Annotated in this window: 54 protein-coding genes (2 of these 54 only partly in view); 33 read left to right on the forward strand and 21 right to left on the reverse strand. The window is 71.8% G+C overall.

Annotated features, from left to right (window positions below; all coding sequences use genetic code 11):
• On the reverse strand, window positions 1-542 hold the 5' portion of the coding sequence (rarD, locus tag QP119_RS01330) for an EamA family transporter RarD (RefSeq protein WP_284773137.1). The gene continues 373 nt to the left of window position 1, outside the view; only the first 542 of its 915 coding nucleotides appear in the window; the start codon lies at window positions 540-542; its stop codon lies off the left edge, out of view.
• Between the two features lie 40 nt (window positions 543-582).
• Between rarD and dnaE the strand changes: the two genes are divergently transcribed.
• Window positions 583-4,149 carry a DNA polymerase III subunit alpha gene (gene dnaE / locus QP119_RS01335; RefSeq protein WP_284773138.1) on the forward strand — a complete coding sequence of 1,189 codons (3,567 nt, stop codon included), beginning with the start codon at window positions 583-585 and terminating at the stop codon, window positions 4,147-4,149.
• Window positions 4,150-4,464: 315 nt separating this feature from the next.
• Here the strand turns inward: dnaE and phoA are convergent, their stop codons facing one another.
• Complete coding sequence (phoA, locus tag QP119_RS01340; protein WP_284773139.1) at window positions 4,465-6,054, reverse strand: alkaline phosphatase; 1,590 nt, start codon at window positions 6,052-6,054, stop codon at window positions 4,465-4,467.
• Between the two features lie 233 nt (window positions 6,055-6,287).
• On the opposite strand from phoA, the gene QP119_RS01345 reads away from it, so the two are divergent.
• Window positions 6,288-7,487, forward strand: a complete 1,200-nt coding sequence (locus tag QP119_RS01345) for a cobalamin-independent methionine synthase II family protein (protein WP_284773140.1) — start codon at window positions 6,288-6,290, stop codon at window positions 7,485-7,487.
• A 249-nt stretch (window positions 7,488-7,736) separates the two neighbouring features.
• On the opposite strand, the gene QP119_RS01350 is transcribed toward QP119_RS01345, so the two are convergent.
• Window positions 7,737-8,279: a hypothetical protein gene (locus tag QP119_RS01350; RefSeq protein WP_284773141.1), complete on the reverse strand. Its 543-nt coding sequence runs from the start codon at window positions 8,277-8,279 to the stop codon at window positions 7,737-7,739.
• A gap of 269 nt (window positions 8,280-8,548) precedes the next feature.
• Between QP119_RS01350 and ilvA the strand changes: the two genes are divergently transcribed.
• Window positions 8,549-9,844 (forward strand): threonine ammonia-lyase IlvA, encoded by a 1,296-nt coding sequence (ilvA, locus tag QP119_RS01355; protein ID WP_284773143.1) that lies wholly within the window; start codon window positions 8,549-8,551, stop codon window positions 9,842-9,844.
• 122 nt (window positions 9,845-9,966) lie between these two features.
• Here ilvA and treZ read toward each other — a convergent pair whose 3' ends face one another.
• The 3 genes from treZ to QP119_RS01370 form a co-directional block, all read right to left on the reverse strand.
• Window positions 9,967-11,826 carry a malto-oligosyltrehalose trehalohydrolase gene (gene treZ / locus QP119_RS01360; protein ID WP_284773145.1) on the reverse strand — a complete coding sequence of 620 codons (1,860 nt, stop codon included), beginning with the start codon at window positions 11,824-11,826 and terminating at the stop codon, window positions 9,967-9,969.
• Window positions 11,827-11,930: 104 nt separating this feature from the next.
• Entirely contained in the window at window positions 11,931-13,076 is a 1,146-nt protein-coding gene (gene hypD, locus QP119_RS01365) for a hydrogenase formation protein HypD (protein WP_284773147.1), read from the reverse strand.
• Window positions 13,077-13,251: 175 nt separating this feature from the next.
• Window positions 13,252-13,521, reverse strand: coding sequence for a HypC/HybG/HupF family hydrogenase formation chaperone (locus QP119_RS01370; protein ID WP_075664178.1), 270 nt, complete (start codon window positions 13,519-13,521; stop codon window positions 13,252-13,254).
• 83 nt (window positions 13,522-13,604) lie between these two features.
• On the opposite strand from QP119_RS01370, the gene hypE reads away from it, so the two are divergent.
• Window positions 13,605-14,720 (forward strand): hydrogenase expression/formation protein HypE, encoded by a 1,116-nt coding sequence (gene hypE / locus QP119_RS01375; protein ID WP_284773149.1) that lies wholly within the window; start codon window positions 13,605-13,607, stop codon window positions 14,718-14,720.
• 80 nt (window positions 14,721-14,800) lie between these two features.
• Here hypE and hypF read toward each other — a convergent pair whose 3' ends face one another.
• The gene (gene hypF / locus QP119_RS01380; protein ID WP_284773150.1) at window positions 14,801-17,200 is read right to left on the reverse strand and encodes a carbamoyltransferase HypF; all 2,400 of its coding nucleotides are present in this window, start codon (window positions 17,198-17,200) and stop codon (window positions 14,801-14,803) included.
• Window positions 17,201-17,261: 61 nt separating this feature from the next.
• On the opposite strand from hypF, the gene QP119_RS01385 reads away from it, so the two are divergent.
• From QP119_RS01385 to QP119_RS01410, 6 genes are all read left to right on the forward strand, one after another.
• Complete coding sequence (locus QP119_RS01385) at window positions 17,262-17,591, forward strand: hydrogenase maturation nickel metallochaperone HypA (protein WP_284773151.1); 330 nt, start codon at window positions 17,262-17,264, stop codon at window positions 17,589-17,591.
• A gap of 79 nt (window positions 17,592-17,670) precedes the next feature.
• On the forward strand, window positions 17,671-18,489 hold the full coding sequence (gene hypB, locus QP119_RS01390) for a hydrogenase nickel incorporation protein HypB (RefSeq protein ID WP_284773152.1): 819 nt from the start codon (window positions 17,671-17,673) through the stop codon (window positions 18,487-18,489).
• 266 nt (window positions 18,490-18,755) lie between these two features.
• Window positions 18,756-20,030 (forward strand): hydrogenase small subunit, encoded by a 1,275-nt coding sequence (locus tag QP119_RS01395; RefSeq protein WP_284773154.1) that lies wholly within the window; start codon window positions 18,756-18,758, stop codon window positions 20,028-20,030.
• A gap of 16 nt (window positions 20,031-20,046) precedes the next feature.
• Entirely contained in the window at window positions 20,047-21,792 is a 1,746-nt protein-coding gene (locus QP119_RS01400) for a nickel-dependent hydrogenase large subunit (RefSeq protein WP_284773156.1), read from the forward strand.
• Window positions 21,789-22,982 carry a Ni/Fe-hydrogenase, b-type cytochrome subunit gene (cybH, locus tag QP119_RS01405; RefSeq protein WP_284773158.1) on the forward strand — a complete coding sequence of 398 codons (1,194 nt, stop codon included), beginning with the start codon at window positions 21,789-21,791 and terminating at the stop codon, window positions 22,980-22,982. Before QP119_RS01400 ends, cybH begins: the two co-directional genes overlap by 4 nt.
• 1 nt (window position 22,983) lies before the next feature.
• Complete coding sequence (locus QP119_RS01410; RefSeq protein WP_284773160.1) at window positions 22,984-23,553, forward strand: hydrogenase maturation protease; 570 nt, start codon at window positions 22,984-22,986, stop codon at window positions 23,551-23,553.
• Here the strand turns inward: QP119_RS01410 and QP119_RS01415 are convergent.
• On the reverse strand, window positions 23,484-23,846 hold the full coding sequence (locus QP119_RS01415; RefSeq protein ID WP_284773161.1) for a hydrogenase maturation nickel metallochaperone HypA: 363 nt from the start codon (window positions 23,844-23,846) through the stop codon (window positions 23,484-23,486). The genes QP119_RS01410 and QP119_RS01415 overlap by 70 nt on opposite strands.
• 79 nt (window positions 23,847-23,925) lie before the next feature.
• Between QP119_RS01415 and QP119_RS01420 the strand changes: the two genes are divergently transcribed.
• The 6 genes from QP119_RS01420 to QP119_RS01445 all read left to right on the forward strand — a co-directional run bounded on the left by QP119_RS01420 (window position 23,926) and on the right by QP119_RS01445 (window position 27,757).
• Window positions 23,926-25,089, forward strand: coding sequence for a nickel-dependent hydrogenase large subunit (locus QP119_RS01420; RefSeq protein ID WP_284773163.1), 1,164 nt, complete (start codon window positions 23,926-23,928; stop codon window positions 25,087-25,089).
• 4 nt (window positions 25,090-25,093) lie between these two features.
• A complete protein-coding gene (locus QP119_RS01425) occupies window positions 25,094-25,324 on the forward strand; it encodes a HypC/HybG/HupF family hydrogenase formation chaperone (protein ID WP_284773165.1) in 231 nt (76 codons plus the stop codon).
• Entirely contained in the window at window positions 25,321-25,968 is a 648-nt protein-coding gene (locus QP119_RS01430; protein WP_284773167.1) for an IMPACT family protein, read from the forward strand. Before QP119_RS01425 ends, QP119_RS01430 begins: the two co-directional genes overlap by 4 nt.
• A 31-nt stretch (window positions 25,969-25,999) precedes the next feature.
• Complete coding sequence (locus tag QP119_RS01435) at window positions 26,000-26,233, forward strand: hypothetical protein (protein ID WP_284773169.1); 234 nt, start codon at window positions 26,000-26,002, stop codon at window positions 26,231-26,233.
• 85 nt (window positions 26,234-26,318) lie between these two features.
• Window positions 26,319-26,744, forward strand: a complete 426-nt coding sequence (locus QP119_RS01440; RefSeq protein WP_284773170.1) for an RNA-binding S4 domain-containing protein — start codon at window positions 26,319-26,321, stop codon at window positions 26,742-26,744.
• A 17-nt stretch (window positions 26,745-26,761) separates the two neighbouring features.
• Window positions 26,762-27,757, forward strand: a complete 996-nt coding sequence (locus QP119_RS01445) for a TIGR00730 family Rossman fold protein (RefSeq protein WP_284773172.1) — start codon at window positions 26,762-26,764, stop codon at window positions 27,755-27,757.
• 68 nt (window positions 27,758-27,825) lie between these two features.
• On the opposite strand, the gene QP119_RS01450 is transcribed toward QP119_RS01445, so the two are convergent.
• The 6 genes from QP119_RS01450 to QP119_RS01475 form a co-directional block, all read right to left on the reverse strand.
• Complete coding sequence (locus QP119_RS01450; RefSeq protein WP_284773173.1) at window positions 27,826-29,022, reverse strand: GTP pyrophosphokinase; 1,197 nt, start codon at window positions 29,020-29,022, stop codon at window positions 27,826-27,828.
• Entirely contained in the window at window positions 29,023-31,764 is a 2,742-nt protein-coding gene (gene treY / locus QP119_RS01455; RefSeq protein ID WP_284773175.1) for a malto-oligosyltrehalose synthase, read from the reverse strand.
• A gap of 38 nt (window positions 31,765-31,802) precedes the next feature.
• Window positions 31,803-32,447, reverse strand: coding sequence for a hypothetical protein (locus tag QP119_RS01460; RefSeq protein WP_284773176.1), 645 nt, complete (start codon window positions 32,445-32,447; stop codon window positions 31,803-31,805).
• 158 nt (window positions 32,448-32,605) lie between these two features.
• Window positions 32,606-34,030 (reverse strand): DNA polymerase III subunit epsilon, encoded by a 1,425-nt coding sequence (locus QP119_RS01465; RefSeq protein WP_284773178.1) that lies wholly within the window; start codon window positions 34,028-34,030, stop codon window positions 32,606-32,608.
• A 10-nt stretch (window positions 34,031-34,040) separates the two neighbouring features.
• The gene (gene glgX / locus QP119_RS01470) at window positions 34,041-36,242 is read right to left on the reverse strand and encodes a glycogen debranching protein GlgX (RefSeq protein WP_284773181.1); all 2,202 of its coding nucleotides are present in this window, start codon (window positions 36,240-36,242) and stop codon (window positions 34,041-34,043) included.
• A gap of 288 nt (window positions 36,243-36,530) precedes the next feature.
• A complete protein-coding gene (locus tag QP119_RS01475; protein ID WP_284773184.1) occupies window positions 36,531-37,067 on the reverse strand; it encodes a TetR family transcriptional regulator in 537 nt (178 codons plus the stop codon).
• 125 nt (window positions 37,068-37,192) lie between these two features.
• Here QP119_RS01475 and QP119_RS01480 point away from each other — a divergent pair, with 125 nt between their 5' ends.
• Entirely contained in the window at window positions 37,193-37,864 is a 672-nt protein-coding gene (locus QP119_RS01480) for a hypothetical protein (protein ID WP_284773185.1), read from the forward strand.
• Entirely contained in the window at window positions 37,852-38,433 is a 582-nt protein-coding gene (locus QP119_RS01485) for a hypothetical protein (RefSeq protein WP_284773186.1), read from the forward strand. Before QP119_RS01480 ends, QP119_RS01485 begins: the two co-directional genes overlap by 13 nt.
• Here QP119_RS01485 and QP119_RS01490 read toward each other — a convergent pair.
• Entirely contained in the window at window positions 38,430-39,458 is a 1,029-nt protein-coding gene (locus QP119_RS01490; RefSeq protein ID WP_284773188.1) for a YbjN domain-containing protein, read from the reverse strand. The genes QP119_RS01485 and QP119_RS01490 overlap by 4 nt on opposite strands.
• A gap of 173 nt (window positions 39,459-39,631) precedes the next feature.
• Between QP119_RS01490 and hisD the strand changes: the two genes are divergently transcribed.
• From hisD to QP119_RS01520, 6 genes are all read left to right on the forward strand, one after another.
• Window positions 39,632-40,960: a histidinol dehydrogenase gene (hisD, locus tag QP119_RS01495; protein WP_284773189.1), complete on the forward strand. Its 1,329-nt coding sequence runs from the start codon at window positions 39,632-39,634 to the stop codon at window positions 40,958-40,960.
• Window positions 40,961-42,142 (forward strand): histidinol-phosphate transaminase, encoded by a 1,182-nt coding sequence (locus QP119_RS01500; RefSeq protein ID WP_284773190.1) that lies wholly within the window; start codon window positions 40,961-40,963, stop codon window positions 42,140-42,142.
• Window positions 42,139-42,744, forward strand: coding sequence for an imidazoleglycerol-phosphate dehydratase HisB (gene hisB / locus QP119_RS01505; RefSeq protein WP_284773191.1), 606 nt, complete (start codon window positions 42,139-42,141; stop codon window positions 42,742-42,744). Before QP119_RS01500 ends, hisB begins: the two co-directional genes overlap by 4 nt.
• Window positions 42,745-42,747: 3 nt before the next feature.
• Window positions 42,748-42,972 carry a hypothetical protein gene (locus tag QP119_RS01510; protein ID WP_284773192.1) on the forward strand — a complete coding sequence of 75 codons (225 nt, stop codon included), beginning with the start codon at window positions 42,748-42,750 and terminating at the stop codon, window positions 42,970-42,972.
• Window positions 42,973-44,424, forward strand: a complete 1,452-nt coding sequence (locus QP119_RS01515) for an MFS transporter (RefSeq protein ID WP_284773194.1) — start codon at window positions 42,973-42,975, stop codon at window positions 44,422-44,424.
• A gap of 131 nt (window positions 44,425-44,555) precedes the next feature.
• Window positions 44,556-45,728: an NAD(P)/FAD-dependent oxidoreductase gene (locus tag QP119_RS01520; protein ID WP_284773360.1), complete on the forward strand. Its 1,173-nt coding sequence runs from the start codon at window positions 44,556-44,558 to the stop codon at window positions 45,726-45,728.
• 6 nt (window positions 45,729-45,734) lie between these two features.
• On the opposite strand, the gene QP119_RS01525 is transcribed toward QP119_RS01520, so the two are convergent.
• Entirely contained in the window at window positions 45,735-46,331 is a 597-nt protein-coding gene (locus QP119_RS01525; protein ID WP_336620391.1) for a cation transporter, read from the reverse strand.
• A gap of 183 nt (window positions 46,332-46,514) precedes the next feature.
• On the opposite strand from QP119_RS01525, the gene hisH reads away from it, so the two are divergent.
• On the forward strand, window positions 46,515-47,195 hold the full coding sequence (gene hisH, locus QP119_RS01530) for an imidazole glycerol phosphate synthase subunit HisH (RefSeq protein ID WP_284773197.1): 681 nt from the start codon (window positions 46,515-46,517) through the stop codon (window positions 47,193-47,195).
• Here the strand turns inward: hisH and QP119_RS01535 are convergent.
• The 5 genes from QP119_RS01535 to QP119_RS01555 form a co-directional block, all read right to left on the reverse strand.
• Entirely contained in the window at window positions 47,192-47,713 is a 522-nt protein-coding gene (locus QP119_RS01535; RefSeq protein WP_284773199.1) for a mycothiol transferase, read from the reverse strand. The genes hisH and QP119_RS01535 overlap by 4 nt on opposite strands.
• 82 nt (window positions 47,714-47,795) lie before the next feature.
• Window positions 47,796-48,803 carry an ABC transporter substrate-binding protein gene (locus QP119_RS01540; RefSeq protein ID WP_284773201.1) on the reverse strand — a complete coding sequence of 336 codons (1,008 nt, stop codon included), beginning with the start codon at window positions 48,801-48,803 and terminating at the stop codon, window positions 47,796-47,798.
• On the reverse strand, window positions 48,800-49,480 hold the full coding sequence (locus QP119_RS01545; protein ID WP_284773202.1) for an ABC transporter permease: 681 nt from the start codon (window positions 49,478-49,480) through the stop codon (window positions 48,800-48,802). Before QP119_RS01545 ends, QP119_RS01540 begins: the two co-directional genes overlap by 4 nt.
• On the reverse strand, window positions 49,477-50,127 hold the full coding sequence (locus QP119_RS01550) for an ABC transporter permease (protein ID WP_284773203.1): 651 nt from the start codon (window positions 50,125-50,127) through the stop codon (window positions 49,477-49,479). Before QP119_RS01550 ends, QP119_RS01545 begins: the two co-directional genes overlap by 4 nt.
• Window positions 50,124-50,930 (reverse strand): ATP-binding cassette domain-containing protein, encoded by an 807-nt coding sequence (locus QP119_RS01555; RefSeq protein ID WP_284773206.1) that lies wholly within the window; start codon window positions 50,928-50,930, stop codon window positions 50,124-50,126. Before QP119_RS01555 ends, QP119_RS01550 begins: the two co-directional genes overlap by 4 nt.
• Window positions 50,931-51,094: 164 nt before the next feature.
• Between QP119_RS01555 and priA the strand changes: the two genes are divergently transcribed.
• The 8 genes from priA to pyk all read left to right on the forward strand — a co-directional run.
• Window positions 51,095-51,865 carry a bifunctional 1-(5-phosphoribosyl)-5-((5-phosphoribosylamino)methylideneamino)imidazole-4-carboxamide isomerase/phosphoribosylanthranilate isomerase PriA gene (priA, locus tag QP119_RS01560; protein ID WP_284773208.1) on the forward strand — a complete coding sequence of 257 codons (771 nt, stop codon included), beginning with the start codon at window positions 51,095-51,097 and terminating at the stop codon, window positions 51,863-51,865.
• A 27-nt stretch (window positions 51,866-51,892) separates the two neighbouring features.
• A complete protein-coding gene (locus QP119_RS01565) occupies window positions 51,893-52,717 on the forward strand; it encodes an inositol monophosphatase family protein (protein ID WP_284773209.1) in 825 nt (274 codons plus the stop codon).
• 63 nt (window positions 52,718-52,780) lie between these two features.
• Entirely contained in the window at window positions 52,781-53,557 is a 777-nt protein-coding gene (hisF, locus tag QP119_RS01570; protein WP_284773210.1) for an imidazole glycerol phosphate synthase subunit HisF, read from the forward strand.
• Window positions 53,554-53,919, forward strand: a complete 366-nt coding sequence (hisI, locus tag QP119_RS01575) for a phosphoribosyl-AMP cyclohydrolase (RefSeq protein WP_284773211.1) — start codon at window positions 53,554-53,556, stop codon at window positions 53,917-53,919. The genes hisF and hisI overlap by 4 nt, the downstream gene beginning before the upstream one ends.
• Window positions 53,920-53,923: 4 nt before the next feature.
• Window positions 53,924-54,628: a TIGR02234 family membrane protein gene (locus tag QP119_RS01580; protein WP_284773212.1), complete on the forward strand. Its 705-nt coding sequence runs from the start codon at window positions 53,924-53,926 to the stop codon at window positions 54,626-54,628.
• A gap of 153 nt (window positions 54,629-54,781) precedes the next feature.
• The gene (locus tag QP119_RS01585; protein ID WP_284773213.1) at window positions 54,782-55,612 is read left to right on the forward strand and encodes an indole-3-glycerol phosphate synthase TrpC; all 831 of its coding nucleotides are present in this window, start codon (window positions 54,782-54,784) and stop codon (window positions 55,610-55,612) included.
• 16 nt (window positions 55,613-55,628) lie between these two features.
• Window positions 55,629-56,606, forward strand: a complete 978-nt coding sequence (lgt, locus tag QP119_RS01590) for a prolipoprotein diacylglyceryl transferase (protein WP_284773215.1) — start codon at window positions 55,629-55,631, stop codon at window positions 56,604-56,606.
• 169 nt (window positions 56,607-56,775) lie between these two features.
• A protein-coding gene (gene pyk, locus QP119_RS01595; protein ID WP_284773216.1) for a pyruvate kinase crosses the window boundary here: on the forward strand, window positions 56,776-56,971 show its 5' end (the start). Its footprint extends 1,250 nt past the window's final position; the window shows 196 of its 1,446 coding nt (coding positions 1-196); the start codon lies at window positions 56,776-56,778; its stop codon lies off the right edge, out of view.

A 56,971-nucleotide genomic window follows, 5' to 3' on the forward strand; every position in this document is an offset into this window, starting at 1 on the left:
ACCGCCGCCACCGGCGTGAGCACCAGCGTCTCCGCCGTCAGGGACGCCGCCGAGGACACCGTCACCTTCTTCTTGAGCAGCCCGTAGCAGCCGAAAGTCAGTGCCAGGCCCACGCCCATCACCGGCGGCTGCTCGCCGAGCACCGCCAGCCACACCACGCCCACCGCCGCGATGCCCACCGCCGCCGTCTGCGCCGGGCGCAGCCGCTCGTTGAGGAAGAGCACGCCGAGCAGCACACTGACGATCGGGTTGATGAAGTAGCCCAGCGCCGCGTCGGCGACGTGGCCCGAGTTGACCGCGACGACGTAGATCAGCCAGTTGCCGGCCACGACCACGCCCGCCAGCGCCATGCGCGCCCACTGCGCCCGCCCGGCCGCGCGCAGCTCGCGCCACCCGCGCGTCACCGCGAGCACCACGACCATCAGCAGCGCCGTCCACACGATGCGGTGGGCCAGAATCTCCAGCGGACCGGCGGGCAGCAGCAGCGGGAAGAAGGCCGGGAAAACGCCCCACAACAGGTAGGCCAGGACACCGAAGAGCATGGCCGTGATCGTACTTGCGCGCATCGATACACTGGCTGCCATGGTCAAAAAATCGGGCTTCGTCCACCTGCACAACCACACCGAATACTCCATGCTCGACGGCATGGCGAAGGTGGACATGCTCGCCGAGGAGGCCGTCCGCCAGGGCATGCCCGCCGTCGGCATCACCGACCACGGCAACATGTTCGGCACCGACAACTTCTACCGGACCATGACCAAGGCCGGCATCAAGCCGATCATCGGCATCGAGACCTACATGGCGCCCGAGAGCCGCTTCAACAAGAAGCGCATCCGCTGGGGCGAGCCGCACCAGAAGTCCGACGACGTCTCCGCCTCCGGCGCCTACCTGCACCAGACCATGCTCGCCGAGAACGCCACCGGCCTGCACAACCTCTTCAAGCTCTCCTCGCTGGCCTCCTACGAAGGTCAGCTGGGCAAATGGCCGCGCATGGACGCCGACCTGATCGCCGAGCACGCCGAGGGCATCATCGCCACCACCGGCTGCCCCTCCGGCGACGTGCAGACCCACCTGCGCCTCGGCCAGTTCGACGCCGCCGTCGAGGCCGCCGCCAAGTGGCAGGACATCTACGGCAAGGACAACTTCTTCCTCGAGCTGATGGACCACGACCTCGACATCGAGCAGCGCGTGCGCCGCGAGCTCCTCGAGGTCGGCCGCAAGCTCAACCTGCCGCCGCTGGTGACCAACGACTGCCACTACGTGCTGCAGTCCCAGGCCGGCCCCCACGAGGCCATGCTCTGCGTCCAGACCGGCAAGACCCTGCACGACCCGGACCGCTTCAAGTTCAACGGCCCCGAGTACTACCTGAAGTCCGCCGAACAGATGCGCGAGATGTTCGACGACATCGTGCCGGACGGCTGCGACAACACCCTCTGGATCGCCGAGCGCGTCGGCGACTACTCGGAGCTGTGGGAGGAGCACCCCCACGACCGCATGCCGATCGCCGACGTCCCGGAGGGCTACACCCCGACCTCCTGGCTGACCGAGGAGGTCATGCGCGGGCTGGCCAACCGTTTCCCGGACGGCGAGGTGCCCGAGAAGTACACCGAGCGCGCCAAGTACGAGATCGGCGTCATCGACATGAAGGGCTACCCGTCCTACTTCCTCATCGTCGCCGAGCTGATCAAGCACGCCCGCAAGGTCGGCATCCGCGTCGGGCCGGGTCGTGGCTCGGCCGCCGGCTCCCTGGTCGCCTACGCGCTGACCATCACCAACATCGACCCGATGGAGCACGACCTCCTCTTCGAGCGATTCCTCAACCCGGAGCGCCCCTCCGCACCGGATATCGACATCGACTTCGACGACCGCCGCCGCGAGGAGATGATCCGCTACGCCGCCGACCGCTGGGGCGCGGACAAGATCGCCCAGGTGATCACCTTCGGCACCGTCAAGACCAAGCAGGCGCTGAAGGACTCCGCCCGCGTGCAGTTCGGCCAGCCCGGCTACCAGATGGCCGACCGCATCACCAAGGCCCTGCCGCCGGCGATCATGGCCAAGGACATCCCGCTGCACGGCATCACCGACCCGGAGCACGACCGCTACGCCGAGGCCGGCGAGGTGCGCAGCCTCATCGAGGCTGACCCGGACGTGCGCAAGATCTATGACACGGCCCTCGGCCTGGAGGGCGTGGTCCGCCAGGCCGGCGTCCACGCCTGCGCGGTGATCATGGCCTCGGTGCCGCTGATGGACCACATCCCGATGTGGAAGCGGCCCGCGGACGGGGCGATCATCACCGGCTGGGACTACCCGGCCTGCGAGGCCATCGGCCTGCTGAAGATGGACTTTCTGGGCCTGCGCAACCTGACCGTGCTGGGCGACGCCGTGGAGAACATCAAGAAGAACCGCGGCGAGGAGATCCACCTCGAGGAGCTGGTCACCGACGACCCGAAGGTCTACGAGCTGCTCGGCCGCGGCGACACCCTCGGCATCTTCCAGCTCGACGGCGGCGGCATGCAGGAGCTGCTCAAGCGCATGAAGCCGACGGGCTTCAAGGACATCGTCGCCTCCCTGGCCCTCTACCGTCCGGGCCCGATGGGCGTCAACGCCCACTTCGACTACGCCGACCGCAAGAACGGCCGTAAGCCGATGACCCCGATCCACCCGGAGCTGGAGGAGCCGCTGCACGACATCCTGGAGGAGACCTACGGTCTGATCGTCTACCAGGAGCAGATCATGCGTATCTCGCAGAAGGTGGCCAACTACACCGCCGGCGAGGCCGACAACTTCCGTAAGGCCATGGGCAAGAAGAAGCCCGAGGTCCTGGCGAAGCAGTACGAGAAGTTCGCCGGCGGCATGAAGGACAACGGCTACTCCAAGGACGCCATCGACGCGCTGTGGGGCACCATCGAGCCGTTCGCCTCCTACGCGTTCAACAAGTCCCACGCCGCGGGCTACGGCCTGGTCAGCTACTGGACGGCCTACCTGAAGGCGAACTACACCGCCGAGTACATGGCCGCGCTGCTGTCCTCGGTGGCCAGCAACAAGGACAAGTCGGCGCTATACCTCTCGGACTGCCGCCACCTGGGCATCCGCGTGCTCTCCCCGGACGTCAACGAGTCCGAGGACGACTTCATGGCCGTCGGCGAGGACATCCGCTTCGGCCTGGGCGCGATCCGCAACGTCGGCCACGACGTCGTCGCCGGCATCGTGCGCGCCCGCCAGGAGAAGGGCGCCTACCGGGACTTCTCCGACTACCTGGAGAAGATCGACCTCGTCGCCTGCAACAAGCGCGTCACGGAGTCCCTGATCAAGGCTGGCGCCTTCGACTCGATGGACCTGCCGCGCAAGGGCCTGGCGCTGATCCACGAGGACGCCGTCGACGCGGTGACCTCCACGAAGAAGGCGGCCGACCGCGGCCAGTTCGACCTCTTCGCGGGCCTCGGCGGCGGGGAGGAGGCCTCGGCGGTGGACAACGTCTTCGCCGTGGACGTCCCCGACGAGGAGTGGGACCGCAAGCACAAGCTCGCTCTGGAGCGCGAGATGCTCGGCCTCTACGTCTCGGGTCACCCGCTCGACGGCTTCGAGGAGGCGCTCAACGCGCAGACGGACACCCCGATCACGAAGATCATCTCCGGCGAGGTCCACGACCGCCAGGAGCTGGTCATCGGCGGCATCATCTCGGCTGTGGACCGGCGCTTCTCCAAGAAGGACGGCTCGCCCTGGGCGATCGTCACGGTGGAGGACCACAACGGCGCCTCGGCGGAGATCCTGGTGTTCAACAAGGTCTACTCGCTGGTGGCCCCGCAGATCGTCGAGGACAACATCATACTCGCCCGCGTGCACGTCAACGTGCGCGACGACCGCATGAGCCTCTTCTGCGACGACCTGAAGGTCCCGGACCTCGGCGCCGGCAACGGCCGCGGCCTGCCGCTGCGCCTGACGATGCGCACCGACCAGTGCACCCTGACCAACATCGCCAAGCTCAAGCACGTGCTGCAGCGCAACCCCGGCGACAGCGACGTCTACCTCAACCTGACCAACGGCTCGGACAGCCAGCTGATGGTGCTTGACGAGCACCTCCGCGTCGAGCGCTCCTCCTCCCTGATGGGCGACCTCAAGGCGTCGATGGGCCCCGGCATCCTGGGCTGACGCCCCTCAATTGCCGACGTCCCGTCGGTCCCCGTGCGCGGTTCCCTTCGGGTTGGGCGCTGCTGCGCGCAAGTGCCGGCGCCTGCGCTGCACCTCGGTGTGGCAGCCCCGGGAACCGCAGAAAGCGGGCGCCCCGTGTGGGGCGCCCGCTTTCAGGCTTTCAGGCTTTCGGGTTCTCAGGTCCTCAGGTCAGCGCGCCGGGGGAGTGGGAGCGGCGGGGATGTCCCGCCGCGGTCCGGTCAGCTGGTGTGCTGCCCGCTGCCGGCGCTGGTGCGCTGGGCCCGCCGCCCGCCCGGGTGACCTGTGCCTGCGTGCCTACTTGCTGGTGTCGGGCTCGGCGTTGACGTCGAACTTCGACTCGTCGAGGCCCAGCGCGTCGCGGACCGTGAAGAAGAGGTCGGTCTGGTCGGTCAGGCCGGTCACGTTCGCGGCGCCGGGGCCGAAGGCGGCGATGCGCAGCTGGGCGCCGGTGTGCGACTGGTCGGTGACGTCCATGTTCTCGCTGGTGGCGTAGCCGACGGTCATCTCGGCGCCGTCCTTGGTGACGAGCTTGCGCGACAGGCCCGGGTAGACCGCGGCGCGGACCTCCTCCTCGGACTTGCCGGACTCCTCGGCCATCTCCTTGATGTCCTCCTCGGAGACGTTGCCGATGACCTGGCTGGTGTGGGCGTGGTCGGCGGTGACGACGACGAGGGTCTCGCCGTCCTCGGCCGCGAAGTTCAGGGCCTCCTGGACGGCCTCGTCCAGGTCGACGGTCTCACCGATCTGGCCGCAGGGGTTGGCGGCGTGGTCCTGCTTGTCGATGCTGGCGCCCTCGACCTGCAGGAAGAAGCCGTTCTCGTTGTCCTTGAGCAGGTCGATGGCCTTGGAGGTCATGTCGGCCAGCTTCGGGATGTCCTCGGTGCGCTCCGGGTTGTCGGTGCACTTGGCGGCCTCGTCGAGGTAGCCCTCCTTCTCGGCCTTCGGGCCCTCCCAGCGCACGGGCATGTTGCCCTCGGAGAACAGGCCCAGAACCGGGGAGTCCTGGTTGGCCTCGGTGATCTTGTCGAGCTCCTCGGCGTTGGTCGGCAGCTGGTAGCCGCGCTCCTCGGCCTGCTCGCGGAGGGTCTTGCCCTCCCACTCGCCGGCCTTGGCCTTCTGGTCGAAGCTCTCGGAGCCGCCGCCGAGCACGACGTCGGCGCGGGTGTTGAGCAGCTGCTCGGAGATGGAGCCGCGGCCACCCTTGTCCAGCAGGTCGTCACCGCACTTCTCGGTGTCCTCCGGGCCGTAGCACTTGCGCTTCTCCACGTGCGCCAGCTGGACGGCCGGGGTGGCGTCCTGGATCTCGGCGGTGGAGACGTTGCCGGTGCCCAGGCCGTTGGCCTTGGCGATCTCCAGCAGGTTGGCCTGCGGCTTGTTGTCGGCGTCGACGGAGATGGCGCCGTTGAAGGTCTTGGTGCCGGTCGCCCACGCGGAGCCGGAGGCCGCCGAGTCGGTGACGTAGTTCGGCGTCTTGTCGTCCTTGTTCAGCGAGTAGTGGGTGTACTGGCCGGTCACGGGCAGGGTGTCGATGCCGGCGAAGTCGCCGCCGGCGCCCTCGGCGTAGTTGCGGGCCACGGTGATCTCGGAGTCGCCCATGCCGTCGCCGATGAGCAGGATGACGTTCTTGGCGTCCGACTTCTCGATCGCCTTCTGCAGCATGGCGGCCTGGTCGCCGTCGATGCGGCGCGCACCGCCGTGGGCGGCGATGTCGCCGTTGGCGGAGCGGTCGGCGAGCAGGTCACCGGCCTCGCCCTCGCGGGTCTCCGCGACCTGGGCGCCGGAGGCCTCCGAGGAGCCGGAGTCGTCCGCGCAGGCGGTCAGGGTCACGGCCAGGGCGGCGGCCGACAGGCCGGCGAGGGTCGTGCGCAGGGTCTTGTGCTTCACTTGTGCTCCCGTTCGATAAAGCGTCTGGAATTCTCGGCACGGGCTGGGCGCAGCGGGTGCACCCGGTCTTCTGCCTTGTTACACGATGAACCTGCGCTGTGAACGCTTACTGAAAGTAAATTGAAAAGCCCGTGAACTTCACGGCTACACTGTGACTGCGTAACCTGCGGCACCCACGGCGCCCACCGGGACGTCGTCAATCGCCCGCACCCGAGACCGAGAGGAACTGGCTCTTGACCACGCGCATCCGCACCACCCACGTCGGCTCGCTGCCGCGCACCCCGCAGCTGCTGGAGGCGAACAACCGCCGCCACGCCGGCGAGATCGGCGACGAGGAGTTCCGGGAGATCCTGCAGGCCTCCGTCGACGAGGTCGTCGCCCGCCAGGTCGAGCTGGGCATCGACATCGTCAACGACGGCGAGTACGGCCACATCACCTCCGGTGCCGTCGACTACGGCGCCTGGTGGAACTACATCTTCTCCCGCCTCGGCGGCCTGACCATGACCGAGGAGGATCGCTGGGCCAACCAGGACGTCGTGCGCTCCACCCCGGGCAACATCAAACTGACCAGCTTCGCCGACCGCCGCGACCGCGCCCGCTTCAGCGAGGCCTACTCGGACCCGGACTCCGGCATCCTCACCGGCCGCGCCAAGGTGGGAAACCCCAAGTTCACCGGTGAGATCACCTACGCCGGCGGCGAGGAGGTCGCGCGCGACACCGCCCTGCTGCGCCACGCCGTCGACGCCACGGGTGCCCAGGCCGGCTTCATCGCCGCGATCTCCCCGGGTGCCGCCGCGCGCCTGAAGGACGAGCACTACGGCGACGACACCGCCGTGGTCAACGCCTGCGCGGCCGCACTGCACGAGGAGTACAAGGCCATCACCGACGCCGGCTTCACCGTGCAGCTCGACGCGCCGGACCTGGCCGAGGCCTGGGACCAGATCAACCCGGAGCCGTCCATCGAGGACTACCGCGCCTGGCTGCGCATCCGCATCGACGCCATCAACGACGCCCTGGCCGGCCTGCCCGTCGAGCAGACCCGCCTGCACATCTGCTGGGGCTCCTGGCACGGCCCGCACACCACGGACGTGCCGTTCGCGGACATCATCGACGAGATCCTGCGCGCCAAGGTCGGCGGCTTCTCCTTCGAGGGCGCCTCGCCGCGCCACGCCCACGAGTGGCGCGTCTGGCAGGACCACGAGCTCCCCGAGAACACCCTGATCTATCCGGGTGTCGTCTCGCACTCGATGAACGCCGTCGAGCACCCGCGCCTGGTCGCCGACCGCATCCTGAAGTTCGCCGAGCTCGTCGGCCCGGAGCGCGTCATCGCCTCCACCGACTGCGGCCTCGGCGGGCGCCTGCACCGCCAGATCGCGTGGGCGAAGCTGGAGTCCCTGGTCGAGGGCGCGCGCATCGCCTCCGAGGAGCTCTAGGGCCCCTCAATTGCCGACGTCCCGTCGGTCGCCCGGGTGCTGATTGTCGCGCTCGGGCGCGGGGCGGGGGCGGGGCGCGAAGCTGGCGCTTCGCGCGGGTGGCGCCGGTCCATGGCTTGGACGGGCGTGCACCGGTTGCGCCGCCTGACGCACGCAGCAGAAAGGCGCGGAGCGTTTCGCTCCGCGCCTTTCTCGCGTCTGTGTGCTGTGCGCCGGGGCCAGCGGGGTGCGCCCGCGGCCCGGGGTTCCTTAGAAGCGCAGGGCGCCCTGGATGTCGTTGATCAGGTTCGGGTTGATCTTGAAGATGAACCCGACGACACCGGCCACGGCGGCCAGGACGGCCAGGACGGTGTTGAATATGGCCAGGCCCTTGTTGAACTCCTGGTTGGGGTAGGCCCACGCGGGCTGGTTGCCGTAGGAGCACTTGGACTTGGCGGCCTCGTAGCCCAGCTTGTCGCCCTTGACCTCGATCGTGAAGTCCTTCGGGTACTCCTCCGCCTTCTTGTCCGAGGCGCAGAACTCCTTGAACTCGGGGAACGCCTCGAAAAGGGTCTCCGAGGCGCTGGAGCCGTTGGTGCTGGAGTTGGTGTCCGTCGCGGTGGCGGACGGGGTCGGCTCGCCGGTCTTCTTGTCCTCGGTGCTGGAGGAGTTGTTGTCGGCCGGGGCCGTCGTCGAGGCGGCGGTCTCCTCGACGGAGCTCTGCGCGTTAGCGGCGACGGGGCTGAGCAGCGAGCAGGCGGTCATTGCGGCGGTGGCCAGCGCGAGGCCGGTGCGGCGGCGGAAGTTCTTCACGGTGGTGGTTCCTCTCGAAGTGTCGTGTTCGCCGGCTTCTGCGGTGACGCGGGTTCCGGCTCGGCCTGCGGGGGCCGCGGGCGGTGCCGCCGGGAGCGCCGGACACGGGCGCCGGGGCGGGTTCCGGAGAAGCACTCTACCAGGATCCTCCTAAGTCATAAACAGGAAAGTTTGTTCGCAGGGAAACGATCCTGCGGAAACGATCCCCCGGGAACTTAAGGCGGGCCTGCGACCCCCCGTGCGCGGGAGGCGAGGTTAGAATCTCCTCCATGACTGAGACGCGCACCACCGACGAGACCCCGGCCTTCGACCCCGTTCACGCGGCCGACATTCAGCAGGCCCAGGCGCGCATCTCCGCGGTCATCGCCCCGACCCCGCTGCAGTACTGCCCGCGCCTGTCGGAGGCCGTCGGCGCCCAGGTCTTCCTCAAGCGCGAGGACCTGCAGGACGTGCGCAGCTACAAGATCCGTGGCGCCTACAACGCCGTCAGCCAGCTCAGCCCCGAGGACCGCAGTGCCGGCATCGTCGCCGCCTCGGCCGGCAACCACGCCCAGGGTGTCGCCTACGCCTGCAAGGCGCTGGGCATCCGCGGCAAGATCTTCGTGCCGGTCCAGACCCCGAAGCAGAAGCGCGACCGGATCCGCGTCCACGGCGGCGACGCCGTGGAGCTGGTGGTCACCGGCAACAACTTCGACGAGGCCGCCGACGCCGCGCGCGCCGACGCCGCCGAGCGCGGCGCCGTGATGGTCGAGCCCTTCGCCGCCCGTGACACCGTCATCGGGCAGGGCACCGTCGCCGCCGAGATCCTCTCGCAGCTCTCCGCCCAGGGCAGGACCCTGGACACCATCTACGTGCCGGTCGGCGGCGCGGGTCTGCTCGCCGGCGTGACCAGCTACCTGGCCGACATGTCCCCGCGCACCGGCGTGGTGGCCGTCGAGCCCTCCGGGGCGGCCAGCCTGACCGCGGCCCTGGCCGCCGGCCACCCGGTCACCCTCGAGACCGTCGACCCCTTCGTCGACGGCGCGGCCGTCAAGCGCATCGGCGACATCAACTACGACATCGTCGAGCGCAACCTCTCCCGCGTGCACGTCACCGACGTCTCCGAGGGTGCGGTGTGCACCGAGATGCTGGACCTCTACCAGAACGAGGGCATCATCGCCGAGCCCGCCGGCGCGCTGTCGGTGGCAGCCCTCAAGACCGTCGACGTCGCCCCGGGCGCGACCGTGGTCTGCATCATCTCCGGCGGCAACAACGACGTCCTGCGCTACAACGAGGTCATGGAGCGCTCGCTGGTGCACCGCGGCCTGCGCCACTACTTCCTGGTCAACTTCCCGCAGGAGCCCGGCCAGCTGCGTCACTTCCTCAACGAGATCCTCGGCCCGGACGACGACATCACCCGGTTCGAGTACCTCAAACGCAACAACCGCGACACTGGCGCGGCCCTCGTCGGCCTGGAGCTGGGCCGGGCCTCGGACCTGGAGGGCCTGCTTGAGCGCATGGCCGAATCCCCGCTCGACTGCCAGCAGCTCCACCCGGGCACCCCGGAGTACTCCTTCCTCATCTAGGGAGGGGCGCCGGCTCCCGACTGGGCTCGGACCAGTGACCTGATCGGGCGCGCCTCTCACGGGGGAGGGGCGCAGCAAGAAGCTTCAGGGTGGCGGCGCCGAGCTCGCGGGGCGCCGCCACCTCAGCGCAGCAGGACCGCGAACTCCCAGGGACCGAGCCGGGTCTCGTCCGCGCCGACCTCGGGCTCGGTGAAGGAGTAGCGCAGCTCCCCGCCGAAGGGCACCGTGACCGGCTCGGGGGAGAAGTTGCCCACCAGCGTCCACTCGCGCCCGTCGGGCGCGGTGCGGTGCATGGCCACCCACCCGTGCTCCAGGGCCACGGCGTCGGCGCCGACCGCGGCCCCGGAACCCGCCTCCCGCACGGTGGCCGTCACGGCGTGGTCGACGCGCACGTCGGAAAGCACGCCCGAGGCGCAGCCGAGCTCGCGGCGCAGCCGCAGCAGCTCGCGCACGGCGGCGACGATGCCCCGCTGGGCGTCGTCAAGCTCCCAGTCCAGCTTGGCGGAGGCGAACGTCTCCTCGGCGGCCGGGTCCGCGATCGTGTCCGGGTCCCAGCCAGAGGAGGCGAACTCGCGCAGCCGGCCGGTGCGCGTGGCCTCCAGCAGCCCCGGGTCGGTGTGCGAGGCGAAGAAGGGGAAGGGCTGGCGCGCGCCGAACTCCTCGCCCATGAAGATCATCGGCGTGAACTCCGAGAGGTAGACGAACGCGCACTTGAGCAGGTGCTGCGTCGGGGTGATGCGCTCGGCGGCGCGGTCGCCGGCCGCGCGGTTGCCCGTCTGGTCGTGGGTGGTGGTGTAGGTGACGAAGCGCGCCCCGGGCATCCGCGTGCGGTCGAAGCCGCGCCCGTGCGAGCGCCCGCGGTGCAGCGAGTAGTCACCGGTGAAGCGGTACGCCTCGCTGAGCGTGCGCGCCAGGTCGCCGACGCGCCCGTAGTCGCGGTAGTAGCCGTACTGCTCGCCCTCGGTCAGCGTGTGCAGGCAGTGGTGGACGTCGTCGAGCCACTGCGCGTCGAGCCCGCAGCCGAGGTCCTCGACTGGGGTGATCAGGCGCGGGTCGTTGAGGTCGCTCTCGGCGATGACGCAGCGCGGCACGCCGGTGCACGCGGCGACGTCGCGCGCGACGTCGGCGATCTGCTCCAGTACGGAGACCGCGCCCCGGTCGTCGAGCGAGTGCACCGCGTCCAGGCGCACGCCGTCGACGTGGAACTCCCCGAGCCACTGGCGGGTGGCGTCGAGGATGAAGCGGCGCACCTCGTCGGAGCCCGGGCCCATCAGGTTGACCACGTCGCCCCAGTCCGTCGCCGCGCCCGTGGTGTACGGCCCGAAGAAGCCGGTGTAGTTGCCGTCGGGGCCGAAGTGGTTGAACACCAGGTCCATGACCACGGCCACGCCGTGGGCGTGCGCGGCGTCGACGAAGGCCTTCAGCCCCGCCGGCCCGCCGTAGGCCTCGTGGACGGCGAACCAGCTGACCGGGTCGTAGCCCCAGTTGCGCTCGCCGCCGAAGGGCTGGACGGGCATCAGTTCCACCGTGGTCACCCCCAGCTCGCGCAGGTGCGCGAGCTTTCCGACGGCCGCGTCGAAGGTGCCGTCGGCGGTGAAGGCGCCGACATGCAGCTCGTAGAGCACCTGGCCGGGCAGCGGGCGGCCCGTCCAGGTCGCGTCGGTCCAGTCGAATTCGGTCGGCACGACCTCGGAGAAGCCGTGCACGCCGTCGGGCTGGCGGCGCGAGCGCGGGTCCGGCAGCAGGATGGACCACTCGGGCTCGGGCGCCTCGGCGGCCGGCTCGGTGGCCAGCTGGAAGGCGTAGCGGCGTCCCGGGGTCGGCGCGGGGGCGTCGGCCGGCGGGACGAACCAGCCGCCGTCGGCGCGCTCGAGATCCACGCGCCCGCCGTCGGGGTCGTCGAGGACCAGCCGGACGCGGTCGGCGTTCGGGGCCCACACGGAGAAGATCGGGTGGCGGTCGGGTTCAGTGGGGGAGCTCATGGTCTCCACACTAAAAGACCGCGCCCGCCGGATGTAGCGGGTGCGGGGAAAATCGGCGGCGGGCCGGGGGCGGGCCGGTGCCGGCCGGGCCGGAGCCGCTCGGATCAGTTGTTGGCCAGGGCGGCGGTGGCGGCCTTGTCGATGCGGCCGAAGTTGTAGTACGCCGCGCAGGCACCCTCGGGCGAGACCATGCAGGTGCCGATCGGGGTGTCCGGCGTGCACGCGGTGCCGAAGACCTTGCACTGCCAGGGCTTGATACGCCCGGTCAGCACGGAGCCGCACTCGCAGGCGACCGGGTCGGCCACGCGGTCGTCCGGGACGTCGAAGAGGCGCTCGGCGTCGAAGTCGGCGTAGGCCTCGGAGATACCGAAGCCCGAGTTCGGCAGCCAGCCCAGGCCGCGCCACTCGAAGCTGTCGCGCACGGTGAAGACCTCGTCGAAGAGGCGCTGGGCGGCGACGTTGCCCTCGCCGGTGACCACGCGCGAGTACTGGTTGCCCACGCTCGCCTCGCCGCGGGCGACCTGCCCGGAGACGAACTGCTCGAGCAGCATGGCGACCGACTGCAGGATGTCCAGCGGCTCGAAGCCGGCCACCGCGACCGGCAGGTTGAACTCCTCGGCCAGAAAGTCGAAGGCCTTCGTGCCCACGATGGTGGCCACGTGGCCGGGCCCGATGAAGGCGTCGACCTCGGTCTCGCCGCCGTCGGCGATCGCACGCAGCGGCGGCTCGATGGTGACGTGGTTGGAGAACACGGAGAAGTTCTTCACCCCGCGCGCCTTGGCGGTGCGCAGCGTGACGGCCGTGGACGGTGCGGTGGTCTCGAAGCCGACGGCGAAGTAGACGACCTTGCGGTCCGGGTTCTCCTGGGCCAGCTTCAGCGCGTCCAGCGGGGAGTAGACGAAGCGCACGTCGCAGCCGCGGGCGCGGGCCTGCAGCAGCGACTCGTCGGAACCCGGCACGCGCATCATGTCGCCGAAGGTGGTCAGCATGACGTCGTCCTGGCGGGCCAGCCACAGCGCGTCGTCGACGCGGCCCATCGGGATGACACAGACCGGGCAGCCCGGCCCGTGCACCAGGTCGATGTTGTCGGGCAGGAGGTTCTCCAGCCCATAGCGGTAGATGGTGTGGGTGTGGCCGCCGCAGATCTCCATGATCTTGATCGGGCGGTCCAGCTTGGCCGCGTCGTGCTCGATGCGCTTGAGCAGGGCGCGGGCCGCAGCCGGGTCGCGGAACTCGTCGACGAACTTCACTTGGCAGTGCACCTTCCTGGAGAGGGGCGGAAACGGGAAACAGGGGCGGCGCGCAGGCGCCGGGCGTCGGGGCGCCGGCCGCGCACCGCCGACCACGCACCACGGGTGCGGGGCCCGGCGACGGGGACCGACGCGACGTCGAAGAGCGGGCCGGATGGAGGGTCCGGCCCGCGGGTCAGTCGATTCTGGATGTCGAGAACGAGTCGAGCTCGTCCTCGTAGGTGTTGGCGCCGAGCTGCCGGATCTGCTGCAGCGTGGTCGTCGCCTCGTCCTCGTCGATCTTGCTCAGGGCGAAGCCGACGTGGACGAGCACCCACTCGCCGACGTCGAGGCCCTCGTCGACGAGCAGATCAGTGGAGATGACGCGGTTGACGCCGCCGATGGTGACGGTGGCGCGGCCGGGATCCTTCATCTCGACGATCTGGGCGGGCACTCCGAGGCACATGTGCAACCTCCTCAAGGTTTTCTGGACTACCGTCGAGCCTAACACCGACCCCCGTTATCTCCCGAGAAAGGCCGTGAGTAAGCGTGGAACCGAAAAACCGCATCAACCAGGACGAGGAGCGCGTCAATGACAACATCTCGCGCGTGCGGCGTCACCCCGGCCGGCTGAAGGACGACCACATCACGTTGTCCCACGGCGCGGGCGGCAAGCAGTCGACCACGCTGCTGGACCGCCTGTTCTTTGACGTCTACGGCAATGAGATGCTCGACCAGGGCGGCGATTCCGCGGTCGTGGACCTGCCGAGCCTGCTGGCCGACGCCCAGGCCGAGGGCGCGAAGCTCGCCTTCACCACCGACTCCTACGTGGTCAACCCGATCGAGTTCCCCGGTGGCTCCATCGGCGAGCTCGCCGTCAACGGCACCGTCAACGACCTCTCGGTCGCCGGCGCGGACCCGAAGCTGATCTCGGTGTCCTTCATCCTGGAGGAGGGCCTGGAGGTCGCCACCCTGCGGCGTGTGGCCGAGGCCGTGCGCGACGCCGCCGCCGAGGCCGACGTGACCATCGCCACCGGCGACACGAAGGTCGTCCCGCGCGGGGCCGCCGACCACCTGTACATCACCACCGCGGGCGTGGGCGTGATCCCGGCCGGCCGCGACACCGGCTTCGGCAAGGTGCAGGTCGGCGACCGGATCCTGCTGTCCGGCCCGATCGCCGACCACGGCATGGCCGTGATGATGGCGCGCGGCGACCTCGCCCTGGACGCGCCGATCGCCTCCGACACCCGCGCGGTCAACAAGCTGACCGCCGCGCTGCTCGAGGCGGTGCCGGACACCCGCTGGATGCGCGACGCCACCCGCGGCGGCGTGGCCACCGTGGCGAACGAGCTGGCCGACGCCACCGGCCTCGGCGTCGCCTTCGAGGACGAGGCCATCCCGGTGCGCGACATGACACGCGCGGCCTGCGACGTGCTGGGCATCGACCCGCTCTACGTGGCCAACGAGGGCACCTTCCTGGCCGTGGTGCCGAAGGACTCCGCCGACGCCGCCGTCGAGGCCGTGCGCGCCGCCGGGGCTCCCGAGGCCCGCCTGGTCGGCCGCATCGTCGAGGAGCCGGCCGCCTCCGTGGTGCTGGTCACCGGCTTCGGCGGCGCGCGCATGGTGGACAAGCTCGCCGGCGACCCGCTGCCGCGCATCTGCTGATTTTGCTTGACGACGCCCGCGGTGCGCCCCGTGGGCGGTTCCGTGCGACGTGCGGCGCCGTGATTGCCGACGCCCGCGCGTCAGTTGAGACGGGCGAAGTCGTCGACGCCGGCGCGGGCGGCGGCCGCCTGACCCAGCGAGAGCCCGCCGTCGTTGGCGGGCACCGTGTGGTGCTCGAGAAGCTTCAGGCCGCGGGCCGAGAGAGCGGCGGCGAGATCGCTGACGAAGAGCCGGTTGAGCGCGCAGCCGCCGGTCACCCCGACCACGGTCGTGCCGGCCTGTTCGGCCGCGGCCTCGAGGCGCGCGGCGAAGAGTCCGGCGAGGCCGCGGTGGAAGTCCCGGGCGCGCTCCGCGACGGGGGCGGAGCGACCGGCCACCGCGGCGAGCAGCGCGGCGACGGCCTCGCGGTCGTCGTCGGGGGTGCGGTGCGCGGGGGCGGGGGAGTGCGTCGGGGAACCCGCCTGTGGCCCGGTCGCCCGGGGCGCGGCGGGCCCGGCGTCGCCCGGCGCGTCACCGGCCGAGCGCGCCAGGGCCTCGAACTCCATGGCCGCCTGGCCCTCGTGGCTGACCGGCCCGGTGAACGCGCCCGAGAGGAACGCCGCGGCGTCGAAGAGGCGGCCCGCCGAGGAGCACTCCACGGTGCCCGTGCCCGAGGCCAGCTGCGAGTCGACCAGCCGCAGCTCGGCGGCGTCGACCCCGGCGAAGCAGTCGGCCTCCGCGACCGCGGCGGCCAGGCGCCGGCGGGCCGTGTCTGCCGCGTCATCCGGGCCGTCACCGGTACCTCCGCCCAGCGCCGCGACGAGCCCGCGTGCCAGCCGCCAGGGGTTGCGCACCGCCTTGTCGCCGCCGGCCATCCGGAAGACCGGCAGGTGCCAGGCGCGCGACCAGTCCGGCCCGGACGCGTCGACGGCGAGCACCTCGCCGCCCCACACAGTGGCGTCCGTGCCGAAGCCGGTGCCGTCGACCACGGCGACCACCGCCCGGCCGGCCACCTCGTGCTCGGCCAGCAGCGAGCGCGCGTGCGCGTGGTGGTGCTGCACGCCGATCAGCGGCACGTCGTGCTCCTCGGCGAAGCGCTCCGCCCACGCCCTCGTCGAGTAGCCCGGGTGCAGGTCGCAGGCCACCGCCGTAGGGGTGGCCCGCTGCATGGTCAGCATGTCCGCCGTCGAGGCGTCGAAGGCCCGCCTGCCGGCGAGCGAGGCCATGTCGCCCAGGTGACCGGCCACGTTCGCGCGCTTGCCCACGGCGAGCGTGAAGGCGTTCTTCAACTCCCCGCCCACGGCGAGCACGCACGCGACGTCGGCCGGCGCGGCGTCGTCAAGCGGGAGACGTAGCGGCAATGGGGCGAATCCGCGCCCGCGGCGCACGGGGCGGGTGCCGCGGAAGACGGAGTCCTCGACGGGCAGGTGGATGGGGCGGTCGTGCAGGACGAAGAGGTCGACGAGGCGGGCCAGCTTCGCGCGCGCGGCGTCGTTGGTGTGGCAGACCGGCTCGCCGGGCACGTTGCCCGAGGTCGCGATGACCGGGCGGTCCACCAGCAGCTCGTGCAGCGGGGAGTAGGGGCGCATCACACCGACCTCGCCCAGGCGCGGGGCCACGCCGGCGGCCAGCACGCCCAGGTCGCGGCCGATGACGATGGGCGCGGCGGGCGAGTGGACGAGCTCGAGCTCGGCGTCGGTGAAGCCGGCGACCTCCTCGGGGCGCGGGGCCATCACGGCGAAGGGCTTGTCCGGGCGGTGCTTGCGCTCGCGCAGCAGGGCCACGGCCTCGGGGTTGCGGGCGTCGGCGAGCAGGTGGAAGCCGCCGATGCCCTTGACCGCCAGCGCCCCGCCGCGGTCGAGCTCCGCGCGGGCGAGGGCGAACAGCTCGTCCGGCTCGCCGTCGAGGCGCTCCCCGTCGCGCTCCAGCCACATCGTCGGCCCGCAGTCCGGGCAGGCCACCGGCTGGGCGTGGAAGCGGCGGTCCAGCGGGTCGGCGTACTCGGCGGCGCAGCGCGGGCACATCGGAAAGCCCGCCATCGTCGTGTTCGGCCGGTCGTAGGGCAGGTCCGTGATGATCGAGTAGCGCGGCCCGCAGTTGGTGCACGTGATGAACGGGTGGTGGTAGCGGCGGTCGTCGGGGTCGTGCAGCTCGGCCAGGCAGTCGGGGCACGTCGCCGAGTCCGGGGGGATGAGCGTGCGCTCGCCGGAGGCCCGTTCGGACGCCACGATGCGGAAGATCTCCTCCCCCTCAACGGGGGAGACCGGGGTCTCACGTCGGCCTGTGATCTTGGCCAAGGGGGGCAGTGTTCCAAGCGCCTCGTCGAGGAAAGAGTGCACCGCCTCACGCGTGCCCTGAGCCTCGATGAAGACCTCACGGTCGTCGTTGCCCACCAGCCCCGTGACCGGGTGGCGCGCGGCCGTGCGCGCGATGTGCGGGCGGAAGCCCACCCCCTGCACGACGCCGGTGACCAGGGTGCGGACGCGGATGATCTGGGCCATGGTCCCCGAGCCTAGCCGGGGCGTGCACCCGGGCCCGGGGCCGGCCGATAGGGTCTGGGGCGTGCATGAAGTCGCGTTGAGCAACCAGCTGGCGGGGGTGGTCCGCCGTGCCGCCGGCGGGCGCCGGGTCACCGGCGTGCACCTGAAGATCGGGGCGTTGCGGCAGGTCGTGCCCGAGACCCTGCGGTGGGCCTGGGGCTTCGTCATCGACGGCACCGACCTGGCCGACGCCGGGCTCGAGGTCGAGTGGGTCCCGCTGGTCATCGAGTGCGCCAACGGGCACGTCACGGAGGTGAGCGGGCAGCTCGACCTGACCTGCCCGGAGTGCCCCGCGAAGACCACTATCGTGGGCGGGGAAGAGTTCACCGTCGTGGACATCGAGGTCGCCTGAGACCCCGCGAGAACGTCACCGGCGGGAACTGCACACCTAGAGGTCTTTGGGCGCCCCGCGCCCGGGAGGGATGTTTTCCATGGGACGTTTCCACCGTCACGCCGACGGCACCGTGCACGAGCACCACCACGGCCATGACCATGACCACGGTCACGACCACACCCACGACCACGACGTGATCGTCCACCACGAGGACCACCGCGACGTCGGCGACCACTCCGGCTACGAGACGGGCCGCGAGCGCATCGACGTGCTCGAGGACATCTTCTCGGAGAACGACCGGCTGGCCGCCGCCAACCGCAAGGCCTTCGACGACAACTCGGTGACCTGCGTGAACCTGATGAGCTCGCCGGGCGCCGGCAAGACGACCCTGTTGCGCCACACCCTGGCCGCCGCCCAGGACCGCCTGCGCGTCGGCGTGATCGAAGGCGACATCGAGACCGGCATCGACGCCGAGAAGCTCGCCGGCTTCGGTGCACAGGTCTCCCTGCTCAACACCGGCGCCGGCTTCGGCGGCGAGTGCCACCTCGACGCCCCGATGGTCGCCCACGCCCTCGAGGGACTGGATCTTTCCACCCTCGACCTGGTGCTCGTGGAGAACGTGGGCAACCTGGTCTGCCCGGCCGAGTTCGAGGTCGGCGCGCACCGCCGCGCCATGATCGCGTCGGTGACGGAGGGCGAGGACAAGCCGGTCAAGTACCCGGTGATGTTCCGCTCCGTGGAGGTCGTCGTGGTCAACAAGATGGACCTGCTGCCGCACCTGGACTTCGACATGGAGCTCTTCCGGGCCAACCTGGAGAAGGTCAACCCGGGTGTGAAGGTCATCGAGTGCTCGGCGCGCACCGGCGAGGGCGTCGACGAGTGGCTCGCCTGGCTCGACCCGCGCCTGGCGCGGTAGCCACGGGCCACGGACCGGTCTCCGGCGGCATCCGGGTCGCCCACGGACCGGTCCCGGCCCGACTCCGCCCCGGCCCGGGTGCCCCCGGGTCGAGGCCGCTGACCGAAGTTTCTTAGGACACCCAGCCCAAAGTGCTTATCTCCGGTTCTGTCAGAACCTATCAGCGCTGATAACCTGGGTTTGTGTATGTGCGGTTACCGCACCCCCTGTTCGGGGGCGGGCGGTCTTACCGCGGTTTCCCCACAACAGATTGAGGTTCCAACATCATGGATCTTGCACACGTGTGGCGGGGCGGCACCCTGCTGGAGAACCTGGAGCGGCAGGGGGTGAAGCGCCGCAACTTCATGCAGCTGTGCGCCGCCATGGCCGGGCTGTTCGCGGTGGGCCGCCCGGACCCGGCCTACGCCGACGCCGAGGAGACGGACAAGATCGCCGAGGCCCTCGGCGGCGCCGACAAGCCGCTGGTCGCCTGGCTGCAGCTGCAGGAGTGCACCGGCTGCACGGAGTCCCTGCTGCGCTCGGGCTCGTCGACCGTCGAGGACCTGGTGCTCAACCAGCTGTCCATGAACTACAACGAGCTGATCATGGCCGCCGCCGGCACCGCGGCCGACGAGGCGCTCTACGACATGTTCAAGGAGCCGCACATCCTGGTGGTCAACGGCTCCGTGCCCACCAAGGAGAACGGCGCCTACTGCACGATCGCCGGCAAGTCCGCCGAGCAGATTCTGCTCGACGCCGCCGAGAACGCCACCGTGGTGCTCGCCGTGGGCGCCTGCGCGGTGTGGGGCTCCGTCCAGGCCGCCAACCCGAACCCCTCGGGTGCGGTCGGCGTGGACCAGATCATCAAGGACAAGCCCGTCATCCAGGTCGCCGGCTGCCCGCCGATCGGCGAGGTCATCACCGCGACCATCACCTACCTGCTCACCTACGGCAAGCCGCCGGAGGTCGACAGCCAGGGCCGCCCGAAGTTCGCCTACGACCAGCGCATCCACGACTCCTGTGAGCGCCGTCCGCACTTCGACGCCGGCCAGTTCGTCCGCGCCTTCGACGACGAGGGCGCGCGCAACGGCTGGTGCCTCTACGAGGTCGGCTGCAAGGGCCCGTCGACCTACGCGCCCTGCCCGATCGTGCAGTGGAACATGAAGACCAGCTGGCCCATCGGCGCCGGCCACCCGTGCATCGGCTGCACGGAGAAGGACTTCTTCGACAAGTTCACCCCGTTCTACGAGGTGCTGCCGAACATCCCGGGCCTCGGCGTGGAGGCCTCCGCGGAGAAGATCGGCCTCGGCCTGCTCGGCGTCGCCGGCGCGGGCGTGGCCGTCCACGGCGCGATCACCGCCTTCAAGACCATCGGCGTGCGCCGCGAGTCCGGCGAGGTCGAGCTGCTCGCCGCCTTCGGCGACGACAACGACAAGCAACCCGCCGGTGCCACGGCGACCACGATTGACGACGCCGCGTCGCCCGGCGCGGGCGGTTCCGGCGCCCACGGCGTGGGCGGACCCGACGGTGTGACCGGCACCGGTAGCGACGGCGCGAAGTAGAGGAGACCCGAGAACAATGGCAGAACGCATCGTCGTCGACCCGATCACCCGCATCGAGGGCCACCTGCGCATCGAGCTGGAGACGGAGAACGACAAGATCACCGACGCGTGGTCGGAGACCACGCAGTACCGCGGCATCGAGGACATCTGCCGCGGGCGCGACCCGCGCGACGTCTGGGCCTTCGTCGGCCGCATCTGCGGCGTGTGCACGGCCGTGCACTCGATCGCCTCGGTGCACGCCGTCGAGGACGCCATCGGCTCGCGGCCGCCGGAGCAGGCGCAGCTCATCCGCGACATGGTGCTCAGCTCCCAGGAGCTGCACGACCACGTCGTGCACTTCTACCACCTGCACGCCCTGGACTGGGTCAACGTGGTCGCGGCCGCCGAGGCGGACCCGAAGAAGACCGTCGAGTTCGCCCAATCGATCGGCTCGAAGTGGAAGCTGAACTCCGAGGAGAAGTTCACCCAGGTCAAGAACACCCTCCAGGAGATCCTGGACTCCGGCCAGCTGTCGGTGTTCACCAACGGCTACTGGGAGCACCCGGACTACCGGCTGCCCCCGGAGGCCAACCTGATGGCCGTGTCCCACTACCTGGACGCGCTGCAGTTCCAGCGCTCGATCATCCGCATCAACACCGTCTTCGGCGGCAAGAACCCGCACCCGAACTTCCTGGTCGGCGGCATGGCCTGCTCGATCGACACGGAGAAGTCCGAGACGGTCAACCAGGTGCAGATCGACAAGATCCGCCAGTGGATCGAGGAGATCCACGAGTTCGTCAACGACTGCTACCTCCCGGACGCCCTGGCGATCATGGGCGTCTACAAGGACTACTTCGACATCGGGGCCGCGGCGCCGAACTTCCTGGCCGTCGGCATGGCCGGCACGGCCTACGTCGGCCACGACCTCGACCAGCCGGTCTCGCTGGGCGACGACGGGGTGCGCCCCGGCGTCATCCTCGACGGTGACTACTCCAAGGTCCACCCGCTGGACCCGGACCTGATCAAGGAGTACATCTCCTCGGCCTGGTTCACCTACGAGGAGGGAAACGACGTCGGCCTGCACCCCTCGGTCGGCGAGACCACGGCCAACTACACCGGCCCGGAGCCGCCGTACGAGTGGCTCGCGCACGCCGACGACGGGCGCTACACCTTCTCCAAGGCGCCGCGCTACGACGGCCGCCCGACCCAGGTCGGCCCGATCTCGCGCGTGCTCAGCGCCTACATCCAGGGCCACAAGCGCACCAAGGAGCTCGTCGACTCCGCCCTCAAGAAGTACGACATCAAGGTCTCCCAGCTGAACTCGACCGCCGGGCGTACCCTGGCGCGCGCTGTGGAGTCGGTGACGGCCTCGGAGAAGCTGCGCGACGAGATCTTCCCCAAGTTCATCGACAACCTGCGTAACGGAGACTTCGACGTCTTCGACAAGACCCGCTGGGAGCCGAGCTCCTGGCCCGAGGAGGCCGACGGCTTCGCCATCGTCGAGGTCGCCCGCGGCTGCCTGAGCCACTGGGTCACCGTCAAGGACAAGAAGGTGGCCAACTACCAGGCCGTCGTCCCGACGACCTGGCTGGCCGGCGGCCGTGACCCGGAGGGCAACCGCGGCCCCTACGAGGAGTCGCTGGCCGGCGGCCACCCGCTGGTCGACCCGAAGCAACCGCTCGAGGTCCTGCGCACCATCCACTCCTTCGACCCGTGCATGGCCTGCGGCGTCCACCTGCTGGACCCGGAGGGCAACGAGATCTTCCAGGTGATGACAGAATGACCTCCTCGCTGCGACGGGCGGCCTCGGACGCCCCCGCGATCCGCGCCTACCAGGCCTTCGCCCTGTCCCGGCTGGCTCCCACCGAGGTGCTCGAGGCGGCGGCCGTCGCCCCGGCCGGCTCCGACGACCCGGTTGACCGGGCCCTGATCGGCTCGCTGCGCGCGAACCGCCAGGGCGTGGAGCCGGAGATCGTCCCGGATGAGAAGTTCACCCCCGCGACCCCGGAGCAGCGCTACTCGCGCGCCGACATGGAGGACCGCGTGATTTTGCGCGGCGACCTCGAGTCGGTCGCCGAGGTCGCCGAGATGACCGGCGCCCAGCGCCGCCTGCTCAACCGCAACGTCCGCTCGATGGGCCGGATGGGCCGGCGCTGCCTCGGCGTGGCCGTGGCGGAGAAGGACCTGCTGGGCAACGTCGGGCCGATGCAGATGCAGGGCTTCGTGGCCATGTCCGTGGTCAAGGAGTCCGAGCTGGCCCGCGCCGTGGACAACAACACCCCGGAGTGGGTGCGCGTGGAGGTCTGGCCGACCGCCCTGCGCTGGCAGCACTGGATCAACCTGGCGCTGATCATCCTGCTGACGCTGACCGGCTACTTCATCATGGACCCGTTCTTCGGGCCCGACCCGGCCGCCGACACCGGCTTCCTGATGGGCTGGATCCGCTTCGCCCACATCGCCTGCGGCTTCGCCTGGTGCGTGCTGGCGCTGTGGCGGGTCTGGCTGCTGTGCGTGGCCAAGACCCGGCAGAACCGGTGGCGCTCCCTGTGGCCGATCTACAACATGGAGGACGCCAAGAACATGCTGCGCACCGCGCAGAACTACCTGTTCCTCGGCAAGGGGCCCGCGCCCCTCTACGTCGGCCACAACGCGCTGCAGCAGTTCGCCTACACGGGCATCTACGCGCTCTCGGTCATCCAGATCTTCACCGGCCTGGCGCTCTACGCGCTGCCCAAGCCGTCGGTCTGGTACTGGGACATCGTGCGCCTGCCGGTGGACCTGCTGGGCATCCCGTGGGTGCGTCTGATCCACGCCGCGATCATGTTCATCATCTGGGCGTTCGTGATCCTGCACGTCTACCTGGTCATCCGCGCCGACTCGGTGGAGGAGCACTCCGGCCTGTCCGCCATGCTCAACGGCGGCTACTGGCTGCACCGCGACTCCAACCCGGTCGACGGCCCGAGGATCGGCTGACGTGACCGTCCCCGGAAAGGTCACCTGCCTGGCGGTGGGCAACACCATCATGGGCGACGACGGCATCGGCCAGGCACTCCTCGAGCTCGTCGAGGACCGCGGCCCGGCCGGCGTGGACTACGTCGACGGGGCGATCGCGGGCCTGGAGCTGCTCGGCGAGTTCCAGGACGCCGAGCGACTGCTGGTGCTCGACGCCGTGGCCGGCCCCGGCGCCCCCGGCGAGGCCGTGCGGCTCGAGGGGGCGGAGATCCGCCGCTTCATCCCGCAGAACGTCTCGCCGCACCAGGTGGGACTGATGGACCTCTTCGGCGCGGCGCGCCTGCTCAACGACGAACCGGCCGAGCTGGTCGTCGTCGGCGTGGTCGCCGAGAAGATCGAGCTGACCGTCGGGCTGACCGAGACCGCGCAGGGCGGCCTGGAGGCCGCCGCACGGCTCGCCCTCGACCAGCTCGCCGCCTGGACCGGTGGCGCCGACGGTGCCGCCGGCGCAGACGACCCGGCTCAGTCCGCCGAGTCCGCGGCGTCCCCGTTGGCCACGTCGACCCAGTCGAGCGTGAACTCACGCCCGTGACGCAGGTCCGCCGTCGGGGTGTGGCAGACCGGGCAGGTCAGGTCGAAGAACTCGTCGATCTCCCGCTCGGCCGCACACTCCGGGCAGTACACCGTCGCCGGCACGTCCGTGACCTCGAGGCGCGCGCCCTCGCACACCGTGCCCGCGCGCGCCACCGGCCACGCCCCGTGCAGCGCCTCGAGCACCACCCCGGAGCGGCGCCCCACCGTCAGCCCTACGGCCTCGATCGCGCGCCCGCCGGCGCTCGACTCGACGGCGTCGACCACCCCGGTCAGAAGACTCAGCTCATGCATGGCCCCCATCCTAGGGACAACCGCCTGCCTGGGATCGCGGGCAGGGGCCACACCCCGTGAAAGGAAGGATCCGGAAGCGATGACAGAGAAACTCCGCGTCGACCAGCTCGTCGACCCGGCCGGTGCCGTGGTGCACGTGCGCCACGACGCCGAGGGCCACGTCGACGAGGCCGCCTTCGACCTCAGCGGCTTCCCGCGCGTGGACCCGATGCTCGTCGGGCGCACCACCGCGGAGGTCCCGCAGCTGGTCACCCGCCTGTGCGGGCTGTGCCCGGTCACCCACCACCTCGCCGCGATGCGCGCCCTCGACGACCTCACCGGCCTCACCGTCCCGCCGCGCGCGGTGGCGGTGCGCTCGCTGCTGCACCACGGCTCGGTGCTCGACACGCTCGCCCCGAAGCTGCTGTTCACCCACCGCGAGCTGGCCGTCGAGCTCAAGCGATTCGGCAAGCAGGTCCTCGAGGCCGCCGGCTGTCCCGGCCACTTCCCGGACGTCGCCGTGCCCGGTGGCGTCAAAAACGACGCCGACACCTCGATTGTCGACGTCGCGGTGCTCGCCGACCTACGAGAACGTGCCGCCGCGCTGCCGGGGCTCGCAGCCCCGGCCTTCACCGGCGCCGCCGACGTCTTCCTGTGCGACGCCGACGGCACCTGGGACCCGCTCGGCACGTTCTTCGCCGTGGTCGCCGGTGACACCCGCGAGATCTACCCGGTCGCCGAGTTCCCGGAGCGGGTGCGCGAGTCGCGCCCCGGTGCCACCTCACCGCGCCCGGAGGTGCTCTTCGGCGGCGACTGGCTGCCCTACCGCGTGGGCCCGGCCGCCCGGGGTACCCGCGGCGACCGCTTCGGCGTGGCCGACAGCCTCGACGGGGTGGCCGCCGCACTGGACGCGCTCGGGGAGACCACCGGCGACGGCGCGCTGCGCGCCGGCGGCGACCACGAGGGCGTCGTCAAGCACCAGGGCCGCGGCGTGGGCCTGGTCGACGGGCCGCGCGGGCTGCTCGCGCACGTCTTCGACGTCGACGCCGAGGGCACGCTCACCGGCTGCTGGATCCTCACGCCCACCGCGCAGAACGAGCCGTGGCTGGCGGCGATGCTCACCGACGCGGCGCGCTCCGGCGCCGGCGAGGAGGGCATGGAGCAGGCGATCCGCACGGCCGACCCGTGCCTGCCGTGCTCCTCGGCGCCGCCCGGGGCGATGCACGTGGAGGTCGCTACGATGGAACCCGGAGAAAAGGAGTAAGCGTATGTGCCTGGGAATCCCCGGAAAGGTGATCAAGACCGGTGAGGGCCTGATGCCGATGGGCCTCATCGACGTCGTCGGCGACGAGCGGCCCTGCTGCTTCGCCTATACCCCGGAGGTCGAGGTCGGTGACTTCGTGATGTTCCAGCACGGCTTTGCCGTCGACACCGTCGAGAAGGCCGAGGCCGAGGAGACGCTGCGCACCATGCACGAGTTCGACATGCTCGGCGGATGAGCTCCTACCTGCTGCCCGTCGCGGGCGAGACGTTCCGCGGCGAACACGAGATCAAGCGCTCCCGGTTCATCTGCCTGATCCGCCGGGTGCGCGACGAGGACGAGGCCCGGGCCTTCATCGACGCCACGCGCGCCGAGTTCCCGGACGCGCGCCACCACTGCTCGGCGTTCATCCACCACGTCGACGACGCTAACCCGGTCGAGCGCTCCTCCGACGACGGCGAGCCCTCCGGCACCGCCGGGCGCCCCATGCTCGAGCAGCTGAAGGGCTCCGGGATGCTGGACGTCGCCGCGGTGGTCGTGCGCTACTTCGGCGGGGTCAAGCTCGGCGCCGGCGGGCTGGTGCACGCCTACTCCAACGCTGTGGGCGACCTGCTGCCGAAGGTGCCGCGGGTGCGGCGGGTCCGCCGGCGCCTGTTCACCTTCGAGCTGCCGCACGCCGACGCCGGGCGCGTCGAGGCCGATCTGCGAGCGCGCGGGGTCACGGTCGCCGACGTCGCCTACGGCGCGGCGGTCACTCTGACCGTGGCCTGCGACCTCGACGGCGTCGAGGGGCTGTTCACGACGCTCGCGGCCGTGACCGCCGGCGCGGCCGAGCCGGCGGAGGCCGGCACCGCCTGGGTGGAGGTCCCCGCCGAGAGGTGAGAGCGGCGGGGGAGCGGATAGAATCGTCCGCATGAGCATGCAGCGCTACCCCCGCAACCCCATCGAGGCCCGCAAGTCCGCCGTGCGAACCTATTCGCGCAACGCCGCGGTCTGCGTCGGCGGCGGCGTGGTCGGCGGCGTCGCCCTGGGTCTGCTGTTCACCAGTTGGACCTGGCTGGTCGTCGGATTGGTCGTCGCGGTGGTCGGCGGCGGGTACTACTGGTCGCGGATCCGCAAGATCGTCAACCACAGGGACCAGTACTAGACGAGCGCTGCGGCGCCCGCGGCGCTCGAGGCGCCGCCGCGGCGTGGATGCGCGCCCGGCACGGGCGCGACGGAGGATCAAGACGATGGCGAAGAGCGGTGGGGGACCCGGACGCGGGGAGCCCTCGGGGCTGCCGGTGCGCATCGACGTGTGGGTGTGGGCCGTGCGCCTGATCAAGACCAGGTCCGCGGCCGGCCAGGCATGCCGGGCCGGGCACGTCAAGCTAAACGGGGCCTCGGTCAAGCCCGCCCAGCAGGTCGTGCCGGGTGACCGGGTGCGCGTGTGGGCCAACCACCACGAGGTCGACGTCGAGGTCACCGCGACCGTGCGCACGCGGGTCTCCGCGCCCGTGGCGCGCAGCTGCTACATCGACCACACACCGCCGCCCCCGCCGAAGGAGATCCTGGCGAGCATGCCGGTGCGAGACCGGGGCGCGGGGCGTCCGACGAAGAAGGAGCGTCGCGAGCTCGACCGGCTGCGCGGGCACTCCAGCCGCGACCGGCGGCGGTGAGGGGTATAACGGGCCGCATGACCAACCCCCCTGCGTCCCCCGGCGTTTCCGACGAGCGCGTCATCCACGTCTGCGGCCTGATCGCCCGCCGCGACGACGGCGCGGTGCTGCAGGTGCGCAAGCGCGGCAGCGGGAAGTTCCAGTTCCCCGGTGGCAAGCCCGAGGCGGGCGAGACCGAGGACCAGACCATCCTGCGCGAGTGCGCCGAGGAGATCGGCTGCACCCCGGACCGCTCCCGCATGGTGCGCCTGGGCAGCCTTGCGGCCCGGGCGGCCAACGAGCCCGGCTTCACCGTGCGCGGCGAGCTGTGGCTGACCGACGAGGTCCTCGAGGCCCGCCCGGACTCCGAGATCGCCGAGGCCCGCTGGCTGACCCCCGCCGATCGCGAGGGGCTCGAGCTCGCGCAGCTCTCGCGCACCGCCCTGGCGGGCCTGGAGCGGCTGCGTGCCTGTGGCACGGCGACCGTCTACGCCGGCTCCGCCGAGGGCGTCGACCCGCGCGGGCGTGCCCTGGCCGCGGGCCTGGGCGCAGGGCTGGCGCGCGCCGGGGTGGAGGTCGCCTACGGCGGCGGTGCCGTGGGGCTGATGGGGGTCCTCGGCGACGCGGTGGTCGAGCACGGCGGCAGGCTGCGCGGCATCATGCCGGAGAGCATGATCGACGCCGAGATCGCGCACCCGCGCCTGAGCGAGCTGACGCGCACCCCCGACATGGCAGCCCGCAAGGCCGCCCTGCGCGAGGCGGCCGGTGTCGTCTTCGTGCTGCCGGGCGGCTCGGGCACCCTCGACGAGTTCTTCGAGACCTGGACCCTGCAGCAGCTCGGGCACTTCCCGTACCCGATCGTGCTGCTGGGCACGGCCTACTGGACCCCGCTGGTCGACTACCTGCGCACCGTCGTCGGCGCCGGGTTCCTCTTGGGGAGGTACCTCGAGCGCCTGATCGTCGCCGACGACCTCGCCTCCGCCGGCGCGGCGCTGGCGCAGTGGGAGACGCCGGCGTCGAAGTACCCGCGCTAGGGGAGGGCGCACCCGGGGTGGGAAGGCCGCCCGCGCCGCCCGCGCCGCCCGCCCAGCCGCGCCGGGCCCTAGGGCTTCCGCGCGCGCAGCACCTTGAGGCGGCGGCGCAGCCGGCCGGGCCGCTGCCCGGGGCGCCGGCCGGTCTCGCCGGTGCGCTCGATGTGCTTCTCGCCGAAGCGCGCGAGCAGCAGGTCGTCGATCAGGCGCACCTGTCCGGGCCGGTAGCGGTAGGCCATCGCGTGGCGCACCGCGTCGACGTCCGCGGCGGTGAGCAGCCGGCGCAGCTGGCCGACGGTGGTGATCCCGTTGGCGGCCAGCAGCTGGTTGAGCCACGGGTAGTCGTCGGAACGCGGCCGCGGGTAGCGCGTGCCGCCGACCACGGCGAGCACCCCGGGCAGGGTCTCCGGGGTCAGCTCGACGTCGTCGGCGGCGTCGACCTCGGCGCCCTGGATCGCGGCGATCTGGTCGAACTGCTGGTCCGCCAGCTCGATCAGCCCCGCGGCCAGCGTGAAGGCCCGGTCGACGCGCGGGTCGATGCCGTCGACGCCGGACTTGTAGCGGATGTCGTGCTCGAACTCGGCCCACGCGTGCTGCAGCACGGTGCGGATCTGGACCTCGAAGGTCATCCCGGCGTAGGCGTCGAGCTCCACGGCCTCGTGGGCGGTCTCGTCGACGGCGAGCACCAGGTGGTGTGAGCCGTAGCCGAAGGAGCCGGCGATGCGGGTCTCGGCGGTCTTGTCCACGCTGCGGCGCACGGTGAACGACTCGGTGAGCGTGTCGACGGCGCGCGGGATCTCCGTGGAGTGGAAGACCGTCACGCGTACGCCGACGACGTCGTGGATGTCCGTCCACGGCTCCGGGTAGGACGGCGTGCCGTCCTCGCGGGTGCGCCGGGCCTTGTCCTTGAGCGAGCGCCACGTCTTCACGCGCGCGACGACGCGGTCGAAGGTGACGCCGGCGTCGGTGAGCAGCTCCTCGATGGCGTCGGCGAACTCGACGTCGGCGTGCGGGTGGCGCCGCCGGAACTCGTGGTAGCGGTTGCCCAGCTCGGCGATGGTCTGGTCGTCCTGCTTGACGACGCCCGCGTCCGTCCCGCCGTGCGCATCCGTCGCCCGGGCTGCGTTCCTGCCGCCGCGGTCGCCCGCGGCGGCGGCGTTGTCCGGCTTTGCCTTGGCCTTGGGCTTGGCTTTGCCGCCGCGGCCGGCGCGGCGCACGGCGCGGGCGGCCGCGGCCTTCCTGCGGTCCTTCTTCTTCGCCCCGGCCATCTAGGCCTCCGCCTCCCGGGCGGCGTCGGCGGCGTCGTCGGCGCCGGCGTCGGCGGGCACGAGCACCGCGGTGGGCAGCGCGGCGAAGATCGCGGCGGCGTCCACGGTGCCCGAGAAGGTGCGGCCGGTGATCTTCTCGGTCCACTCGCCCTCGGGCAGGGTGACCGTGGTGCCGCGCCAGCCGCCCCGGTAGGCCAGCGACAGCGGGCGGCGCACCGCCAGCGCGATGACGCTGACCTTCGGCGGCTCCGGCTCGTCGAGGCCCTCCTCGCCGATGATGTCGGCGGCGTCGACGGCCTCGCCGCGGGCCATGCCGATCACGTGCGCGATGCCCGGACCCTCGGCGAAGACGGCCTGGTAGTCGCCCTCGACGAAGGCGTCGGGGAAGGCCCGGCGCACCGTCAGGGCGGTGTGGGTGACGTACTGCTTGACCCGGTCCGGCGAGGCGAGCGCGGCGTGCCAGGCGGGGAAGACCTCCTCGATGAGCCCCCGCGGCCGCTTCGGCTCCTCGCCGGTGTCGCCGGCGCCCGCGGCGCCGGCCGAGCCGGCGTTCGCGACGGTGCCGTCGGTCGCCGCGGCGGCCTCCGCGACGTCGTCAGTCGTGGCGCCGGAGGCGCCGCCGGCGAGGGCGGCGAAGTCCGGCGCGCCCGTGGCCAGGGTCTGCGCGCGGGCGGTGTAGTCGACGAAGCGGCGGTTGTCCGGGTCGACCAGGGAACGGTCGACGTACTCGGTGCCCTGGTAGACGTCCGGGACGCCGGGGCCGAGCAGCTGCAGGACCTTACGCCCCAGGGTGACGGTGAGCGCGCCGTCGTCGAGCGCGGCGACGAAGGCGGTGATGCGGCTGGTCACCGGGCCGTCGACGAGCACGTCGATCCAGTCGAGCACGTTGGTCTCGAAGGCGGAGTCCTGGTCGAACCAGGTGGTGTGCACGCCGGCCTCGCGCACGGCCTTGAGCGCGTAGTCGCGCAGGCGCCCGCGCAGCTTCTCGGTGACCTGCCCGTCGGCCGGCCACACGCCGATGATGTTCTGCAGCAGGAAGTGGCCCGTGGCCGCGTCCGGGGCGGGCACCACGGAGGTGACCTCGCCGACGAACTCGGCGAAGTCGTTGGGGAACTCCGACAGCTCGATGATGCGCGCGCGGGTATCCTCGCTGCGCTTGGTGTCGTGGGTGGTCAGCGTCGTCATCGCGCGCGGCCACAGGCGGGCGCGCTCCTGCTGGAGCAGGTGGAACTCGGCCGCCGAGACCCCGAAGCGCCCAGGCGCGCCGCCGACCTCCTGCAGGGAGACCAGCCGGCAGGCCCGGTAGAACAGCGTGTCCTCCACGCCCTTGGCCATGACGGCACCGCAGACCTGGGCGAAGCGGGTCATCGCCTCGCCGTCGTCGGCCAGCAGCGCCGCGGAGATCAGGTCCAGGGCGTCGCGGCGCGACGGGAAGCGCTGCGACATCTCCGCGACCACGGTGGCCGTCACGCGCGACAGCGACAGGTAGTCCGCGCGGTAGACCGGCATCGCGGCGACCAGGTGCATGATCGTGGAGACCAGGCGGTCCTCCGAGACGTTGGAGCCGGCGGTGGAGAAGTTGTCGCGGCGGATGGCACGGGCCAGGCGGCGCACCTCGGCGGCGAGCTCGAACTCGGCCACCCCGTGCTTGAGCTGGTGCTCGCTGGCCTCGATGGCCTGCGCGTTCCAGGTCGAGCCGGACTGCTCGAGGGCGAGCATGGACAGCGAGTCCTCGGCGGCGCGGTTGACGAAGACCCCGTCGAGCTCGCGCAGCGCGTCGTAGCCGGTGGTGCCGTCGGCGGGCAGGCGGGCGTCGAGCGGCTCGTCGACGCCGAGGATCTTCTCGACGACCAGCCAGCGCTCCGGGCCGATCAGACGCCGCAGCCGGCGCAGGTACTGGAACGGGTTGGCCATGCCGTCCGGGTGGTCCACGCGCACGCCGTCGATGAGGTCCTCGCGGCACAGCTGGCGCAGCACCCGGTGGCTGGCGCGGAAGACCTTCGGGTCCTCCTGGCGGATGCCGGCCAGCCCGTTGACGGAGAAGAAGCGGCGGTAGGAGATGACCCCCTCGCGCCAGTACATCAGCCGGTAGTGCTGGCGGGAATGGACGGCCACCGGGTCGTCGTCCGGGCCCGAGCAGGTGCCGGGGGCGACGGGGAAGACGTTGTCGTAGTAGGCGAGCACCACGTCGTCGGAGCCGTCCTCGGCGGCGCGTTCCTCGAGGCCTTCCGGGTAGGCCTCGTCGCCGCGGGCGATCAGCGTGAGCGCCTCGACGTCGTCCGGCGACCCGAGCACCGGCAGGCCGAGGCGGCCGTCGGCGCCGTTGTCGTCGTGCCAGTCGATGTCGAAGAAGTCCTCCCAGGCGGAGTCGCGCCCGTGCTTGAGCGTGTCCCACCACCAGGGGTTCAGGTAGGCGGTGTCCACGCCCAGGTGGTTGGGCACCAGGTCGACGATGACGCCCATGCCGGCCTCGCGGGCGGCGGCGGACAGGCGGCGCAGCCCCTCGATGCCGCCGAGTTCCGGGTTGACCTCGGTGGGGTCGACGACGTCGTAGCCGTGGTTGGACTCGGCCGGGGCGGACAGGACGGGGGAGAGGTAGAGGTGACTGATCCCGAGGTCCTTCAGGTACGGGATCTGCGCGCGGGCGTCGTCGAAGGTGAAGGCGCGCCCGGCCCCGTCGGGGTCGGCGGCGGGCCCGCGCAGCTGCAGGCGGTAGGTGGCGATGATGTCTCGGTTGACCACGTCGGCTCAACAATCCTTCCCATGCGATCCTTACTCCCTCACAGGCTAGTGGTCACCGCGGCGGCGTGCCCGGCCACCAGCCGCGGAAAGCCGCGGGCGTACTCGATGAACCGCCCGCTCAGCGCCATTTTCCCGGCCGCGTGGGCCGCCTCGCGGGCCCAGTCGCCCAGTGCGTGCGCCGCAATTTCCGACGTCGCGACGAGCACCCCTCTGCGCGGGGCGACGTAGCGCGGCGTGGTGCCCGTGAGGCGTTGCAGGTGCGCGTGCAGCACAGCGAAGGTGCGCGGGTGGGCCAGCCAGGCGGTCGGGTCCGTGCCGCCGTGGACGGCGACCTGGAGCGCGCCGGGCGGGGCCTGCGGGCACAGCCGGCTGGCCGGGCGGGTGAGGAAGCGCAGTCCGTACTCGGTGCGCGCGGCGGCCAGCAGGGTCTCCGAGGCACGCAGCCACGCGCGGTGGAGGCTCAGCCCCGCGGCGGCGAGGTCCTCGTGGGCCGCGGGGCGGCCGTCGAGGAGCATGCCGGCGGTCAGCTCGCGGGACAGCGCGACGGTGGCGCGCCGACGGGCGAAGGCGGCCTCGCCGAGGCCGGGCACGCGCGCGGGCGCGGCGATCAGCTCGGGGACCAGGCGTGGCGGGCGGCGCTGCGGGTGGGCCGGGTTCGGCGGGCGGTGCGGAAACGGGTGCACGGGGGCTCCTCGGATCGGGTGCTCTCACCCGTATCCGACTGCCCGCACCCTTCCCTCGGTTCCCACGGTGGTTGTGCGGGGGACGCCGCCGCACCCCCGAGGGGCCGGAGCGGCCGGTGCCGTCGACGTGCCGCAGCCCCGGTGCCGGTGGGCAGGGGTCAGAAGGGCGGTTCCTCGTCGAGGCCGAGGGTGGCCAGCAGGTCGGCGGCCGGCCAGATCTGGATCTCCTGGCCCTTCGCCTGCAGCTCGCGGGCGCGTTTCTCCTTGGAGGTCGTCGAGGCCCAGGAGCCGACGACCAGGATGGTCGTCTTCTTGGTGACGTTCTTGCCGATCTTCGCGCCGTGGTGGGCCAGGCCCGCCCACAGCTGCCCCTTGTCGAAGGGCTCGAAGTCTCCGGTCAGGGTGACGTTCTCGCCGAAGAGCACGCCCTCGGGGTCGGCATTCGGGTTCGGCTCCGGGATCGTGTCCGGCGTGGCCACGGCGGTCCAGGGCGCCGGCCCGCGCGAGCCGCCGGACCTGCCGGACTTGGCCGAGCCGGCGGACTCGTTGCGGGCGGTCGCCGAGAGCTCAGCGGTAGAGATCAGCGCCTCCTGGACGGCATTCGAGGAGTCGGTCTCGGTCGACTCCGCCGTGGAACCGGACCCGGCGTCGGCGGCGCCAGCCTTCTGGGAATCGGCCTTCGGGGTGCCGGTCTTCGGGGTGCCGGAGGACTTCTCGGTCTCCGTTGCGGCCGGGGAGTCGGCGTCCGCGGCCCCACCGGCCAGGGCGCGGCGCTGGGCGGCCACGGCCGCACCGGAGAGATCGTGCAGGACAGGGTAGACGGTGCCGTCGGCACGCACCTCACCCAGCGTCAGCCTCCGGTCGTGGAAGAGGCCAGCGACGTCGCCGCCGTGGCCGAAGGAGCGCGCCAGGCCCGCGAGCACCCCGGCCACGCGCGCCGCGCCCTCGCCCCGCACGCCGAGGGCCTCGGCCAGGCCGGCGAGCGTGTGGTCCGCCGCCGGCGGGTCGAGGCGCGCGGCGCGGGCCAGCGCCAGCGTGCAGCCGAAGGGGACGGGACCGGAGACCAGCCCCGCGCGTACCAGCTCGCCGAGCAGAAGCTGGGCGTTGTGGGCCACCAGCACCCGGGAGCCGAGCGCATCGGCGAGCCCCGCGGCGTCGGAAATCTCTCTTTCCGCCCCGGCGACGCCGTCGGTGACCTCTGCGAGCGTCACGGACTCCACCGGCCCGGAGTTGCCGTCGCGCAGGCGCACGTCGGCGACCACGCAGTCCAGCCCCGGCACGGGGATCGCGGCCGCGTCGTCGGACGGCGTCTCGCCGCGCATGGCCGCGCGCACGGCCTCGGCGAAGAACTTGGCCTCCGCGCCCTGGTGCGGCGCGAAGCGCACCGCCACCGTCTCACCGGCGCAGGCGAGTCGCACGGCACCGGGGAGGTACTCGTCCGGGGCGACGAGCGCGACGTCGTCAATCCCCTTGACGTCGAGCACACACTCCGGCGCCCCCGCCAGGGAGGCGGCCAGGAGAGTGCGGGTGAGCGTGACCTTCTCGCGGGTCACGGAGACGGTGGCGTCGAGAGCGGGAATCACGCACTACAGACTACATCGACTCCTTCTTCGGGCGGTCCGGGTCGTCCTCGCCGAAGTCGGGGGCGGCGGTCTGCTTGAGCACGATCGTCGAGCGCGCCGGGACGGTCAGGGTCGTCTCCGCGGCCCACTCCGTCTCCTTGTCCGAGGGCACGCCCTCCGGCTCGGTGGTGTCAACCATCAGCTGCCAGCCGCGGCCGAGCTCGCGGCGCGGGAGGGTGAAGTCGATGTCCTCGTAGTGGGCGTTGAACATCATCAGGAAGGAGTCGTCGACGACGCGGTTGCCGTGGCGGTCCGGCTCCTCGATGTTGTTGCCGTTGAGGTAGACCATCAGGGCCTTGCCGAACTGGAAGTTCCAGTCGTCCTGGGTCATCATCGTGCCGTTGGGCACCAGCCAGGCGATGTCGCGGTCCAGCGCGTCCGTGCCCAGGGGGCCGCCGGCGAAGAAGCGGCGGCGGTGGAAGACCGGGTGGTGGTCGCGGATCTCGATCAGGCGGCGGGTGAAGGCGTGCAGCGCGGCGTTGTCCTCGAGCTGCTGCCAGTCCATCCAGGAGATCTCGTTGTCCTGGCAGTAGACGTTGTTGTTGCCGCCCTGGGTGCGCGCCATCTCGTCGCCGTGGCTGATCATCGGTGTGCCCTGGCTGAGCAGCAGGGTCGTCATGAAGTTGCGGATCTGCTGGCGGCGCAGGTCCAGGATCTCCTTGCCGTCCGTCGGCCCCTCGGTGCCGCAGTTCCAGGAGCGGTTGTGGCTCTCGCCGTCGCGGTTGTCCTCGCCGTTGGCCTCGTTGTGCTTGTCGTTGTAGCTCACCAGGTCATGCATGGTGAACCCGTCGTGGGCCGTGATGAAGTTGATCGAGGCGGTCGGGCGGCGGTCGTTGTGGTCGTAGAGGTCCGAGGAACCGGTCAGACGCGAGGCGAACTCGCCCAGCGTCGACGGCTCGCCGCGCCAGAAGTCGCGCACCGTGTCGCGGTACTTGCCGTTCCACTCCGACCACAGCGACGGGAAGTTGCCCACCTGGTAGCCGTTGTCGCCGACGTCCCAGGGCTCGGCGATCAGCTTGACCCGCGAGACGACCGGGTCCTGCTGGACCAGGTCGAAGAAGGTGGCCAGGCGGTCGACGTCGCCGAACTCGCGGGCCAGGGTCGAGGCCAGGTCGAAGCGGAAGCCGTCGACGTGCATCTCGGTGACCCAGTAGCGCAGCGAGTCCATGATCAGCTGCAGCGAGTGCGGGTCGCGCACGTTAAAGGAGTTGCCCGTGCCTGTGTAGTCCATGTAGTGGCGCGGGTCGTCGTCGACCAGGCGGTAGTAGGCGCTGTTGTCGATGCCGCGGAAGCTCAGCGTCGGGCCCATGTGGTTGCCCTCGGCGGTGTGGTTGTAGACGACGTCGAGGATGATCTCCATGCCCTCGTTGTGGTACGCGCGCACCATCGACTTGAACTCGGCCACGGCGCCGCCCGGCTCCGAGGAGTGGGCGTAGTGCTGCTCCGGGGCGAAGAAGCCCAGGGTGTTGTAGCCCCAGTAGTTGCGCAGGCCCAGCTCACGCAGGCGGTCGTCCTGGTAGAACTGGTGCACCGGCATCAGCTCGACGGCGGTGATGCCCAGGTCCTTCAGGTAGTTGATCACGGACTGGTGCGCCATGCCGGCGTAGGTGCCGCGCAGGTGCTCCGGGACGTCCGGGTGGGTGGCCGTCATGCCCTTGACGTGGGTCTCGTAGATGACGGTGTGGTGGTCCGGGATGCGCGGGTGCTTGTCGCCCTCCCAGTTGTAGTAGGGGTTGATGACCACCGAGAGCATCGTGTGGCCCAGGGAGTCCTCCTCGTTGCGACCGTCCGGGTTGTTCGGGTCGTTGATGTCGTAGGAGAACAGGGAGGCGTCGCCGTCGTACTCGCCGTCGAAGGCCTTGGAGTACGGGTCGACGAGCAGCTTGCTCGGATCGCAGCGGTGGCCGGCGTCCGGGTCGTAGGGCCCGTAGACGCGGTAGCCGTAGCGCTGGCCGGGCTGGATGCCCGGGATGTAGCAGTGCCAGTTGTGGTTGTCGGTCTCGGTGAGTTCGACGCGGGTCTCCGCGCCGTCCTCGTCGATGAGGCAGAGCTCTACTTTGTCCGCGATCCGGGAAAAGAGGGAGAAGTTCGTTCCGGAGCCGTCGTAGGTGGCGCCGAGCGGTTGCGGGTTGCCGGGCCAGATAGACAGCGACGGGTTGCTCTGTGAGATCATGTCACGGATTTTAGTCGCAGATCCTCACCTAAATCGATTCGGCGCGCGGGCTCCGGGCCCGTTCCCGGTGGTAGATGTCCTGGTAGTGAGCTTGGGCACTGTCTGCGGCGGGGTGCCCCGGGCCCGGCGTGTCGGGGTGCCGGCGAGGCCCGCGGGCCCGGCGTAACGGGGGAGGGGCGGTGTCCCGCGTCGCCGCGCGGCGGGGGCGCGTTGGGGTGGGCGGGCTTGCGGAGGGGTCGTGCCGGTGCGCGGCGCGGGCGTGCGCCGCGATGCCGGTGCGCGGTGATCTTAGCGCGCGGCGCCGGCGAGGATCGTGGCCACGCCGCGGTCGAAGGCCTCCGCCGCGGCCTTCTCGTCCACCGGCTCGCCGCCGGCGTCGTCGGCGAGCTGGCGGGCGGCCTGCTCGGAGACGGCCGCGCCGATGCCGAAGTGCAGCAGCACCAGGGCGGCGGACGGGTCCACGCCCTCGGCGGCCACGGCCGCGGAGATGCGCTCGAGCATCTCCGCCTGCAGCGGCGGGGTGGACAGTGCCGCGGAGACGACGTCGGCGCCGTCGCGGTGGGCGAGCACCGCGGAGCGGAAGCTGCGCAAGAGGTCGCCGACGGCCGGGGTCTCCTCCCGGCCGGACTCGGGGTCCAGCACGGGCGTGAGGATGCTGCGCGCCATCGCGGCGATGAGCTCCTGCTTGTTGCTCAGGTGCCAGTAGAGGGCACCCGGGGCGACGTCGAGTGCGCTGGCGACTCGACGCATCGTGACGTCGGCGAGCCCGTACTTGCCCAGGAGATCGAGCGCGGTGTCGAGGATGAGGGTACGGTTAAGGGCCACACTGACAGCCTACGCGCAGGATGTGCCCGGGGAACCGTGATCGCGGCTGGTATCGTCATCTGCGCACCAGATCGAACGGGCGTCGCGCGGGCGCCCCGCCCCGAGAAACGGAAACCGGTTCACAGATGTTCACTTCCCACCGCACCAAGATCCTGGCCGTCGTCACCGCGGCCGCCCTCACGCTGACCGCCTGCGGCAGCGACGACGACGCGGACTCCTCCGCCCAGGGTGGCTCGAACAGTGGCTCCGGCGGTGCCGTGCTGCACGACGGCGACGGCGCGGACAACGGCGGCGACGGGAACTCCGACGGCAAGGACGGCAAGGACGGGGGCAAGGACGGCTCCGGTTCGCAGGGCTCCGACTCCGGCGACGGCGACGCCCCGCAGGTGGACAACCCGCTGGAGAACGGCCTGCAGATCAAGGAGCAGGAGCCCGTCGACGGCGAGGCCGCCGGCGAGGAGGACGCCTCCGAGATCAACGGCGTGCTCGACGGCTTCTACGACCGCCTGGGCAACCCGGACACCATGGTCTCCGACCTTACCAACTACATGGTCGACAACACCTGCTCCGCCGTCATCGAGGAGGCCGGCGGCCGCGAGGCGATCCAGAACTCCTACACCGCCGACGCCCCGATCGGCCAGGCCGGCATGGTCGCCTCCACGCACAGCGTCGAGGACATCCGCGTCGACGGCGACAGCGCCTCCGCCTACGTGACCGTCAACGCCAACGGCCAGGAGGAGTCCAACACCGTGCGTCTCGTGCGCGAAAACAACCGGTGGACCATGTGCGACCGCTAGTCCACGCCGCGGCCGCCGTCTTCGCGGTGGCCGTCACGGCCTACGCGCTGCTCGGCGCGGCAACGGGCCTTGCCCGCCCGACCTTCAGCCTGGACCCCGAGGGCGTGGCCGCCGGCGTCGGCGCGCCCTTCGGCTTCTGGATCACGCTCGTCGGACTGGTCTGCGTGACCGCCGCCGTCAGTGCGCTGGCGGCCTACCGTCTCTTCCCGCGCGCCCGCGGCATCGCGATGCTCCTGTGGACCGTGGTCGTCGCCGTCGTGGGCACCCGCGTCTTCGCCGCGACCGGCGACCTGACCGCCTACTGGTTGGCCGACCCGCCTGCGCGGCTGCCGGTCTCGGTCACGGCCGGCACGGTGACCTTCGTCGCCGCCGCCTTCTGCGCGGCGATCTTCTACTGGTGCGCGGGTCTGGTCGACCTCGAGCCCGAGCCGGAGTCGCCGAAGAGGCCCGAGGACTCGAAGAGCCCGGACACCCCGGAGGGCGATGCCGCCGCGGTCGACGCCGACGCGGCAGCCGGCGGCTCCGCCACCGCCGCCAAGGCCGGCACCACCGCCCGCCGGGAGTCCTAGAACCCCGGCCCCCGGCGCCGCAGCGCGCCGACCCCGCCGAGCTCGGTGGAGACCGTGTGCGCCGCGCGCAGCACGGCCGCGATCCCGCCGGTGACCGCCCCGTGCAGCTGCGCCGGGTTGAGCCCGGCCGTGACCGCCAGGGCGAACTCCGTGCGCACCTCCAGCCCCGTCTCCGCGCGGCTGGTGAAGGCCCGCGCCAGCGCGGACACAGCCGTCCAGTCGTTGCACACCAGCCGGGCGCGCAGCTCCTCCTCGACGCCGGGGCCGGGGCCCCAGTGTGCGGTGATCAGCAGGTGGGGGCCCTCCTCGAGGGCCAGCCCCACCAGCGTCGCGCCCACCCAGGCGGCCACCACGTCCGGGCCCGCCCAGGTGGCGGGCACCCCCTCGGCGGCCAGCAGCTCGAGCAGGCGGGCCGGGGTGACCGGGCTCGTCTCCCGCGGCGCGACGGTCCCGCCCGGGGTGGCCAGCAGGTACGGCGGGTCCTCGGTGCCGCCCGGCAGGGGGCCGGCCAGCGCCACGGCGTCGAAGTCGAAGGCCGTCGCCTCGTCCGAGTCGGCGCCGGTGTTCGTCCCGGTCGCGCGCAGCGCGGGGAAGCGGGCGGCCAGCGTGTCGACGGCCAGCTGGGCGGCGGTCAACTCGAGGCCCACGGCCTCGGTGAGCTGTTCGTCGGTCAGCCCGGCGGCCACGGGTACGGCGGCCCGGCCGTGGACGGCCAGCGAGCCGTCGCCGTTGTGGCGGAAGTAGAGCGACGGGCCGATGCGGGTGCGGTTCCACGCGTCGATCTCCGCGGCCAGGTCCGTGGCTGCCTCCAGCGGCAGGTCGGCGCGGGTCTGGCTGGCGAGCACCAGCATCGGGGTGCCGCCGGGGCTGGTCAAGTAGGCCAGCGTGCGGTGGTCGGGGAAGGGGATGAGCAGGCGATCACGCTCGGCGTAGAAGTGGTAGCCGAAGCTGGCGGCCGCGGCGGTGAGCCGGGCCAAGGTGACGCGCGCCGGGGTGCGCCGCGGCGGGCGCTGCCGGTGGGGCACGGGGTCCTCCTCGGGGGTCCGGAGGGGCGGAAGGGGGATCGTGTTCCTGGTCGAAACATCAGTCTAGTGTCCCCGCGGGGGTGGGCGTGGCGTTTCATGCAACCCCGGTCCATACAATGAGGCCTGTCACTGTCAACGAGGAATTTGTCCCCTGAGAGGTGGAGACCCCAACCATGCTCACCGTCACGGACCTGACCGGCCGCGAGCCGGGCGTAGCCGAGCTGCGTCGGGTGCTGCCGCGCGGCGGCACCGACGTCGCCGCGGTCCTGCCCAAGGTCCAGCCCATCGTCGAAGACGTCCGTTCCCGCGGCGCCGAGGCCGCCCTCGAGCTCGGCGAGCGCTTCGACCATGTGCGCCCGGGTTCCGTGCGCGTGCCGCGTGAGATTGTCGACGCCGCGGTGGCCGCTCTCCCGGACAACGTGCGCGCCGTGCTGGAGCAGGCCATCGAGCGCATCCGCAAGGTGCACGCCGAGCAGGTGCCGGCCCCGCACACGACCATGCTCGCCGAGGGTGCGGAGGTCACCGAGGTCTTCCACCCGATCGAGCGGGTGGGCCTCTACGTGCCCGGCGGCAAGGCCGTCTACCCCTCCAGCGTGCTGATGAACGTCATCCCCGCCCAGGAGGCGGGCGTGTCCACCCTGGTGGTGGCTTCCCCGCCCCAGGTGGACAACGACGGCTGGCCGAACCCGACGGTGCTGGCCGCCTGCTCGCTGCTGGGCGTCGACGAGGTGTGGGCCACCGGTGGCGCGCAGGCCGTGGCCATGCTGGCCTACGGCGACGACGAGGCGGGCCTCGAGCCGGTGGACATGGTCACCGGCCCGGGAAACATCTTCGTCACCGCCGCCAAGCGCCTGGTGCGCGGCGTGGTCGGCACGGACGCCGAGGCCGGCCCCACCGAGATCGCGGTGCTCGCCGACGACTCGGCCGACCCCGTTTACGTCGCCTACGACCTGATCAGCCAGGCCGAGCACGACCCGATGGCCGCCAGCGTGCTCATCACCGACTCCCGCGAGCTGGCCGAGGCCGTCGACCGCGAGATCGAGCAGCGCTATACGGTCACCCTCAACTCCGAGCGCGTCGCCGAGGCGCTCACCGGCGCCCAGTCCGGCATCGTGCTCGTCGACGACATCGACGCCGGGGTGCGCGTGGCCGACGCCTACGCCGCCGAGCACCTCGAGGTGCACACCCGCGACGCCCGCCAGGTCGCCGAGCGCGTGCGCCACGCCGGCGCGATCTTCGTCGGGCCCTACTCGCCGGTGCCGCTGGGCGACTACGCCGCCGGCTCCAACCACGTGCTGCCGACCTCCGGCACCGCGCGCTTCAGTGCGGGGCTGAGCTCGCACACCTTCCTGCGCCCGGTCAACCTCATCGAGTACAGCGCCGACGCGCTCGCCGAGATCGCCGGGACCATCGTGACGCTGGCCGACGTCGAGCGCCTGCCCGCCCACGGCGAGGCCGTGCGCGCCCGCGGCGCCGCCGCCGACGCGGAGGGGGAGAAGTAGATGAGCACCGACAACGCGAACCGCCACCTGCCCGGCACCGTCGCCGCCGAGGTCGGCCTCGAGGCGCTGCCGCTGCGCGAGGAACTGCGCGGCCACAGCCCCTACGGCGCCCCGCAGCTCGACGTGCCGGTCCGGCTGAACACCAACGAGAACCCCTACCCGCCGTCGCAGGCCCTGGTCGACGACCTCGTCGCCGAGGTCGCCCGCCTCGGTGCCACGCTCAACCGCTACCCGGAGCGCGACGCCGTCGAGCTGCGCGACGCCCTGGCCGCCTACGTCAGCGGGCAGACCGGCGTTGCCGTCACCCGCGACAACGTCTGGGCCGCCAACGGCTCCAACGAGGTCCTCCAGCAGCTGCTGCAGGCCTTCGGCGGGCCGGGCCGCAGCGTGCTGGGCTTCCAGCCGAGCTACTCGATGCACCCGATCCTGGCCTCCGGCACGCAGACCGAGTTCATCGACTGCCCCCGCGGGGCGGACTTCCGCATCGACGCCGAGGCGGCGCTGGCCGCCATCGCCGAGCACGCCCCGGACATCGTCTTCGTCACGACGCCGAACAACCCGACCGGCGAGGCCACCGACCTCGACGTCGTCGAGCGCATCATCGCCGCCGCGCCGGGCATCGTCGTCGTCGACGAGGCCTACATGGAGTTCTCCGACAGCCCCTCGTCGTGCACGCTGCTGGCGAAGTACCCGACCAAGCTCGTCGTCTCGCGCACCATGTCCAAGGCCTTCGACTTCGCCGGCGGGCGCCTCGGCTACTTCGTGGCCGCCCCCGCCTTCGTCGAGGCCGTCATGCTCGTGCGCCTGCCCTACCACCTCTCGGTGCTCTCGCAGGCCGCCGCGCTCGTCGCGCTGCGCCACAGCGACGAGACCCTGGAAACCGTGGCCAAGCTCTCCGCCGAGCGCGACCGCGTCGCGGCGAAGTTGACCGAGCTGGGCTACCGCGTCCAGGACAGCGAGTCGAACTTCATCTTCTTCGGCGACTTCGCAGACCAGCACGCCGTCTTCGAGGCCTTCCTCGAGCGCGGGGTGCTCATCCGCGACGTCGGCGCGACCGGCCACCTGCGTGTGACGGTCGGCCTGCCCGAGGAGAACGACACCTTCCTGGCCGTCGCCGCCGACCTCGCCCACCACGGCGTCGGCAATGACGACGACCCCCACGCACAAGGAGCCGCACAGTGACCGCACACCGCACCGCCGCCGCGCGCCGGACGACCGGCGAGACCGACATCTCCGTCGAGCTGGACCTCGACGGCACCGGCGTCAGCCACATCGACACCGGCCTGCCGTTCTTCGACCACATGCTCACCGCCTTCGCCACGCACGGCGCCTTCGACCTGACGGTCACCGCGAAGGGCGACGCCGAGATCGACGCCCACCACACCGTGGAGGACACCGCCATCGTGCTCGGCCAGGTGCTGGCCGAGGCCGTCGGCGACAAGGCCGGCATCCGCCGCTTCGGCCAGCGCCAGCTGCCCATGGACGAGACGCTGGTCGAGGCCGTCGTCGACTTCTCCGGGCGGCCCTACTTCGTGATGACCGGCGAGCCGGAGCACATGGTCCACCAGGTCATCGGCGGCCACTACGCCACCGTGATCAACCGGCACTTCTTCGAGTCGCTGGCGCTGAACTCGCGGATCACCCTGCACGTGATCTGCCACTACGGCCGCGACCCGCACCACATCACGGAGGCGGAGTACAAGGCCGTGGCCCGTGCGCTGCGCGAGGCCACCGAGCACGACCCGCGCGTGCACGGGGTGCCCTCGACCAAGGGGGCCCTGTAACCCGTGGGCACGACTGCTACAGTGTCGGCGGTCCTCGCCGCGGCGGAGGAGGCCGGCCAGGCCAGCCCCTGGCCGATCTACTTCATGTTCGCCGTGGCGGGTCTCATGGTCGGGGCGACGATCTCGGCCTACCAGAATGACGCGAAGAAGCTCACCGTCTTCTGCGCCCTGGTCGCGGCGGCGGCCGTGGCGACGGCGGTGGTGATGTTGATCGGAGGAGTGAGGTAAGTGGCTGTGCAGGCTCTGTCCCGTGCTGAGATCGAGAAGCTCGACAGCATCTGGAAGAGCCCCGGCTACATACCCACACTGCTCGCCGTCGCCTGCGCCTTCGGCAGCTGGTCCGTCCTGCTGCCGGTCGTGCCGCTGGCGGTGATCGACTCCGGCGGCTCGGAGACCCTGGCCGGTTGGACCACCGGCGCGTTCATCCTGACCACGGTGGCCACCCAGGTCTTCACCCCGCGGCTGCTGCGCCGCTTCGGCTACACCCCGGTGATGGCCGTGGCCGCCTTCCTGCTCGGCGTGCCCGCCCTGGGCTACATGCTCGGCATGTCCGCCGGGCCCGCCCTGGGCTTCTCCGCCCTGCGCGGCTTCGGCTTCGGCGCGCTGACCGTCGCCGAGTCCGCCCTGATCGCCGAGCTGGTGCCCGTGCGCTTCCTGGGCAAGGCCTCCGGCATGCTCGGCGTCTTCCTCGGCGTCAGCCAGATGCTCTGCCTGCCGCTGGGCCTGGCCCTGGTCAACGCCGGTCTCGGCTACAACTCCAGCTACATCGTCGGCGCCGTCATCGCCGTCGGCGCGGCGCTGCTGTGCCTGCGCATCCCCGCGGTGCGCCCCGGCGGCGGCGAGGAGAACAGCGAACCGTCGGCCTACGAGCACATCGACGAATCCGGCCCGAAGGTGCCCACCTGGAAGCTGGTCACCGTGCCGGCGGCGGCCATCATGACCGTATCGATGTCCTTCGGCGCGGTCTCGACCTTCCTGCCGGCCGCCGTCAAGGAGCTCGACCCGGTCACCGGCGCCGTCATCGGCGGCTTCATGCTCTCCATCGTCGGCGGCGCCTCGATGGTCTTCCGCTACGCTTCGGGTGTGATCGCGGATCGCCGCGGCATGCCCGGCTCCACCATGCGCCCCGGCCAGGCCCTGGCCGTCATCGGCGTGGCGCTGATGGCCGTGGTCATGTTCGCCGACTGGTCGGTGTGGTGGCTCGTGGTCGCGGCGGTCTGCTTCGGCGGCGGCTTCGGCGTGGTGCAGAACGAGGCGCTGCTGACGATGTTCATGCGCCTGCCGCGCTCCCGGGTCTCGGACGCCTCCGCGATCTGGAACGGCGCCTACGACTCCGGCACCGGCGTCGGCTCCGTCATCTTCGGCATGGTCGCCGCCGGTGCGGCCTACTCCAACGCCTTCGCCATGGGCGCGGCCGTCATCGCGCTCGGTCTGCTGCTCACCTTCGCCGACGCCGTGCTGGGCCGCCACCGCATTGCCGAGCACTCCAACACCCGTGCGCGCCTGCGCCAGGTGCCGGTGGCGCGCCGGGCGGTGCGTGGTGCGCGTGCTTTACGACGCCGCGCGGCCGACGCCCCCGTGGACGTCGCCGCCCTGCTGCGCCGACGCCCGCCGCGCCCCGGCTGGAAGGGGCGCGAGGAGAACGAGGGCGACGCCGTGGACGGAGACGCCCGCAACTAACTCTTGTCATAGTGATCGCCGACACCTATCCTGCGGGTAGGATCTGAACCCCGGAAGCAGAAGGAGCGGCGGCCATGCCCGAGGCGGTAGTCGTCGGGGCCGGGATGACGGGGCTGTCCGTCGCTTGATTCCTGCAGAATCACGGTTTCGACGTCGAGGTCATCGACAGGGTCGGCGTGGCCGGCGGCTCCTCCTGGGGCAACGCCGGCTGGCTGGCCCCGGGCAAGACCATCCCGCTGGCGCACCCCTCGCTGTGGCGCTACGGGCCGACCGCGCTGTTCGACCCGAACGCCGCGCTGGCCGTCCCGCCGCGCATCGACCCGAGGCTGTGGGCCTTCTGCGCCCGCTTCATGGCGCACGCCACCCGCTCGGGCTGGGATGAGACGATGGCCGCGCTCACCCCGGCAGATAAGCTGGCGCTCGCCGCCTACGACGAGCTCGTCGACGGTGGGGTGGAGGCGCAGACACACACCGGCGACTACGTCGCGGCCTTCCGTGACGAGAAGGAAGCCGGCGGCTTCATCGGCGAGATCGAGGGCGCGGTGCGCCACGGCCAGGAGATCTCCTTCGAGCACATCGACAGAGACGCAGCGCTCGGCCTGGCCCCGGTGCTCTCCGAGGCCGCCCGTGCGGTCTATCGCATCGGCGGGCAGCGCTACATCGAGCCCGGCCCCTTCTGCGAGGCCATCGCCGAGTCCGTGCGGGCCCGCGGCGGCCGGGTGACCACCGGGGTGGCGGTCACCGAGGTCAACTCGACGCGCAAGCCCGTGCTCGAGCTGTCCACCGGGGAGTACCGCACCCCGGACACCGTGGTGCTGGCCGTCGGCGCCTGGCTGCCGGAGCTCGCCCGGCGCCTCGGCGTGCGCACCATGGTCCAGGCCGGCCGCGGCTACTCGTTCTCGGTGCCCACCGAGACCCCGGTCGAGCACCCGATCTATCTGCCCGAGCAGCGCGTGGCGTGCACGCCCTACCAGGGCCGGCTGCGCATCGCCGGGACAATGGAGTTCCGCGGGCCCGACGAGGCCTTCCAGCCGGCGCGCATCGACTCGGTGGTCGAGGCTGTGCGCCCCATGTTCACCGGGGTCGACCTCGACGACCGGAAGGACGAGTGGGTCGGCTCGCGCCCGGTGACTCCGGACGGGCTGCCGCTGATCGGCGCGACGAAGGCGCCGAACGTCTACACCACCGGCGGCCACGGCATGTGGGGCGTGGTGCTGGGGCCGGTCAGCGGCAAGCTGCCCGCCGAGCAGATCGCCACCGGGCGCGTCGACCCCGTGCTTAAGCCCTTCGACCCGCTGCGCTGAGGCGGGCTACTCGTCGAGCTCGGCCAGCAGCGCGTTGGGCGCCTCGAGCTCGCCCTCGCGCCACGCCTCCACGCCCTCGCGCACGGCGAGCGCGGCGACCACGAGCGCGGCGACCGGGTCGGCCCACCACCAGCCGAGCAGCGCGTTGGCCAGGAGGCCCACCAGCACCGTCACCGACAGGTAGAGGCACAGCAGCAGCTGGCGCGAATCGGCCATGACGCTGGCCGAGCCCAGTTCGCGGCCGGTGCGGAACTCGACAAAGGCCAGCGCGGGCATGAGCAGGATGCTGGCCACCGTGATCGCGATGCCCAGCCGGCTGTGCTCGGGGGCGGCCCCGCCGGAGAGCGTCAGCACCGAGTCGACGGTGACGTAGGCCGCCAGCGCGAAGAAGGCGACGGCCACCGCGCGGACCGTGACCTTCTCGCGGGCCTCGGGGTTCCGCGCGGAGAACTGCCAGGCCACCGCGACGGCGGAGGCGACCTCGATGACTGAGTCCAGGCCGAAGGCGATCAGCGCCCCGGAGGACGCCCCGGCGCCGGCGGCCAGGGAGATCAGCGCCTCGATGACGTTGCAGGAGATCGTGACCGCCACGATCAGGCGCACGCGCCGGTTCAGGCGGGCGCGGCGCGCCGGGGCGAGGTCGACGCGCGGGCCGCGCGCGCCGTTCGGCTCATCGGGGGCGGGGGATGCGGGGTGATCTGCGGTGGACCCGCCCCAGATCCTAGATCACCCCCGGGAGACGGGGGTGCAGGCGGGCCGCAGTCTGCGCCGACTAGGATCCCGGGCATGCAGGAGTGCCCCGAGAACCAGACCGCCGACCGGCAGCACGCGCCGCACCGCAAGAGCGTGGTGCTCCTCGACTACGGGGCGGGCAACCTCCGCTCCGCCGAGCGCGCCCTCGAGCGCGCCGGGGCCGAGGTGACCGTCACCTCCGACCCGAAGTTGGCCGTCAAGGCCGACGGGCTGGTGGTGCCCGGGGTGGGCGCCTTCTCCGCGTGCATGGACGGCCTCAACGCCGTGCACGGTCCGCGCGTGATCGGCCAGCGCCTCGCCGGCGGCCGCCCGGTGCTGGGCATCTGCGTGGGCCTGCAGGTCATGTTCGACTACGGCGAGGAGCACGGCGAGCACGCCAGGGGCTGCGGGCAGTGGCCGGGCACCGTCGAGAAGCTGCACAGCGCGATCCTGCCGCACATGGGCTGGAACACCGTCGAGGTGGCCGAGGGCTCCGAGATGTTCGCCGGCGTGGCCGACGAGCGCTTCTACTTCGTGCACTCCTACGGCGTGCGCGACTGGGAGCTGGTCACCGACGGGCTGACCGAGGCGCCGAAGGTGCACTGGGCCAGCCACGGCGGCGAACGCTTCGTCGCGGCCGTCGAGAACGGCCCGCTGTGGGCGACCCAGTTCCACCCGGAGAAGTCCGGGGACGCGGGCGCCGCGCTGCTGCGCAACTGGCTGGCGAGCTTCTAGGCCGGACCCACGGGGGTATCGGAGAGCGCCCCGGCGACGTGGTAGGCCTGGCCGACGTGCTGGATGGCGTCGTCGACGAGCGAGACCAGCCGCACCCCGCGGGTGACCGGCGGGTCCCAGCGGTGGTCGATGACCTCGTCGAGGTCGTCCTCGGCGAGCCCCTCGGTGTAGGCGTCGAGGGCGGCGCAGACGGCGTCGAGGCAGGCCACGAGCAGGCCCTGGTCCTCGACGTGGATCTTCCGGGCCTGCTCGGGGGTGTGGCCGAGGCCGAAGTCGTCGTCCGAGTCCGGCAGCCCGAAGCGGGTGTCGAAGCCCTGCGCCGACCAGACCTGGTCCTTCCCGGTCAGCTCGGCGAGCTGGACGTCGATCTCGCGGGCGGCGTGCCAGAGCAGCCAGGCGATCGAGTTGGGGTGGCCGGCCGGGTGCGCGTTGAGCTGTTCGGCGTCGAGGTCGGGCAGGGCGTGGGCGGCCAGGCGCGGGCGCGAGGAGAACTCGCGCAGGATGTCGAGGGCGTTCATGGGGTGCTCCTTTCGCCGGCCCCGCGACGGCGGGGCGGGGGTCGTGGTGCGGGGGACCGGCGCGGCCCGGGAGGCCCGGGGCCTAGAGGCTCTCGACGAAGTCGCGCGCGATCTCGGCGGGCTCGGCCCGCTCGTCCCCGACGTTACGCAGGTTGAACTCGCGCAGCCGCTCGGTCGTCAGCGCCGCACTGACCCGGTCGAGCACGGACACGGCCTTTTCCGGCAGCGCGTCGGCGCGGTAGAGCGGGGTGACGTTCTCCGGGTTGACCAGGCCCTCCGGGTCCTCGAGGGTGACCGTGTCGACCTCGTCGCCGTCGGAGTCCAAGGCCGGTGAGGTGGTGAAGATGTTGGCCACGTCGACCTGCCCGTCGCGCAGGGCGGTCACGGTCAGCGGTCCGCCGGAGTCGGAGATCAGCCGGTACTCGATCGAGTCGGCCGGCACCCCGTAGACGCGCTCCATGCCCTCGGCGTTGAAGGAGCGCCCGGTGATCTCCGGGTTCGCCGCCCAGCGCACCCGGTCCAGCTTGGCCAGGTCGGCGAGCGTGTGCAGTCCGTGCTCCCGTGCGGTCCCGGGCAGCACCCGGAAGGAGTCGGCGTTCTCGCCCGGGGCGGGCCGCGCGATCGCCAGGCCGGCGGGCAGCGCCGCGGCGGCCTGCCCGGCCAGCTCCTCGGTCCCGGTTCCCGGGGCGACGTCGACGCCGTAGTAGACGGCCAGAGCGCCGAGGTACTCGGGGAAGACGTCGACGTCTCCGGACTCCAGCGCGGAGGTGTAGACCTCGCGCGAGCCGATGCCCGAGGAGACCTCGGCGTCAAAGCCGGCCTCCTCGAGCGCCTCGGCGTAGATGTGGCCGAGGATGTCGGACTCGGGGAAGTTCGCGCTGCCGATGACGATCGTTCCGTCCCCGCCGCGGCCGGCGGTGGCCTCGGTGGAGGTCGGGTCGGTGCTCAGGCAGGCGGTGAGCGCGAGCGCGAGCACGGCGGCCACGGCGGCGCCGAGTGCGCGGCGCAGGCGGCGCGCCGGGCGCGGGCCGCGCGGGCGGTGATCCGCACGCGCGGAGGCCCGGCGGGCGGGGGAGTGGGTGACGGTCACTGGGGCGCTCCTTCCTCGGCGGCGGTGCGCGGGCGCACGGCGCGCTGCACGCCCGCGAGGGCGAGGTCGATGACCAGGGTCGCGGCGATGATCACGAGCGCGCCCGCGACCATCGTCGGGTAGCTCTGCACGGCCAGCCCGTCCAGGATCAGCCGGCCCAGCCCGCCGAGCCCGATGTAGGCGGCCACCGTGGTGGTGGCCATGACCTGCACCATCGCCGAGCGCACCCCGCCGACGATCGTCGGGGCGGCCAGCGGCAGCTCGACCTCGCGCACGATCTGGCCCTCGGTGTGGCCGACGGCGCGCGCGGCGTCGACGACCTCGGCCGGCACCGCGGCCATCCCGGAGAAGGCGTTGGCCAGCACGGCCGGCACGGCCAGAATGACCAGCACGACGGTCGTCGGCACCAGCGGCAGGCTCACCCCGACGGTCAGCTCCACGGTCAGGAAGGTCAGCAGGCCGAGGGCCGGCATGGCGCGCAGCGCACCGGAGACCGCCAGCAGCACCGAGGCCCCGCGGCGGCGGTGGCCCAGCCACAGGCCCACCGGCAGGGCGATCACACAGGCGGCGGCGAGCGCGAGGCAGGCGTAGAGCAGGTGCTCGCCGAGGCGGCCGGCGAGCATGCCCCAGTTGGCGGGGTCGATCAGGAAGCGCAGCGCGTCGAGGAAGAAGATCACTTGGACGCCGCCTTCGCACCCCACGGCATCAACACGCGCCCGGCGGCGACCAGCACGGCGTCGAAAATCAACGCCAGCACCACGGTGCCGATGACCCCGGTGAGGATCTCGGTGGGGAAGGAGCGCGCGAAGCCCTCGGTGAACAGCGTGCCCAGCGACTCGACGCCGATCAGCGCGCCGACGGAGACCAGCGCGATCGTGGAGGCCGAGACCACACGCACCCCGCCGAGGATGACGGGGCCGGCCAGGGGGAGCTCCACCTGGAGCACCCGCTGGGCGGGGCTGAAGCCGAGTGCCTCGGCGGTGGTGCGCGCGGTGGCGTCCACGGAGTCGAAGCCGTCGGCGCAGGTGCGCACGAGCAGAGCGACCCCGTAGGCGGTCAGCGCGACGACGACGTTGGCCGGGGCGATGATCGAGGTGTCCAGGAACAGCGGCATGAGGATGAACAGAACCAGCGAGGGCACGGCGTAGACCAGCCCGGCGGCGGTGACCACCACGTCGCGCCAGCGCTTCGCGCGGTGGGCGGCCCAGCCGAGCGGGAGGGCGATGACCGTGGCGGCCAGGACGGCCGGGGCCGCGAGTCCGGCGTGGGTCACGGCGAGGCCGGCCAGCTCGGCGGCGTTGTCGGCGATCCAGTCGAGCCTCACGGGCGCTCACCCGGATCGAGGGTGCCGATGACCCGGCCGCGCGCGTCACGCACCACCCGGCCGGCCTCGTCGAGGTGCAGGCGGCGGGAGTCGGCGCCGACGAAGGCGCGCACGTGGTCGGTGGCCGGGGCGGTCAGCAACTCCTCCGGGGCGCCCGCCTGCTCGATGCGCCCGCCGTCGGAGAGTAGCAGGATGCGGTCGGCCAGGCGGAAGGCCTCGGACATGTCGTGGGTGACCAGGACGACCGTCTTGCGCAGCCGGGACTGCAGCTCGGCGAGGAGGTCCTGCAGGCTGCGGCGCACCACCGGGTCGACGGCTCCGAAGGGCTCGTCCATCAGCAGGATGCGCGGGTCGTGGGCCAGCGCCCGGGCCACGCCGACGCGCTGGGCCTGCCCGCCGGACAGTTCGCCGGGGTAGCGGCGCAGCAGCTCCACGGGCAGCTCGACCATCCGGGCCAGCTCCTCGACGCCGTGGGCCGGTTCGGTGCGGGTCAGCCTGGGCACGGTCAGGATGTTGGCCTCCACGGTGCGGTGGGGCAGCAGGCCTGAGCCCTGGATGACGTAGCCGATGGAGCGGCGCAGCTCGACGGTGTCGAGGTCGGCGACGTCGCGGCCGTCGACGGACACGGTGCCCGCGGTCGGGGTGACCATGCGGTTGACGGTGCGCAGCACGGTGGTCTTGCCGGAGCCGGAGGCGCCCACCAGGGCGGTGACCGAGGCGTCGGGGAACCGGCAGCTGACCGCCTCGACGGCGGGGGAGGGCGTGCCGGGGTAGGCGACGGTGACGTCGCGGAGCTCGATCAAGAGGTATAACCCGTCTGTGCTCGGAGACTGCGCGCGGAACCCGGGTAGCCGGGGCGCGCATGCGTGTCCCGCCACGGTAGCACCGCGGGGAGTACCAGGGAGCGTCGCAGGCCCGGCGGGCGTTTCCGCCCACGGGCCCACCCCCGGAAGCTACGATGAGTCACATGACTTTCGAGCTCCTGCCCGCAGTGGACGTCGTCGGTGGCCAGGCCGTGCGCCTGGAGAAGGGTGCGGCCGGCACCGAGAAGTCCTACGGTGATCCGCTGGCCGCGGCGCTGGCCTGGCAGGAGCAGGGCGCTAACTGGCTGCACTTCGTCGACCTCGACGCGGCCTTCGGGCGCGGCTCCAACCACGAGCTGATGGCGCGCATCACCGGCGAGCTGGACATCAACGTCGAGCTGACCGGCGGCATCCGCGACGACGCCTCCCTCGAGCGCGCCCTGGGCACCGGGGCCGCGCGGGTGAACATCGGCACCGCCGCCCTGGAGAACCCGGGGTGGATCGCCCGCGTGCTCGGCGAGTACGGCGACCGCGTGGCCGTGGACCTGGCCGTCCTCGAAGAGGAGGGCCGCTGGCGCACCCGCACCAAGGGCTGGGTCGACGACGCCGGAGACCTGTGGGAGGAGCTCGAGCGCCTCGACGCCGACGGCTGCACCCGCTTCGTGGTCACCGACGTCTCCACCGACGGCATGCTCAGCGGGCCCAACGTCGACCTGCTGCGCGACGTCTCGGCGGCCACCGACGCCGCCGTGACCGCCTCGGGCGGGGTGGCCACCCTCGACCACGTCCGCGAGCTCGCGGGGCTTCTCGAAGAGGGCATCGACGCCGCGATCGTCGGCAAGGCGCTCTACGAGGACCGCTTCACGCTCGCCGACGCCCTGGCGGCCGCCGCCGAGGCGTCCGAGGCCGCAGCCACCGAGACCCCGGCGGAATGACACGCACCACTAACGAGGACGAGAACCATGGCCGCGAAGGACACGGAGAGCACTGAGACCGACCTGCCGGGCATGCTGGCGGTCGCCGTCGACGCCGTGAAGGCCGCCGAGGAGGTCTTCCTCGACCGCATCGGCGCCCCGCCGAGCGTGGCCAAGGGTGAGCACGACTTCGCCACCCAGGCCGACCTGGACATCGAGTCGCTGTTGCGCGTGCGCCTGGCGGCGACCGGCATCCCGGTGCTCGGCGAGGAGGGCGGCGGCGACGTCCACGCCGAGCGCACCTGGGTCGTCGACCCGATCGACGGCACCGCCAACTACTCGGTGGGCAACCCCATGGCCGCGATCCTGGTCTCGCTGCTCGTCCACGGTCAGCCCGTGGTCGCCGTGACCTCCATCCCCGTGGTCGGCCGGCGCCTGGCGGTCACCGAGGGCGGGCCGATCACCGTCAACGGCGAGGAGATCACCCCGGACCCGAACCCGGACGCGATCCCCGCCCAGGTCGGCTTCTCCTCGGTCGCCTCGCCCAGCGGCTCGGAGTTCACCTCGCACTTCCGCCAGAACCTGCTCGCCGAGCTGGCCAGCACCTTCCTGCGCCCGCGCATCACCGGTTCGGTGGGCGTGGACCTGGCCTTTGCCGCCACCGGCACCTTCGGCGGGGCGCTCTCGCTCTCCCCGCACCCGTGGGACAACGCCGCCGGCGTGCTGTTGGCGCGGGCCGCCGGGCGCCGGGTCACCGACATCCACGGCGAGGAGTGGACGCCGGACTCGCGCGGGGTGGTCGCGGGTGCGCCGGCCTCGCACGAGGCCATCTTGACTACGATTGCCAGGGTCAGAGAGCGCGGCGGCCGCTGAGCCGCCACACCCGGCGGGCTTGAGCCGCCGTGCCACACACCCGAGGAGCAGAAAGAGGAAGTCATGTCGCTGGCCGTGCGGGTCATCCCGTGTCTGGACGTCGACGAGGGTCGCGTGGTCAAGGGGGTCAACTTCGAGAACCTGCGCGACGCGGGCGACCCGGTCGAACTGGCCGCCCGCTACGACGCGGAGGGGGCCGACGAGCTGACCTTCCTCGACGTCTCGGCCTCCAAGGCCGGGCGCGGCACCATGCTGGAGGTGGTGCGCCGCACCGCCGAGCAGGTCTTCATCCCCCTGACCGTCGGCGGCGGGGTGCGCAGCGTGGCGGACGTGCGCGAGCTCCTGCGCGCCGGGGCCGACAAGGTCTCGGTCAACACGGCCGCGATCAAGGACCCGGACCTGATCGCCTTGCTCTCGCGCACCTTCGGCGCCCAGTGCATCGTGCTGTCCGTCGACGCGCGCCGCGTGCCGGCCGACGGCGAGCCCCAGCCCAGCGGCTTCGAGGTGACCACCCACGGCGGCACCCGCTCGGCGGGCATCGACGCCATCGAGTGGGCACGCCGTGGCGCCGAGCTGGGCGCCGGCGAGATCCTGCTGAACTCCATGGACGCCGACGGCACCAAGGACGGCTTCGACCTCGAGCTGCTGCGCGCGGTGCGCGCCGCCGTGAGCGTCCCGGTCATCGCTTCGGGCGGGGCGGGCAAGGCCGCGGACTTGCCGCCGGCCGTGGCCGCGGGCGCGGACGCCGTGCTCGCCGCCTCGATCTTCCACTTCGGCGAGGTCACCATCGGCGAGGTCAAGGACGCCCTCGCGGCGGCCGGTCAGGAGGTGCGCCGATGAGCACGAACCCCGCGGACTTCAAGCTGGACCCCGCCATCGCCGACCGGGTGCGCTTCAACGACGCCGGCCTCGTGCCGGTGGTGGTGCAGGCCCACGGTTCCGGTGAGGTGCTCATGATGGCCTGGATGGACGCCCACGCGCTGGCCCACACCATCGCCACCCGCCGGGGCACCTACTGGTCGCGCTCGCGCGGCGAGTACTGGATCAAGGGCCTGACCTCGGGGCACACCCAGTACGTCCACCAGGTGCGCCTGGATTGCGACGGCGACACCGTGCTCATGGTCGTCGACCAGAAGGGCGGGGCCTGCCACACCGGCGACCGCACCTGCTTCGACGCCGACGAGCTGCTGGGGGAGGAGTAGGGCGTTGCCGAAGGAGATTTCCGACGCCGCGCGTGACGACGTCGCGGGCACGGCCGACGCCACCGCCGCCGGCGTCGCCGAAAAGAAGACCGCCCACCGCGGCGCGCTCGGCGTGGCCCTCGGCGGGCTCATCGTCTGGCTGGGCTCGCGGCTGACGTGGGTCAGCGTCGACAGCTTCGACGACAAGCTGGGGGAGACCCACCACGACATCGTCGGCGGCTCCTGGGCCACCGAGCTGACCGTCGCGGCGCTCCTGCTCGTCGCGGCCGCCGCCGGCAGCTTCGTGCTGCGCCGGGTGGGCCGCCGCGTCGTCGGCGCGATCGCCGCGCTCATCGCCGCCGCCGTCGCCTGGATCCCGCTGAGCCTGCTGCTCACTGGGCCGGACCTGGACCGCGTCTTCGGGCTCTTGACCTCCGGGGCGGACAGCCAGCGTGCCGACGACCCGGTCGCGCTGAACTCCTGGGCGGAGCTCACCGACGTCCAGCTCGACGCCCTCGGCCCCTCGATCGCCCTGATCGGCGCGGCCCTGGCCCTGCTGGCCGCCGTGCTCATCGTCGTGCGCCCGGGCACCGACGCGCCCCGGCGCACCCGCTTCGCCCGAGGCGACCAGCGCCGCGCGCGGGTGACCCGGGATCTCGAGGAGGACCCCGAGTCCGGGCGGGTGCTCTGGGACGCCCTCGACGCGGACATCGACCCGACGGACCGCTGAACTACTGGTGTGACCCACCGTCATCCGCAGCCCCCCGCGAGCCCGCGAGGGGCTGATTTCGTGGCGGGGCAGTCTCCGGGATAGTATTCGAGACGAACCAGACAGTGTCCCCAGTCACGTCCACCCCCCGGGCGTGGCGGAGAGGAGTCGGCGATGTCGACGTCCGTGGCCGTGGAGCATGTCTTCGCACACGCCCGCCTCGAACTCGCACGTCGGGAGCGCGCGGTGCCCTTCCAGGAGATCAAGGCCGCCTCCCGTGACTGCGCGCCGACCCGCGACGGCCTGACCGCGCTGCTCGAGGGCGGCTGCTCCGTCATTCCCGAGATCAAGCGGCACAGCCCGGGCCAGGGTCGCCTGCGCGACCTGGACACCAAGGCCGCGGCCGTGCTCGCCGCCGAGCTCGAGGAGGCCGGCGCCGGAATGGTCGCCGTGCAGACCGAGCCGCACCGCTTCGCCGGCTCCCTCGAGGACCTGGCCGCCGTCGCCGTGGCCGTCGAGGTGCCCGTGATGGTCCGCGACCTGATCTTCGACCCGTACCAGATCCACGAGGCCCGCGTCCACGGCGCCGACGTCATCCCGCTGATCGCCGACTACCTGGACGCCGACCGCCTGGCCGCCCTCGTCGACCGCGCGGCCTCGCTGGGCATGACCCCCATGGTCGAGGCCCGCACCTACCCGGCCCTCGAGCGCGCCCTGGCCGCCGGCGCGAAGGTCGTCGGGGTCGACGCGCGCGACCCGGTCACCGGCGCCGTCGACCGCGGCCTGCTCGCCGAGATCACCACCGGGCTGCCCGAGTCCGTCGCCCGCGTGGCCCTGTCGGGCGTGCGCTCGGCGCGCGACGTGCTCGCCTACGCCTCGGCCGGTGCCGACGCCGTGGTGGTCGGTCAGACCGTGATGACGGACGAGGACCCGGCCGCTTGCGTGCGCACCCTCTCCGCGGCCGGCAACCACCCGGCCTGCCCCCGGCGCGTCACCGCCCGGTAGGGCACAATGGCGATTCGTGCACACCGATTACCTCGCCAACATCCCCTCGCCCCCGCAGGGCGTCTGGCACCTCGGGCCGATCCCCGTGCGCGCCTACGCGCTGTGCATCATCACGGGCATCCTCGTCGCCCTCTGGCTGACCCTGCGCCGCTACCGCGCCCGCGGCGGCGACCCGGACATGGTCTGGGACTCCGCGATCGTGGTCATCATCGCCGGCGTGATCGGCGGGCGCGCCTACCACGTCATCTCGCACTGGCCGGACTACTTCGGTGAGGACGCTGGCCCGTGGGCCTGGGCCAAGATCACCGAGGGCGGCCTGGCCATCATCGGCGCGGTCCTGCTCGGCGGGCTGGCCATCTGGGTCTTCTACCGCACCCGCGGCGTGCCCGTGGCCCCCTTCGCCGACGCGGTGGCCCCGGGCCTGATCCTCGCGCAGGGCATCGGGCGCTTCGGCAACTGGTTCAACCAGGAGCTCTACGGCCGGCCCACGGACGTGCCCTGGGCACTCGACCTCTACTACCGCGTCGACGCTGACGGCAACTTCGCCCCGCTGACCGGCCGCTCCACCGGCGAGGTCATCGCCTCGGTGCACCCGACCTTCCTCTACGAGTCGCTGTGGAACGTCGGCGCCTTCCTGCTGCTGCTCTCCCTGGACCGCCACCTGCGCCTCGGCCACGGCCGGGTCTTCGCCCTCTACCTCGTCATCTACGGGCTGGGCCGCTCCTGGGTCGAGCTGATGCGCACCGACCCCGCCCAGCACATCCTGGGCATGCGCGTGAATTCCTTCGCCGCGCTGGTCTTCATCGTCGTCGGCCTCGTCGCCTTCCTGCTCCTGCCGCGCGGCCGCGAGTCCGAGAAGGAGGTGCTGGGCGACCGCCCCGCGCCTGACACCGCCGAGTCCGAGACGCCCGAGGAGATTGACGACGCCGCGGGCGTCGGCAAGCCCACCGCAGGGAAACAGACACGAACGGACGGAACCGGGAAAGACCTGTAGGCTCCCGGGTGTGCCCCAAGAAAACGGGCACAGACCGGGCCCGGAGCGGCCGAACAGGCTTCCTGGCGACTGAAAAACGTGACAGTAGCAACACAATCGGGCATTATCGTGACCGATCGGGCAGTCGCTCGTATGGAAACCCACAACGGAAAGCAGTAGGTTGGAGCTCGTGGATAGAAGAACCAAGATCGTTTGCACGCTCGGTCCCGCCGTCGCCAGCCAGGAGGGCATCCTGGAGCTGGTCGAGGCGGGCATGAATGTCGCCCGCATGAACTTCTCGCACGGCGACCACCCTGACCACAAGCAGAACTACGAGTGGGTCCGCGAGGCCACGGACAAGACCGGCCGCGCCGTCGGCATCCTGG

Source organism: Corynebacterium frankenforstense (assembly GCF_030211955.1).
GTDB lineage: Bacteria > Actinomycetota > Actinomycetes > Mycobacteriales > Mycobacteriaceae > Corynebacterium > Corynebacterium frankenforstense_A.

What these genes read in the sequence shown, in the direction of transcription:
- QP119_RS01400 (WP_284773156.1), top strand. Translation starts at nt 20,047, where the DNA reads ATGGCAGAACGCATCGTCGTCGACCCGATCACCCGCATCGAGGGCCAC.
- cybH (WP_284773158.1), top strand. Translation starts at nt 21,789, where the DNA reads ATGACCTCCTCGCTGCGACGGGCGGCCTCGGACGCCCCCGCGATCCGC.
- QP119_RS01565 (WP_284773209.1), top strand. Translation starts at nt 51,893, where the DNA reads ATGGCCGCGAAGGACACGGAGAGCACTGAGACCGACCTGCCGGGCATG.
- QP119_RS01415 (WP_284773161.1), bottom strand. Translation starts at nt 23,846, where the DNA reads ATGCATGAGCTGAGTCTTCTGACCGGGGTGGTCGACGCCGTCGAGTCG.
- QP119_RS01585 (WP_284773213.1), top strand. Translation starts at nt 54,782, where the DNA reads ATGTCGACGTCCGTGGCCGTGGAGCATGTCTTCGCACACGCCCGCCTC.
- priA (WP_284773208.1), top strand. Translation starts at nt 51,095, where the DNA reads ATGACTTTCGAGCTCCTGCCCGCAGTGGACGTCGTCGGTGGCCAGGCC.
- hypB (WP_284773152.1), top strand. Translation starts at nt 17,671, where the DNA reads ATGGGACGTTTCCACCGTCACGCCGACGGCACCGTGCACGAGCACCAC.
- QP119_RS01425 (WP_284773165.1), top strand. Translation starts at nt 25,094, where the DNA reads ATGTGCCTGGGAATCCCCGGAAAGGTGATCAAGACCGGTGAGGGCCTG.
- QP119_RS01435 (WP_284773169.1), top strand. Translation starts at nt 26,000, where the DNA reads ATGAGCATGCAGCGCTACCCCCGCAACCCCATCGAGGCCCGCAAGTCC.
- glgX (WP_284773181.1), bottom strand. Translation starts at nt 36,242, where the DNA reads ATGATCTCACAGAGCAACCCGTCGCTGTCTATCTGGCCCGGCAACCCG.
- ilvA (WP_284773143.1), top strand. Translation starts at nt 8,549, where the DNA reads ATGACTGAGACGCGCACCACCGACGAGACCCCGGCCTTCGACCCCGTT.
- hypF (WP_284773150.1), bottom strand. Translation starts at nt 17,200, where the DNA reads ATGGCCCAGATCATCCGCGTCCGCACCCTGGTCACCGGCGTCGTGCAG.
- QP119_RS01370 (WP_075664178.1), bottom strand. Translation starts at nt 13,521, where the DNA reads ATGTGCCTCGGAGTGCCCGCCCAGATCGTCGAGATGAAGGATCCCGGC.
- hisD (WP_284773189.1), top strand. Translation starts at nt 39,632, where the DNA reads ATGCTCACCGTCACGGACCTGACCGGCCGCGAGCCGGGCGTAGCCGAG.
- treZ (WP_284773145.1), bottom strand. Translation starts at nt 11,826, where the DNA reads ATGAGCTCCCCCACTGAACCCGACCGCCACCCGATCTTCTCCGTGTGG.
- QP119_RS01440 (WP_284773170.1), top strand. Translation starts at nt 26,319, where the DNA reads ATGGCGAAGAGCGGTGGGGGACCCGGACGCGGGGAGCCCTCGGGGCTG.
- QP119_RS01445 (WP_284773172.1), top strand. Translation starts at nt 26,762, where the DNA reads ATGACCAACCCCCCTGCGTCCCCCGGCGTTTCCGACGAGCGCGTCATC.
- QP119_RS01420 (WP_284773163.1), top strand. Translation starts at nt 23,926, where the DNA reads ATGACAGAGAAACTCCGCGTCGACCAGCTCGTCGACCCGGCCGGTGCC.
- QP119_RS01535 (WP_284773199.1), bottom strand. Translation starts at nt 47,713, where the DNA reads ATGAACGCCCTCGACATCCTGCGCGAGTTCTCCTCGCGCCCGCGCCTG.
- hisI (WP_284773211.1), top strand. Translation starts at nt 53,554, where the DNA reads ATGAGCACGAACCCCGCGGACTTCAAGCTGGACCCCGCCATCGCCGAC.
- hisH (WP_284773197.1), top strand. Translation starts at nt 46,515, where the DNA reads ATGCAGGAGTGCCCCGAGAACCAGACCGCCGACCGGCAGCACGCGCCG.
- QP119_RS01395 (WP_284773154.1), top strand. Translation starts at nt 18,756, where the DNA reads ATGGATCTTGCACACGTGTGGCGGGGCGGCACCCTGCTGGAGAACCTG.
- QP119_RS01430 (WP_284773167.1), top strand. Translation starts at nt 25,321, where the DNA reads ATGAGCTCCTACCTGCTGCCCGTCGCGGGCGAGACGTTCCGCGGCGAA.
- QP119_RS01500 (WP_284773190.1), top strand. Translation starts at nt 40,961, where the DNA reads ATGAGCACCGACAACGCGAACCGCCACCTGCCCGGCACCGTCGCCGCC.
- QP119_RS01480 (WP_284773185.1), top strand. Translation starts at nt 37,193, where the DNA reads ATGTTCACTTCCCACCGCACCAAGATCCTGGCCGTCGTCACCGCGGCC.
- hisF (WP_284773210.1), top strand. Translation starts at nt 52,781, where the DNA reads ATGTCGCTGGCCGTGCGGGTCATCCCGTGTCTGGACGTCGACGAGGGT.
- QP119_RS01450 (WP_284773173.1), bottom strand. Translation starts at nt 29,022, where the DNA reads ATGGCCGGGGCGAAGAAGAAGGACCGCAGGAAGGCCGCGGCCGCCCGC.
- dnaE (WP_284773138.1), top strand. Translation starts at nt 583, where the DNA reads ATGGTCAAAAAATCGGGCTTCGTCCACCTGCACAACCACACCGAATAC.